This window comes from Leminorella richardii (assembly GCF_900478135.1).
Taxonomy (GTDB): domain Bacteria; phylum Pseudomonadota; class Gammaproteobacteria; order Enterobacterales; family Enterobacteriaceae; genus Leminorella; species Leminorella richardii.
On the sequence record NZ_LS483470.1, the window covers coordinates 1,112,501 to 1,169,539 of the forward strand.

Sequence of the window (57,039 nt, forward strand, 5' to 3'; positions counted from 1 at the left end):
ACCGTGTACGTACAAGCAGTGGGAGCCTCTCTTTATGGGGGGTGACTGCGTACCTTTTGTATAATGGGTCAGCGACTTATATTCTGTAGCAAGGTTAACCGTATAGGGGAGCCGCAGGGAAACCGAGTCTTAACTGGGCGAATGAGTTGCAGGGTATAGACCCGAAACCCGGTGATCTAGCCATGGGCAGGTTGAAGGTTGGGTAACACTAACTGGAGGACCGAACCGACTAATGTTGAAAAATTAGCGGATGACTTGTGGCTGGGGGTGAAAGGCCAATCAAACCGGGAGATAGCTGGTTCTCCCCGAAAGCTATTTAGGTAGCGCCTCGTGAACTCATCTTCGGGGGTAGAGCACTGTTTCGACTAGGGGGTCATCCCGACTTACCAACTCGATGCAAACTGCGAATACCGAAGAATGTTATCACGGGAGACACACGGCGGGTGCTAACGTCCGTCGTGAAGAGGGAAACAACCCAGACCGCCAGCTAAGGTCCCAAAGTCATGGTTAAGTGGGAAACGATGTGGGAAGGCACAGACAGCCAGGATGTTGGCTTAGAAGCAGCCATCATTTAAAGAAAGCGTAATAGCTCACTGGTCGAGTCGGCCTGCGCGGAAGATGTAACGGGGCTAAACCATGCACCGAAGCTGCGGCAGCGACACTTAGGTGTTGTTGGGTAGGGGAGCGTTCTGTAAGCCTGCGAAGGTAGACTGTGAGGTCTGCTGGAGGTATCAGAAGTGCGAATGCTGACATAAGTAACGATAAAGCGGGTGAAAAGCCCGCTCGCCGGAAGACCAAGGGTTCCTGTCCAACGTTAATCGGGGCAGGGTGAGTCGACCCCTAAGGCGAGGCCGAAAGGCGTAGTCGATGGGAAACGGGTTAATATTCCCGTACTTGGTGTTACTGCGAAGGGGGGACGAAGAAGGCTAGGCCGGCCGGGTGACGGTTATCCCGGTTTAAGCGTGTAGGTGGGCAGTCCTGGTAAATCCGGTCTGCTGTTAACACTGAGGCGTGATGACGAGTCTCTACGGAGATGAAGTGGTTGATGCCCTGCTTCCAGGAAAAGCCTCTAAGCATCAGGTAACACGAAATCGTACCCCAAACCGACACAGGTGGTCAGGTAGAGAATACTCAGGCGCTTGGGAGAACTCGGGTGAAGGAACTAGGCAAAATGGTGCCGTAACTTCGGGAGAAGGCACGCTGGCAATAGGTGAAGTGGCTTGCCCATGGAGCCGAAGCCAGTCGAAGATACCAGCTGGCTGCAACTGTTTATTAAAAACACAGCACTGTGCAAACACGAAAGTGGACGTATACGGTGTGACGCCTGCCCGGTGCTGGAAGGTTAATTGATGGGGTTAGCGTAAGCGAAGCTCTTGATCGAAGCCCCAGTAAACGGCGGCCGTAACTATAACGGTCCTAAGGTAGCGAAATTCCTTGTCGGGTAAGTTCCGACCTGCACGAATGGCGTAATGATGGCCAGGCTGTCTCCACCCGAGACCCAGTGAAATTGAACTCGCAGTGAAGATGCTGTGTACCCGCGGCAAGACGGAAAGACCCCGTGAACCTTTACTATAGCTTGACACGGAACATTGAACCTTGATGTGTAGGATAGGTGGGAGGCTTTGAAGCATGTACGCCAGTACGTGTGGAGCCAACCTTGAAATACCACCCTTTAATGTTTGATGTTCTAACTTAGCCCCGTTATCCGGGGTGAGGACAGTGTCTGGTGGGTAGTTTGACTGGGGCGGTCTCCTCCCAAAGAGTAACGGAGGAGCACGAAGGTTGGCTAATCCTGGTCGGACATCAGGAGGTTAGTGCAAAGGCATAAGCCAGCTTGACTGCGAGAGTGACGGCTCGAGCAGGTACGAAAGTAGGTCTTAGTGATCCGGTGGTTCTGAATGGAAGGGCCATCGCTCAACGGATAAAAGGTACTCCGGGGATAACAGGCTGATACCGCCCAAGAGTTCATATCGACGGCGGTGTTTGGCACCTCGATGTCGGCTCATCACATCCTGGGGCTGAAGTAGGTCCCAAGGGTACGGCTGTTCGCCGTTTAAAGTGGTACGCGAGCTGGGTTTAGAACGTCGTGAGACAGTTCGGTCCCTATCTGCCGTGGGCGCTGGAAGATTGAGGGGGGTTGCTCCTAGTACGAGAGGACCGGAGTGAACGCACCGCTGGTGTACGGGTTGTGATGCCAATTGCATTGCCCGGTAGCTACGTGCGGAAGAGATAACCGCTGAAAGCATCTAAGCGGGAAACTTGCCCCGAGATGAGTCTTCCCTGGGACATTTAGTCCCCTAAAGGAACGTTAAAGACCATGACGTAGATAGGCTGGGTGTGTAAGTGCAGCGATGTATTGAGCTAACCAGTACTAATGAACCGTGAGGCTTAACCTTACAACGCCGAAGGCGTTTTTAGAGACGAGAGACAGTAGAATTATTGAGCTTGTTGAAGGATTGAAGTTCGTGGTTGGGTTGTTGGTAGAACAACAGCGTCAACGGTGAACAATACAGACTTTGCCTGGCGGCGATAGCGCGGTGGTCCCACCTGACCCCATGCCGAACTCAGAAGTGAAACGCCGTAGCGCCGATGGTAGTGTGGGGCTTCCCCATGCGAGAGTAGGGAACTGCCAGGCTCTTAAATTGAAGAAGTACGCAGGTGTTCGGGCAGTTCGCTACTCGATGAGACAAACCTGCAGGGAGCAGGTTTGAACGTCCAAAGGACGGCCTCGAAGAGGCGAGTCTCAGGATGAGACGAGTAATAGACAAAAGGCAAAGCCTTTTGAACGTTGCAACGCAACGGCCCGAAGGGTGAACTCGAAGAGGTTCATCAACTGCCAGGCTCTTAATTTAAAAGTAGTAAGCCAGAACGCTTCTGGTGAGAAAAGAATTCGGTGGAGCGGTAGTTCAGTTGGTTAGAATACCTGCCTGTCACGCAGGGGGTCGCGGGTTCGAGTCCCGTCCGTTCCGCCACTTATTTAAGATAGCCCGCCTAGTGCGGGCTTTTTTATGTCTTCTGGTTTATCATTTTCCTCGTGTATTATTCTCCATTATTTGCCCCCTCTGATAGCAAACAATGAACAAGGCCGTTTAGATAGGGTCTAACTTTAAAGACTGCCCGCTTTTATTTTTCCATTAAGGGTTGTGTTTTCCCTCCAGCCCCCCATAAAGTAGAAATAGCGTTAGGCTAGGATGCTGAAACGGCCTGTAGTTCGTAAGGAGATGTGGATTAATCATAGGTAGTAGACGTGAGAAAAAGAAACTATGCTCTACGCTATTCCGCTGGGTCTCCGGCTGAGCGCGTTTTTCCTGACGTCTTGGAGGATCTTAATCCAACCATCATTACGCCGCAGCAGGCCTTTCCCACCCATGACATCCTCAACGTTATGGTATGGAATATCTTTAAACAGCAGAGGGCGGATTGGCTTAACGTCCTGACAAATCATGGCGTTGAAAATCAATTAGTTTTGCTTCAGGAAGCGCAGACCACACCCGAGCTTATTCAATTTGCCACCTCACACTACCTGACGACCGATCAAGTACCGGCGATTATGCTGCCTCAGTACTCTCTGGGCGTTATGACACTGGCCTCGGCTAATCCCGTATACTGCTGCCCGCTTCGTGAAAAGGAGCCGCTGTTGAGGCTGTCAAAATCTGCTCTGGTAACGGTATATCCGCTTGATGACGGTCGTCAGCTTATGGTGGCTAATATCCATGCCGTTAACTTCAGCTTTGGCGTAGATATCTATCAGCAGCAGCTTAGGCCCATTGGTGAGCAAATCATGCAGCATAGAGGGCCAGTGATTCTTGCTGGCGACTTTAATGCGTGGAGCAAGCAGCGGATCCGATCTCTCTACCGTTTTTCCACGTTAACCGGCCTTCAGGAAGTGCATTTTACCCATGACCAGCGCAAGCGAGCCTTTGGGCGACCACTAGACTTTGTTTTTTATAGGGGATTGGAAGTGGCAGAAGCATCGGTTGTGGTGACGAAAGCGTCGGACCATAACCCGCTGTTAGTGAAGTTTTACGCCGGCTCCAGATGAAGCCGGCTATCTGGCTGCTAGCGCTTATAAAGCGTGAGGGTATCACCCGGCTGTAGACGATGGACGTTTTCAAGCTTTGAGTTCCACTTGAGCACATCATTAATATCAACGTTGTGGCGTTTGGCAATACTGACTAATGAATCTCCCTTGCGCACCTTATAGGTAATGCTGCGGCGCGAGTTCGATTTGCTGCTAGTCGTGCTGGCAATTTGTAGTGTTTGCCCCACCTTAAGCTTGCCGTTCTTTGCCATCTTGTTCCAACGCTGGATATCACTGGTTTTCACCTTATGCCGTTTAGCAATCGATGACAGAGTATCCCCCGAGCGGACTTTGTATTTAGTCGACGTTGTTGAGGTACTATTTTTTGCAACCTGTTGAACGCTCTGCGCCTGCTGAACTGCAAGCTGGCTCATATATGCCGCAGATACAGGAAGAGTAATGACTTGGCCAGCGGCAACCTGTGCCGTTAGCGCGTTAGCTTCTCTGATGTCATTTGCATTGATGCCATAGCGCTGAGCCAGAATTTCGATGGTTTCCCCTTCCACAACGCGATGTTGCCCCCAGTTAACCAGATTGACGTCGCCTTTTTGCAGCGAGGCTGTCAATTTCTGAGCATTTTGCACTGGCAGTGTGATGGAGTGTGGCCCGTTTGGTGCAGTAAAGTCGTGTTTATAGCCTGCGTTATAAGTCTTTAGTTTTTGAAGCGGGATATCAGCCATTTTAGCCGCCTGCTCCAGTTCGATCTGTTTTCCGATCTCAATGCGCGTGAGTGCTCGACTGACGTTACTATGCGGCATAGTCAGGTCGTAACCATCGCTGTTCTTGATAATACTGCTGAGCGCCAGTAGTTTAGGAATATAGTTAATAGTTTCCCGCGGCAGGTTCAATGACCAGTAGTCCGTAGGGCGATTTTTGTTCTGGTTTTCTTTAACCGCTCTCATGACGCACCCTTCACCGCAGTTATATGCAGCGAGCGTTAGCAGCCAGTCACCGTTAAACATGTCATTGAGGCGTTCAAGAAGGTTCAGCGCTGCATCGGTAGATTCAGCGAGGTCGCGTCGTCCGTCATACCAGCGGTTTTGCTGTAAGCCGTAGGAGAGCCCGGTAGTAGGAATAATTTGCCAAAGGCCTGCGGCGCTGGCGGTTGACGTCGCGCTGGGATTAAAAGAGCTCTCCACGATGGGCAGTAGTGCCAGTTCCATCGGCATGTCGCGATACTTTAATTCGCTAACAATCCAATACATATAGGGCTCGGCCCTAACTGCGACATTCTGGAGAGAGCTTTTACGCTTAAGGTAGTACTCTTTCTGCTCGCGGATCCGATCGTTCTCTGGAACGTCCATCTTCAGCTCAGAGCTGACGACTTGCCACAGATTTTTTTCAGACTGACCGTCCTCGGCGATAAGCCAATCCAGATTGCCGCTCTGAGAATGTTTAGCAAAAAATTTACTGGCGGAAGAAAGGTTCTGATTGCCTGCGTTAGTCTGCGGTGGTTGCTTATCGGTCGCCTGACAGCCAACGAGTAATACAGAGGCGAGTATGATCGCTCTTGTTTTCATGGTATTCAGGTTTTTATTTGATTAAAAGTCGACCGATAATACTTTGGCTAGTCAAATAACTCAACAAAAAGCGTCAATAACTGTCTTTCAGCGCCCTTAATCGCTCAAAAATCTGCCAAACTGCCGTAGTTGAAGTATTAAACCCTAACTTCCTTTGTAAATCAGTCTGATGACATCTTAAGAATAGGTTGATTTTTTTCTCTTTTTGCAACGTTGTAGGTACAGAAGACTTGTTTTCAGCGCGTAGTTGAGTGATTTGTTGTAGATATGTTTCAATTTCGCTATCTTCAGGTAAAATATGGTGAGCGAACCGCAGGTTTGATAGGGTATATTCGTGGGCGCAGCATACGATAGTGTTATCACCGAGTGCCGCGATTTTTTCTATCGATTCATACATCTGTTTTGCGGTGCCTTCAAAAATTCGGCCACAGCCTGCAGAAAATAGCGTATCACCGCAAAACAGATAGGGTGCAGAGAAGTAGGCAATGTGTCCCAGAGTGTGTCCGGGAACGCCAATCACATCGAACGATAGCGCACCCAGTGCGATTTTATCGCCTTCTTTGACGATGACTGTTGCACCTTTATTTTCAGTTTCCTGAGGGCCATAGACCGGAGTGCCCGGATAGCGTTCACACAGCGACGTAACGCCTCCTGTATGATCGTTATGGTGGTGAGTCAGTAGGATCGCTGAAGGTGTCAGGTCTCTCTTGCTGAGGGCTTCAATAACTGGTTCCGCGTCTCCAGGGTCGACCACAATATTTATATGCTGGTCATCCGTCAGTAGCCAAATGTAATTGTCCTGAAACGCGGGAATGCTGATAAGATGCATAGGGATACCCTTGAGGTTAACGTTAGACTTGAAGAGATGATAATCCATGAGAGCCGCTCGTATCGAGAAGATTGTAGCACCGCCCGCATCATGGGATGAGTTATCCTTCGGCGGTTCTTTACTCTCCGCGCTGGAACAGCAGCTGACTCCCTGGTGGCCAAAGCTGTTTGGTCTTCATCTGTTAAAGCTTGGGCGGTTGAGCGTAGGGGTTAACACTACTCGTTGTCAGATTTCTCACCACATTCACGCTGCGTCAACGGGCGATAACGTTAACGTTTATGCCGATAGTTTCCAGCTTCCGTTTTTAAATAAATCTATTGATGCCTGCCTGCTAGCCAATACGCTGGCGTATTCAGAAGATCCCCACAGGGTACTGCGTGAGGTCGATCGCGTATTGATTGATGACGGATGGTTAATTATCAGCGGATTCAATCCTGTTAGCGTTGTTGGAGCAGGGAAACTAGTTCCCGTTCTTCGACATCGTCATCCCTATTCTTCCAGATTGTTCACCAATATGCGATTGATGGACTGGCTAAGCCTATTGAATTATGAGGTTTTGTTGCATCGCCATTTTCAGCCTTTACCCTGCTCGACGTCTTTTGGCAGGGCAGGGCTAGCGTTTCCTATTGTTGGCTGCCAGAGCCTAATTGTTGCAAGAAAGCGCACAGTACCTTTAACCATCAATCCGATTTCTCTGTTCAGAAAGCGTTTTAAGGTGCGGCCTGGCGCTCTGGGCGCTACAAAGAACATCCATCGGGGAGAATAGCCATAGTCTTCCGACTTTTTAACCTTCTGGAAGGTATCCTTCATCGGTAAGCGTTGGTGAAGAGGCTGCCGCTCTTGCAAGTTCGTCGCACCGCTCGTTCTCTTCGTGTCCGGCGTGGCCTTTAACCCAAAGCCATTCAACGCGGTGATTACCGATAGCTGCATCTAGTCGCATCCAGAGATCGACGTTTTTGACCGGCTTTTTATCTGCTGTTTTCCAGCCGCGTTTTTTCCAACCGTGGATCCAGCTTGTAATACCCTGACGAACGTACTGACTGTCAGTGCTTAGACTGATCTGGCAGGGAGACTTAAGGGACTCCAGCGCCATAATCGCCGCCAAAAGCTCCATGCGGTTATTAGTCGTCAGGAAATATCCCTCGCTGAGGGTTTTTTCGTGCTGTTTATAGCGTAAAATAGCACCATAGCCTCCGGGACCTGGATTTCCCAGGCAGGAGCCATCGGTGAATATTTCTACCTGCTTTAACATCTCTGGTAGACTCATCTTTCAGTTTAAAAGCGTAAGTCTGACATAAAATGGAACCAATAAGCACTGAAATTACGCGACAGATCGTACTCGATACCGAAACCACCGGTATGAATATGGTCGGCGTACATTATGAAGGGCACCGAATCATCGAAATTGGTGCGGTAGAAGTGATTAACCGCCGCCTGACGGGGCGAAATTTTCATGTCTATATTAAGCCTGACCGACTAGTCGATCCTGAAGCTTATGGGGTTCACGGCATCAGCGATGAGTTTTTGGCAGATAAGCCGTCGTTTGCTGACATTGCCGACGAGTTCTTTGCGTTTATTGAAGGCGCTGAGCTGGTTATCCATAACGCGTCGTTTGACGTCGGCTTTATGGACTATGAATTCCGCAAGCTGCGTGCAGACCATCCTAAAGTGGAAACGTTTTGTACGATAACGGATTCACTGCTGCTTGCCCGGCGTATGTTTCCCGGAAAAAGAAACAGTTTGGACGCCCTCTGTAGCCGCTTAAGTATTGATAACAGTCGGCGTACCCTGCACGGGGCTCTTCTTGACTCCGAAATACTGGCAGACGTTTACCTGACGATGACTGGTGGCCAAACGTCGCTGTCGTTTTCAACGGAAGGGGAGACACAGTCTGAGAGTAAAGGGTTTGAAGTTCAGCGCATTGAGCGCACTGAAACCGCCATGAAGATTATTTATGCCAGTGATGAAGAGCTGACTGAACACGAATCTCGTTTAGACTTGGTGGCGAAGAAAGGGGGATGCTGTCTGTGGCGCACGCCGCAGGAGGGAGACACCGTTAATTAGCGTTGTTTGTGGGCATTTCGTTGAATTTATGTGCAATTGACGCCGTTTTGATAAATTTAAGTTGACGGCAAAAGGGCTGGGCCTTAGTATCTGCCACATTCGAGTGGAGCGGTAGTTCAGTTGGTTAGAATACCTGCCTGTCACGCAGGGGGTCGCGGGTTCGAGTCCCGTCCGTTCCGCCACTTAATATCAAAAAAGCCTGCATTTAGCAGGCTTTTTTGTTTTCTAGCTCTTCTCAGCGAACCTGTGGCGCTAATCTTCCTCAAACAGAACAATTTCACCCTGCTCATCAAGGCGGCTTGGCGCACTGCCGTCAAGATGAACGGTACCGGGTAGTTCAGGCTGAGTCGCGCCGTCGAACTGCAGCGTAATATGCCCAAGCTGTTCTAAATTCTGACTGGCAACTTCGCCTACTGCCGTGATGGGATAGACCTTACCGTAGAGCTCAAGATGCTGCCCTACGGCGATAGGCTTAGTCAAAGAGCTGCCGCCGTGAACCAGACAGTAGTCTATAAGATCCTGCGGTGCTTGGTCGCTGAACAGAATAATGCGACCCTCGCTGAGAAATCCCGCCGCCTCTTTACCGACGGCGCTGATTTGAGCTCTCCATATAGCTTGTTTCACTCGATATCCCTCTATTCCGGCTTTTCGGCCGCAGTAGCTGAAAGAGCGGCATCAGCGGGAACCTGCCTAAGTCCTTTTGCTTGCAGACGCTTATCGAACCAGGCGACCAGCACCGGGGCGGTCAACATGGTGATAATGCTGGCGGTCGCTAACTGCGCGGTAGCGGAGTCAACGAATACCTGTAGAGTTGGGTCAGCCTGAGCAACCATCGCAGGGGTTAACGCTGAGCTTGCGGCAGTCGTACCAAGCGCCGCACCGAGTGCGGTCTTTTTCTTTAAGAACAGGTTATACAGGAAGTAGAACAGAATGCCGGTAGCAGCGGAAATGACGCCCAGCAGAATGCCGGACAGACCTGCTGTAAATACGGTATTCATACTGGAGTTAGCGCCGATAGCAAATGACATAATAATGATAACTAGCGGCTGAGCTGCAGCACACAGCTGTTTAAATTTCTGATCCAGATTGCCCCACATCATGCCGATTAGCAGCGGAATAATCATGGAGAGCAGGGCGGCGAAAGGAATGTTTGCCAGACCGCTGACGCCTAAAACAACCATGGTGACGAACGGGCCGTCCTTAACACAGAATACGGAGATGGCACCTGCATCGCTGGCATCGCCATAGTTGCTGCACAGTGCAATATACAACGAACTGTTAGAGCTGGTGATACAGGCGACAAACGCCAGCGTAGAGATACCGAAGAATCCCATTGGCCCGAACATTGAGCCCATCATCCAAACAACGAGCGCGCCAGCAACGAACTTTAGCAGCAGCAGAATGGTTCCCTTATACAGCGGAAGGCCTGCCTGGCGAATATTAATAGAGGAGCCGCATATTAATAGAAATATTCCCATCATGGCACTGGAGCCGCTTTTAAATAACGCGGTTGTCGGACCGCCGATCTGTAGTAAAGAGGGGAAAAAGGTATTAATTAATATTGCTGCGATGAGAGGGATAATAATTAGCCCTCCGGGAACTTTATTCATCTTGTCGAGAATGTTGATATTTTTCATGAAACTTCCCTTTTGTAGGGTGAAAGAGACCCAGACCTTAAAAAAACAGGCCTAGACTCGTTCACAATATTGAGGTTTCTCTTGCTGAGCGAAGAGATGTGCCCACGCTAATTCAGCCTATGATTCAGTGAGTCTTTTTCTCATAGCTTGAAGGGATGAGGGCACGTTTATTCGTTTTTAATAGTTATTGTCCGGTTTCCCGATAAATATGGTTAACGATGGTATGGATAATATCTTCAGGGCCGGTTAGCCCCCCTTTACCAACGCAAACGAGACCCGCATATTCACCTCCGATGATTCTGACAAGATCGGTTTGTGGGATCACATAGTCAACCATCTCAATACCGGTTGCGCCCAGTAGCTTCAGCACGTTAACCATGGTGTCGCCGCCGGTCATATAAAGACCTTTAATATCCTGATCTGGGCGGCTTAGGACGGTTTTAACAATGTTGCCCAGACCCTGATTGATATTGTCCGCTGCTTCCCCGTGTGTCAGACCAAAGCGCTGTTCTTCTTCAGTCAGATTCAGCAGGCGGCCAGTCAACGCAGATTCGAAGACGAAAACGGCATTCTTGTGGTTGCTGAGGCAGTCCTGTGCTTGGCGAACGACGCGCTCGACTTCGATATCAGCCGCGTGTTCTTTATCAATCAAGAGCTCTGCATCGACGGGAATGTGACAAACCTGTTCATTGTGCTCAATCAGGTGTGTTAGCTGCTTTTTGGTGACCGGCGTGGCGCTACCCGCAACGATTACAATTGAGCCCTGTGGCTGACCCTGAGTGAACGGTTTTTCCGCACGGCTTTCGCCCTGAATAATGCCTCTGGCCTGAGCCAGTCGCTCGGTAAAGGGGCCCGGGTCGACGGCCAAAACGTTCCAATTTAACGAAACGACGGCCTGTGCAACGTTTTCCACGTCTTCAAGAGAAATCGCGTCCACTACAATAACTCGGCATCCTTCTAACTGCTGCTGAGCCAGTGCTTCTCCGACGGCCGCTTTACCCTTTAACACACAGGACAGCGAGACGTATCCCACGCGGTGCTTGGTTTGTGCTCCTAAAAGGTCGGGGACAAACGTTTCAGTAACCGGTGTGCGGACATCTTTTGCCACGTCGGTGCATGAGAGCGCCACTGAGTCGATAACTGAGTACCCACCAACCAGAATGCGTCGAGACTGAGGCATAGCGGGAACGACGACGGCAACGGTTTCTTCCGGCAACACATCCAGCATGGCGTCAATTTCATAACCAATGCCGCCACGCAGCGTGGTATCAACACGTTTGGTGAAGTAGCTGGCGCCTCTGTCTTTTAGCGCCTGAGTTGCATTTCTGACGCGTTGCTGCGCTTCTGCTTTCGGGAGAGGGCGGCTGTCGCTGCTGATAACCATTGCTTGCCACTCTGAATCACTGGCCAGAAATGAATCAGTATTAAAGAAGGCTGCGGTTTTTACGCCGCTGCGGGCTAACAGAACTCCTACAGTCGTTGCACCGGTGAGGTCGTCTGCCACAATGCCGAGTTTGTTGCTCTGACCACCTTCTGAGCGCAGCTGTATACCGGCAGGTGAAACGCCGGACACGTAAATATCTTCATGAATAAATTCAGCCAGAGGGCCGGACTTACCGGTAGGATGCAGGTTGACAGTGGGGATCCCTTTCTTGGGATAGAGTCCGCAGCGTAGAGTTCCGCCGCAGTCAATAACCATCACGCCGATGTCCTGATCGTTAGGTTCGCCGTTTTTAAAGACGTCCACGGTTTCCCAACCGGTTAATTCAGCCAGCCTGTCAACGACGGCGGGACGGATCCCGCCAGTGATGTAAGCGATTTTTTTACCCGGAACCACGTTAACGATGAGTGGCCCACCCCAGCCTTTACTGCCTCTGGTTATTTCCAGATAGAGGTTCATGTCGTTACTCCCTTTCCGATAAAACAAGGTCAGTGATGATTATTGATTTTGCATCTTCCAGTAGCGTGCCGAGACGAGCGTGGACTCCAGCATGCTGACGACGCCAGCTTTACCGGTACCTGCGATATCGAACGCAGTACCGTGATCGACGGAGCTGCGCATAAACGGCAGGCCGAAGGTGATGGTAACGGAGCGTTCAAAGTCGAGGGTTTTACAGGCGATATGACCCTGATCGTGATACAGCGAAAGAATGGCGTCATATTTGCCAAGCTTGCCGAGGTGGAAAACGGAGTCAGCCGGAACGGGACCTATAGCGTTGATGCCCATCTCGCGAGCTGCTTCAACGGCGGGAATAAGGTTGTCTTTTTCTTCGTGGCCAAACAGACCGTTGTCAGAACCGTGTGGATTAAGAGCAGCAACAGCAATACGTGGGTTTTCGATATTAAGGGCAGTAAATTCTTTGTGAATTTGCTGTACACAGCTCAGGACACGCTCTTTGTTGGCATAGTCACAGGCGTCTTTCAGCGCCATGTGGCGACTGACAAAGAAAACGCGCAGGTTTTGAACGTGGAACATGGTCAAGCCGTAGTCAGATCCGGTTTCGACCTGAAAAATTTCTGTATGGCCAGGTAGCTTACAGCCTGCAAGCTTAATGGCTTCTTTATGAATCGGCGCTGTGGAGACGACGTCGACGGCTTTTGACATACCGAGCTCAATAGATCTTTTGACATAGTCCAAAGACATTTGACCAGCCAGTTTCTGTACTTTTCCCCACTCGACACTGTCGCAGTCGTAGTCACCGGTCTCCAGCACATCGATTGTGCCCCAGGTGAACTTGGCTTCTGAAGGGTGGCTGATTGGGTTGATGGCGAAGCTACAGTTCTTAATGGCCATTGCGCGCTGAATAATAGGAATAGAACCAATTAAGAAGGGGTTACATTCATTGTAAACCTCTTGGTTCATCATCGTTGCGACTGAAATTTCAGGACCGATTCCCGCAGGATCGCCGATGGTAAGCGCAACGACAGGTTTTTTCTCAACTGACATACATTCCCCTTTTTAGACGATTGTCTCGATGTTTATATGTTCAATACATGAACTTTTGTTATGCTGATTCTACGTATTGTGAGGGAAATAACTTTGAAAACGATCACAAATATCCCATTTGTGCACTTTCCTATTAAAATGCGTGGCTGTTCATTTGTTTTGTTGGTGAGAATTAGTTTTTTTCGTGATTTTATTTCTTTTTAGCGTGGAAATTTTTTATAGATCGGTTGATTGTCTCTTTTTGAGGGGAAATATAGTGTAAGTAACTTATAATCATCTGATTTCTATTTGGCTGTTTTTTGTTCTGCCGTGCTGAGTTTTCAGCAAATGAAGGTGAGGAAACAGGGTGGTAATAACCTGTATTTTTTGCCTTTGACCCCGTGATTCCGCTACATTACCCCATTGCCCATTCATCGGACGGTCTACATGTGGTTTCTTAAATTTCTTTTTAAAAAGACGTTTGACGCTGGCTTTGTTGAAGCATTTTTTGAAGCGCTTTCTGCTCGCATTTCCGGATTGGAGCTGGTCTGGAAAAAAGGGGGAAGCGTGGTCGCAAAAAGCGATGCTACGTCGGCGGCTATCAAGCGCGGTAAGCGTACGCTCTTTTGTCAGAACGCTCGCAACGGCTGGATAGATCTTTTTGGCGCAGGGGATGACCGTCAGGTTCTGCAAGAAACGGCGATGCATTTTCAGCTTGGTAAAGAGAAGCCGGGATATGCCATCGGAGTGGTTTGTTTGATTATCTATCTGGTGTTGGTTTTCGGAACGATAACCGCGCGCGCCGGGGACGAAACCCTTGCGAGCGTCTATATTTCCCTTGTGAGCGCAGTGCTTATCATGACGGCAATGATGGTGACAAGCTACAGCGCTAACTGGTCGCATACCGCCCGCAGTCTGTGCGCAACTCTTTGGGTTTTGACGATCGTAGCAACGGCGATATCTTCTTTATTACTGTTACCGCTGGTTTGGGCTTTTAATCGCCAGCAGCTGAGTAACCTTTATAATTCGAAATCGGGGCAAGCAAACTCTTAATTGCTGAAAGAGCGGAGTCGTCGAATAGCCCTTTTCGCTACTGCGGGCATCCGTTAAACTGCCCGGCATTGATTGATTTATCAGATTATCCAAGAGGTGTGACATGTATCAGGACCTTATCCGCAGTGAGCTTAACGAAGCGGCTCAGGTGTTGGAGAAATTTCTAGCCGACAGCGCAAACATTGAAGCCATCGAACGCGCGGCGCTGCTACTGGCTCAGTCGTTTAAATCAGGCGGCAAGGTGCTCTCCTGCGGTAACGGCGGCTCTCACTGCGATGCGATGCACTTTGCTGAGGAGTTAACCGGCCGCTATCGCGAGAATCGTCCCGGCTACCCGGCTATTGCCATTTCCGATCCTAGCCACCTTTCCTGTGTCAGCAACGATTTTGGCTACGACTACGTTTTCTCTCGCTATCTTGAGGCGGTAGGGCGTGAAGGGGACGTGCTGTTTGGTCTGTCCACTTCTGGCAATTCTGCGAATATCCTCAAGGCCATTGACGCTGCGCGCGCGAAAGGAATGAAAGTTATCCTGATGACCGGAAAAGACGGCGGAAAGATGGACGGCATGGCTGATGTGGAAATTCGCGTTCCGCACTTTGGCTACGCTGACCGCATTCAGGAAATTCATATTAAGGTGATCCACATTCTGATGCTGCTGGTTGAAAAAGAGATGGAAAAATAGCCTTCGCGCTGAGTCTAAACGTGTTGAATGCTTAAGGAGGCGGGTATGTGTGAATTACTCGGGATGAGCGCAAATGTGCCAACTGACATCTGTTTCAGCTTTACCGGCCTAATGCAGCGCGGTGGGCGAACTGGGCCGCATAAAGACGGCTGGGGGATCGCTTTTTACGAAGGGAAGGGGTGCCGCACTTTTCGCGATCCCAATCCTGGCTATAACTCACCGATTGCCCGGCTGGTGCAGGAATACCCGATTAAATCCTGTGCAGTGATCTCGCATATTCGTCAGGCGAATCGCGGTTCTGTCGCGCTGGAAAATACACACCCGTTTACCCGCGAACTGTGGGGAAAGTATTGGACGTTCGCCCACAACGGGCAGCTGAAAGGCTATCGAGGGCTGAAAAGCCCTTCGTTTGAGCCCGTTGGTGAAACGGACAGTGAATATGCTTTTTGCTGGCTGCTTGAGCAGCTTAAGTCGCGTTACCCGCGGCGCCCCGCTAACTGGCCGTCAGTGTTCCGCTTTATTGCTTCATGTGCAGAGGAGCTTAGGAAAAAGGGCGTTTTCAATATGCTACTGTCTGACGGTAACTATGTGATGGCCTACTGTTCAACCAATCTGTACTGGCTGACGCGCAGAGCGCCGTTTGGCAAAGCAACGCTGCTGGATGAGGACGTAGAAATAGATTTTCAGCGGGAAACGACGCCCAATGACGTCGTGACCTTAATTGCTACACAGCCGCTGACGGGCAACGAGCAGTGGCAGAAGATTGCGCCGGGGGAGTTCGCGCTGTTCCATTTAGGTGAACGGATCCTGTAGCCCCGGTCTGATTATTGCGCGAAGGGATTGCGATTGTCTGTTGACTGTCGGTTTGCCAGCAATTCTTGCGTTGCCAGATTATAACGACCGTTTGCCACTAGCATATTTGGCGGCTGGTGGGTGCGTTCAAAAAAGTCATATCCTGGTTTTAGCTGCTGCCAAAAATCATAGTGCACTGAGTGGCTGTGGCGCTGCAGGTTTTCTTCCGTCATACGGAAGGGGAAGATGTTGACTTCTACTTGGCTTTGACCGCCAACCAGCGCGTACTCGATAAACTGGTAAATTTCGGCAATCTGCCTATTGGTCATGGCGTAACAGCCTTCAGAAACGCACTCTCCGTGCACCATCAGGTGTTTACCGGTAAAGCCGTGTTCCTGATCGAACTGGTTTGGATAGCCGAGGTTAAAGGAGCGATAGAACCGACTGTTAGGGTTTAGGCTTCCCATGGTGACCTGATAAAAGCCTTCAGGGCTTTTAAAGTCTCCCTGCGAGCGCTTAGGGCCAAGTCCGCCAGAGTAGTTACAAATCGGATAGGTTTGCACCAGACGAAAGTTTCCCTGATCTTTGATGAACAGCTCCAGTGTCTTCTCTTCTTTTATGATGCGGATATAAACCGGCTTTCCGAGAAAACGCTGCTTTTCTGGCGAGACAGGATAGGCTTCGGCCTCTTCCGTAAGAGTCGTCTGAGCGTGGCTAGAAAACACCGACAAAGGTAATAATAAACTCAGCAGCAGCAGTGTTTTGCCCATCTTTTTTCCTGTTGTTAACACGTTTTCCGTAACGAAAAAGGGAGATGTAAATAAGCGGCGGCCGAGAGGCTCCGCGTGCTATCGGGCGATAGTGTATGCCAGATGGGAAAAAAAGAGTAATGATTTTTAGTTGAAAAGCCCGATTTTAGGGGCTTTCAACGAATTATCACCGTTTTAAAACGGGTCTATTCTTCATAGTGACTTATCGACACTGTGCGCTATGCTTGCCGTGTGAAAATAGCATTTTGATTTATAGACGGTTTCGCTTTACTAACTGAGGTTTTACGTTGAACAGGTTTTCTCTCCGCCTAGCGTCTGCACTGGCGGCCGCTTCGCTGCTTTTTATTGCCGGCTGTCAGCCGGAACAGGTTTCCTTGAACGGTAAGACGATGGGGACTTCTTATTCCATCAAGTATCTTCCGGTGCCGAACGCTCACGACTCTGGACCTATTGCACAGAAGATAGACCTGCTGCTTGAAGAGGTGAATGACAGGATGTCGACCTATCGCCCCGATTCTGAGCTGAGCCGATTTAATCAAAGCCGAGCGGTAAATCAGCCTTTTCCCGTTTCTCAAGCGACAGCAAGCGTCGTAAATGAAGCGTTTCGCATCCATCATCTTAGTCAGGGCGGGCTGGATGTGACAGTTGGGCCGCTGGTGAACCTGTGGGGATTTGGCCCAGAAGTTCGCCCGGATACGCCACCGGGCGAGGCTGAAATCGCTCGCCGCCGCACTTGGGTGGGAATGGATAAGCTTCAGGTTCAGGAGAAATCCTTAATCAAGCAGGTTCCTGAACTCTATGTTGATCTGTCCGCTATTGCTAAAGGCTACGGCGTTGACGTTATCGCAGGCTATCTAGAGTCTCAGGGCATTAAAGACTATATGGTGGATATCGGCGGGGAGGTTCGGACTCGCGGCGTGAATGAAAAGCAGAAGCCTTGGCGTATTGCTATTGAAAAACCGGTTTCCGGTTCGAAGCAGCAGGTGCAGGAAATCGTTGAACCCGGAGATATGTCGGTTGCCACCTCCGGCAGCTATCGCAATTTTTTTGAGTCTGGTGGTGTGCGCTACTCCCATACGCTCGATCCCCGTACGGGCCGACCGGTAATGAACGGTGTCGTTTCCGTAACGGTGATGAGCCCATCATGCATGACGGCAGACGGTTGGGCGACGGCGCTGACAGTCTTGGGCGTAGAAAAAGGCATGGCGCTGGCTGAATCTCTAAATCTGCCGGTAATGATGATTTCTGCTTCCTCAGAAGGGCTTACAGAACATTATTCATCGACTTTCAGGGATAAGCTGGTTAAGCCTTAGCGCGCCGTTTCACTTGAGGATTGCTGCTCTTGGCTGTATATTTATACAGTTTGAGATTTAGGGGGTCACCGTGCGTAAAATTATTCATGTCGATATGGACTGCTTTTATGCCGCCGTTGAAATGCGCGACGATCCCTCGCTGGTCGATATCCCTATGGCGGTTGGCGGGCGGCGAGAGCAGCGGGGCGTTATCAGCACCGCTAACTATGTGGCGCGTCGCTATGGCGTGCACAGCGCGATGCCGGTTGCTCAGGCACTCAAGCTGTGCCCACACCTCAAGGTATTGCCCGGAAGAATGCCTCTCTATAAAGAGATTTCTCAGCAAATCCACGCTATTTTTCGCCGCTATACCTCAATGATTGAACCTCTGTCGCTGGACGAAGCCTACCTTGACGTCACTGAATGTCCTGCTTTCAACGGTTCCGCTACTTTGATAGCCAGAGACATTCGCGCTTCTATTCATCGCGAGCTAGGGCTGACTGCTTCGGCGGGGGTGGCGTCAGTCAAGTTTTTAGCGAAAATTGCCTCCGATATGAACAAGCCCAACGGGCAGTTTGTTATTGCCCCCGAGCAGGTCGAGGCGTTTTTATCCACGCTGCCGCTGACTAAGATCTCTGGCGTGGGCAGTGTGACCGGTAAACGTTTGGCAGATCTGGGACTTCACACTTGCCAAGACGTTCAGCAGTACGATCTGGCCGCTCTTCTTCGCCACTTTGGCAAGTTTGGACGAGTGCTTTATGAGCGCTGCAACGGCATTGACGAGCGAGAGGTGTGCAGCGATCGTCAGCGTAAGTCGATCGGGGTTGAAACGACCCTGTCAGAAGATATCCATAGCTGGCAGGCGTGTCTGGAGGTTATCGAGCGGCTGTATCCCGAGCTGGAAAGCCGTTTAAGCCGGGTGAGGCCAGATCTTCGCGTTGCCCGTCAGGGGGTTAAGCTAAAGTTTAACGACTTTCAGCTAACCACTCAGGAACACGTCTGGCAGCAATTGGATAAAGACGATCTGTTGGAAACGGCTGAACAGGTTTGGCGAGAGCGGCGACAAGAACGCGGTGTCCGTCTAGTGGGGCTACACGTGACACTATTAGATCCTCAAATGGAAAAGCAGCTGGCGCTGTTTAGCTAGCTGTGTAGACAACAAAAGTAGACAACAAAAAACGGCGGTTTCCCGCCGTTTGAGATTGATGACAAAGGCCTTAAATAAAGTCTACAGAGTCAAACGGAGGGAGAGTGTTACTCGCTTAGCTCGCCCTGCGGGTCAACACTCCGTGTTGCTCAACGCCTAAAGGCGTTGTCCGTTGGGGTCGACTTGGCGTAAGCCAACGACAAACCGGCTTTGCCGGTTTGAACAGCGCTTGCGCTGGCCCTGAAAGGGTGAAGCCCGAAGGGCTTCATAACGGCCCGTAGGAAGGCTATGCCCGACGCACTCCTAAAGCTAATACAAGCGCTCTTCCGGCCGAGCACAATAGCGATATGAGTAGGTTGTATTTTCGGCCGGAATATCCTCTGAAGCTAATTGAAGATGGTTTGTCAGCAGTCTGAAACGGCGGTTTCCCGCCGTTTTTTATCATTCTAATGATGAACCCAATCAGTTCTTTTCAGGAATGGACTTCAGCACCTGAGTGAGAAGCTGCCAGTAGCGGCCAACGCTGGCGATGTGAACTTGCTCATCCGGCGAGTGGGCGCCGGTGATGGTTGGCCCAATAGAAACCATATCCATTTCAGGGTAAGGGCGCTTAAACAGCCCGCACTCTAAGCCTGCGTGGATCACCATAACGTGCGGTGTGGTGCCAAACAGCGTTTTATAGCTTTCACGCACTAGATTCATTACCGGAGACGCAGGATTGGGTTCCCATCCCGGATAGCCGCCCTTGGTTTTGACTTCAGCGCCGGCCAGTTTACCCAGAGACATCAGCACTTCGACGACGTACTGTTTGCCGCTGTCAATCAGTGAGCGAATGAGGTAGAGCACCTGTGCACTATCCTGTTCGGTGGTGACTACGCCTACGTTAAGCGAAGTTTCTACAACGCCTTTTACCGAGTCGCTCATGCGCACTACGCCGTTAGGGCTGGCGTTAACTAAACCGATCAGGCTGTCTTGGCTAGCCTGAGTGAGGGCTTTAAAACCGCATTCGAAAGGTTCAACGGCCAGCGAGATACTGGCTTCTACGGCGGAAAGCTCGTGGTTGAGCAGAGTCAGGTAGTCAGCTACAGCCTGTTTGAGCGAAGAGGCTTGCGCGCTCGGTACGGCAACGACTGCAGACGCTTCACGCGGAATGGCATTGCGCAGCGTGCCGCCGTTGAGAGAAAGCAGGCGTAGGCCGAGAGCTTCGGTGTGGGCCGCCAGAAAACGCGCCATCAGCTTGTTAGCGTTGCCAAGGCCCAGATGGATATCACCGCCGGAGTGACCGCCTTTCAGGCCTTTGAGGGCGATTTTAAAGGTATCGTATCCGCCGGGCAGGGCCTCACGGGTCAGAGGCAGTGTTGTAATGCAGTCAACGCCACCGGCGCATCCCATATACACTTCACCTTCAGTTTCCGAGTCGGTATTAATCAGAATTTCGCTTTTTAACCAGCCGGGCTGAAGGCCAAATGCGCCGTCCATACCGGTTTCTTCCGTCATGGTTAACAGAACTTCAATTGGGCCATGAACTAGGCTGTCGTCAGAAAGTACTGCCAGAGCAGAGGCCATACCGATACCGTTATCGGAGCCGAGCGTAGTGCCGCGCGCCTTTAGCCATTCGCCGTCGACATAGGTTTGAATAGGGTCTTTGGTAAAGTCGTGTACGGTGTCGTCGTTTTTCTGCGGCACCATGTCCAAGTGCGCCTGAAGCACGACGGACTTGCGGTTTTCCATGCCCGGCGTAGCGGGCTTACGAAGCAGAATGTTACCGACGGCGTCGCGTTCGGCGAACAGGTTTTTCCCTTTCGCCCAGCTGACAATATGCTGAGCCAGCGCTTCTTCATGTTTGGAGGGGTGAGGGATAGAGCAGATAGTTGCGAAGTGTTGCCACAGGTGCTGTGGGGTAAGTTGTGATATATCAGACACAATAGATCTCCTGTAACGATTTTTTTCTTTTTAACGGGCAGAGGCCCCGTTGCCGTAGGAAATAGTTTTTCGCTTTGTATACGTAGCATATTAACCGCAGATGCAGCGCGAGAGGTAGCCATTTTTGGCGGTAATGAGCGTAATAAAAAGAGATTTGAGATAAATTGAGACTGGGGTAAAACGACTTCATCACATCAGGAACTTTTCTCTAGTAGAAGCTCTGGTTTTTATCGGCGACGATCTTTATAATTCCCCCCAACTTTTTTCCCCTGATCCATTAGCTAAAGCCGCGCTTTGTCGGCTGGGACTCTCTTTATATGAGCGAAAAATACATCGTCACTTGGGATATGTTACAGATAGAAGCCCGTAAACTGGCTACTCGTCTGCTGCCTAGAGAACAGTGGAAAGGCATTATTGCCGTTAGTCGCGGCGGCCTGGTGCCAGCGGCGCTTTTAGCCCGCGAGCTCAGCATTCGCTACGTGGATACCGTTTGTATCTCCAGCTATGACCACGACAACCAGCGTGAAATGAATGTGCTCAAGCGGGCAGAAGGGGACGGTGAAGGTTTCATCGTCGTTGACGACCTGGTTGATACTGGCGGAACGGCTAAGGCCATTCGCGATATGTACCCGAAAGCGCGCTTTGTGACTATTTTCGCCAAGCCGGCCGGTAAGCCGCTGGTGGACGACTATGTGGTTGATATCCCGCAGGACACTTGGATTGAGCAGCCGTGGGATATGGGCATCACTTTTGTTAAGCCTATCGGCGATCGCTGATACAGCTTCAGACATAAAGGCGGGCGTCGTTCACTGAGCGGCGCCCGTTTTTTTTCGCCTGTCAGCCACTGACATTTTGATGTCTGAATTTTTTGAGAGCTAAAAGTATAAACGCCCGCAATGCGGGCGTTTTAGCCTGAAGTGACGCGATTAGAGCGACTTCAAAATTCGGCTCAGTAGCTTGATACGCGGGATAATGCTGTCCAGTTCAACGTATTCCGTTGAGCTGTGGAAGTCAGCGCCGATAGGACCGAAACCGTCCAGAGAAGGAACGCCCAGCGCGGCGGTGTGGTTGGCGTCAGAGCCTCCGCCAACGGCAAGCCAGTTAATGGCAATATCTTCTTCTTTACCGCATTTCTCCACCAGCGCCATCAGTTTTTCAGTGTCTTCACTCGGTGACATAGCAGGCGTATGCGCCAGCTCGGTGACGGTCGCTGTGACGTCCTCCACATAGGCACGGGTAGCCATATCGTTGATGGCTTTACTGATGCGATGATACTCGTCGTTGTTCCAGAAGCGAACGTCAACAACGGCCTGAGCTTTGTCTGGAACGATGTTAGCCGCATCGCCGCCTTTAATGACGCCAACGTTTAGCGTAGTGCCCAGTTCTTTATTGCCCAGTTGGTTAATCGCCAGTACCCAGTTGGCCAGCTCGGTAATCGCAGAACGGCCTTTTTCCGGCGAGTTGCCCGCGTGAGCAGCGCGACCGTGGAAGTCGATGCAATAGCGGATCATGCCTTTACGAGCCTTGACCAGTGAACCGTCGGCGCGCGCTGCTTCTGCTACCAGCACACAGCGGCTTTGCTTGGCATACTTGCCAATCCACTCGTGAGAGTAAACGGAGCCGGTTTCTTCGTCTGGGTTCATGGTTACGGCAATGGACAGACGCTCTATGTCTTTGTCGTCCAGCGCGCGCAGCGCCCAAAGAATGTTCATCAGGCCAGACTTCATGTCTGCTGCGCCGGGGCCATACAGACGTGTTGCGTCGGTTGACATCGGTCTTTCTGCAGCGGTTCCCGGTGGGAATACGGTATCCATATGGCCTACCAGCAGGACGTCGTACTGGGTGGCGTTTGGTTTGTTGGTTGCGAAAACGCCAGGGCCGACTTCTTTACCTAAGTCGACAATTTCTGCATGCCAGCCCAGGTCTTGGTATTTTTTAGCCATAATATCGGCAATAACGGCAACGCCTTCAGTGGTTTGCGTACCGCAGTCCACGTTGACTAAAGGGCGAAGTTCATCAAGATATTTTTCTAACTGCATGAGATATCCTTATTTTTTGATTCCACCGCGCTGGTGCGCGGTGGCGAGATTGGTGGTTTTTAAACCGGCAGAAAAGGGCTTTTAGCCAATGAAGATTTTCATCAGGAACATGGCAATAAAGGCGTTAATCACTGACACAACGATCATGACAGGGATCTTGCTGGCCTTAGTTCCGATAACGCCAAGAATACGACCTGCGTATTGAATTTGAGAACCCATCAGGTAGATAGCCGGAGCCAGAATGGCCAAGTGCTCACCGCTCAGCGTGCCGTTGGCATACAGGCTTACGGCAACACCGATACCGCCGCCCATGGACATCCAGCCGCCGATAAGTACCGCAGCGGCTTCGCCCGGTAGGCCGAACAGGTTCATCAGCGGAGCAAAGATAAAGCCCAGGCCTTTCAGGGCACCGGTAATTTCTAACGCCTTGATGATGACGAAAGCCATCAGTACGTTTGGCAGGGTGCTTGACGTTGCGATCCCCCATCCTTTGCGAGCGCCAGCGACGAAAACGTCGGTAATCATAGGCTTGCTTTCATTTGACATTGTCTTGATATCCTTAAATTCCGTATGGGTTACGCGTTAGTCGCTTCTTTTTTAGTGGTCAGGCTCAGATAGAGGCGGAATATGTTCGTGCCGACGATCTTCATGACGAACATAACGCAAATGCATAAACCAATAGAGGCCGGTACGGCAGGGGTATTGTCTACGGTCATCAGCGTAAACAGCACCGCGCCGGAAGAGAAAAAGTTGGTGATCATGGCGCCAGCGGAGAACTGGAACATAGTGATCAGGTCTTTTTCTTTTTCCGTCAGTTGGCCTTCGTCAACCAGTGAGCGAGTCAGCGATGCGCCGACGTCGGTGCTCTGTAGGCTACCGATAATAGCCAGGCCGGTTGAACCAGGGATACCTAACAGAGGGCGAAGCAGGGGAGTGAGCAGCTTGCGAGCCGCGTTCAGAGCCCCATAGTGTTCCAGAACGTTAATCATGCCCAGAGCAAACATCACTGAAGGGATCAGGCCAAAGGCGAACAGGAAACCGTCCATTGCGCCGTTGCCGCCTGCACCGCGAAACGTGGTTTTGGCGACGTTAATTGCGCCGTCAGCCTGAGTGACGTTTGCGGTTACTTTACCGAACGCACCGTTAAGGGTCGTAAAGTCAAAAACAGACCACCATTCTTTTCCCCCTAACAGGCCAGAAAAGAACACCATGGCGAAAATGAGAGAGATATAGGCGCCGATTCCAACTTTGGATTCCTCCGGTTGGGTAGGCTTAGTACTTTCTTGAGACATATGAGATTCCCTGATAAAAAACTATCGTGTAGTTATTTGGCGATCGTTTATCGTTATTCCAGATTGGCATTCTTTTTATTTTGATCGCAATTGTAAATACTACAGATCACGCTTCCGTAATATTTTCTACCTGACCGTGCACTTTTTGTGCGGTTGATAATAATATGCTGCTGATGTGTCTATTTTGTTAATTTATCAAGGCGGTATAGATAAATGAGCAGCTTGAATACGTAGGATTGGTACTTATCCGATAATTCAGAGATTTATGTATTTTTATGCGCTATTCGTGCATACTTTCAGACATTAGCCATAAAACAGTTAACGAATTAACGATAAGGATAAAGCTATGTTTAAACGTCTTTCCATTTTCGGTGCCTGTCTGGCAGCCGCTCTGTGTACGCTACCGGCGGCGAATGCTGCGGATCCTACTTATGTGGTAGGTTCAGGCGGAACCTATCGCCCGTTTGAGTTTGAAAATAGCAAGAAAGAGCTTGAAGGGTTTGATATCGATGTGATTTCCGCCATTGCTAAAGCGGAAAACTTTAACATCAAGCTGGTGAATACCCCTTGGGAAGGCATTTTTGCAACGCTGGGCAGCGGCGATCGCGACATTATTATTTCCGGTATCACCATTACCGACAAGCGTAAGCAGATGGTTGACTTCTCTTCTCCCTATTTCCCTGCAGAGCAGGCCATTGTCGTGCCAAAAGGCAAGACTATCGGCGGCATTGCCGATCTGAAACCGCTGAAAGTCGGCGTAGTAAACTCCAGTACCGGCGATATCGTTGTTTCTGACGTGCTGGGTAAAAACAGTACCGCTATCAAGCGTTTCGACAATACTCCACTGATGCTGCAAGAGCTGTATGAAGACGGCATTGATGCGGCAGTAGGTGACGTGGGGGTGGCCAAGTTCTACATTAAAAACCACCCCGATAAAGAGTTTAATCTGGTCTCTGACGCCAAGTTTGAGCGCCAGTACTTCGGTATCGCTGTTGCCAAAGGCAACGACGACCTGCGTAACAAGATCAACTCCGGTCTGAAAAAGATTATCGCTGACGGCACCTATGCGAAAATCTACCAAAAGTGGTTTGATAACGACGTTCCGGCACTGCCTGCCGAATAACTGATTTTTTAGTCACTGCGTTCAGGGCGATTGATTCGCCCTGAACGCTTTTTAACTACAGGTTCTTTTTTTATGTCAGGATTTCGCTGGGAGATAATCCAGGAATATGCTCCTTTGTTTGCCGAAGGGGCATTGATGACCGTCAAGTGCACCATCATCTGCGTGATTTTAGGGGTAAGCTGGGGGTTGGTTCTGGGGCTAGGAGGTCTGGCCCGCGCGCCGCGCAGCCGAGGAATGGATCTGTTCCTGCGCACTTTTGTCCAGTGGCCGGTTAAGATTTACGTTAGTGCCTTTCGCGGTACACCGCTGTTTGTTCAAATCATGGTAGTGCACTTCGCGCTGATCCCGCTGCTGATTAATCCTCGTGACGGGTTGCTGGTGTCCAGCGGCATTATGTCAATAGACTTCGCCCGCATGCTGCGTTCGGAATATGGCGCGTTCCTCTCCTGCGTTGTCGCCATTACGCTAAACGCGGGTGCCTACGTTTCCGAGATTTTCCGCGCTGGGATTGAGTCTATCGATAAAGGGCAGATGGAAGCGTCCCGCTCTCTCGGTATGACCTATGGCAAAACCATGCGCAAGATTATTCTGCCGCAGGCGTTTCGTCGCATGCTGCCGCCGCTGGGGAATAACGCGATTGCTATCGTAAAAGATTCGTCGCTGGCGTCCGCCATTGGCCTTGCCGATCTGGCTTATGCCGCCAGAACCGTATCCGGCGCCTATGCCAGCTACTGGGAACCCTACCTGACAATATCAATTGTGTACTGGGTGATTACGTTCTTACTCTCTTTGATGGTAAGGCATATGGAAAAGAGGTTAGGCAGAAGTGATTAAGATCCGTAATTTACAAAAACAGTTCGGTAAAATTCACGTTTTACGCGGTATTTCCTGCGATATCGCCGCCAATGAGGTGGTGTGTATTATTGGCCCTTCAGGCTCGGGGAAAAGTACCTTTCTGCGCTGCATGAACGCGCTGGAAGAGATGAGCGACGGCGAGATTTTTATTAACGGGTTTGCGGTTCACGATAGGAAAACCAATCTCAATCATCTGCGCGAGAGCGTTGGCATGGTTTTTCAGCGCTTTAACCTGTTTCCCCACATGACGGTGTTAGAGAACCTCATTCTGGCGCCAATGGACATTAAAAAGCTGTCGCGCGCTCAGGCGGTAGAAAGAGCCGAAAAGCTGTTGCAGAAAGTCGGGCTGTTGGACAAGATTGACGCCTATCCTAGCCAGCTTTCCGGCGGGCAGCAGCAGCGCGTTGCCATTGCGCGAGCGCTGGCGATGGAGCCCAAGGTCATGCTGTTTGATGAACCCACCTCTGCGCTGGATCCCGAGCTGGTGGGGGAGGTGTTAACGGTGATGAAATCTCTGGCTCACGAGGGGATGACGATGGTTGTTGTAACCCATGAGATGGGCTTCGCCAAAGATGTGGCAGACCGAGTAATCTTTATCGACCAGGGCATCATTCAGGAAGAGGATGTGCCTGAGAAGCTGTTTACATCACCGTCAAGCGAAAGAACCCGTGCGTTCTTGAGTAAAGTGCTGTAAGCCGAATCGGCAGGGTGAAGAATAAACAACGGTTACCGCTGCGGTAGCCGTTTTTTTTACCTCTAAACGCGCGCGAAAGCGACACAGCGCGTACACTGTGAGCGTATAACGATAAGAGCGAGCACAATATGAAAATCTGGGCGTTAGGCGATGCTGTCGTTGACCTGTTGCCACAGGGGCATCAGCAGTACGAAGCCTGTGCTGGCGGTGCTCCGGCAAACGTCGCTGTTGGCGTTTCTCGGCTAGGCGTGTCTTCCGGCTTTATAGGTCGGGTCGGTGACGATCCCTTTGGCCTTTTTATGCGCGAGTCTTTGGAAGAGAACGGCGTAGACTGCCAGCACGTTGAGCAAGATGAACATCATCGAACCAGTACCACCTTGGTTTCATTAGAAAAGAGCGGCGAGCGCAGCTTTACGTTTCTTGTGAATCCTCCGGCAGACCGCTTTCTTGCCCGTCGCAGTTTGCCTTCTAAAGAGGCCGACTTGCTGCACTCCTGCTCACTGGCTTTAGTGGGGGGCTCCTGCCGTGAAGCGCTATGGGCGCTGACGGAGCAGGTAAAGCAGCAAAAGGGAATTGTGAGCTTTGACGTCAACCTCCGCAGCCAGATGTGGGATGACGCAGTTGTTATGAAGCAAGAGATTGTGCGTTACAGCCAGCAGGCAGACATTCTCAAACTGTCGGAAAGCGAGCTGTTTTGGCTGACATCGACCCGCGATGGGGATTGGAAAAGCGCCCTTGATGCGCTTCGCGCTTATCCTGCGGAGCTAAAAGCGATCACCTGCGGTAGCGACGGCGGCATCGTACTTTACCGTGGAGAAACTTTCCGATTCAACGCCTATTCGACCACCAGTATCGATACTACAGGTGCCGGAGATGCCTTTGTGGCCGGGCTTTTGACGGGTATTACGCTGCGCGGTTTTCCTCAAACAGATGAGACTTTGTCTGGGCTGATCAGCCGAGCCAGCGCCTGTGGTGCGCTATCCGTTTCGCAAAAGGGCGCCTGGCGAGGACTGCCGACCGCAGAACAGCTGCAACAGTTTCTCTCTCTTTACCCGACTTTCCGTATGGAGTCTGTCGGCCAGTTATGGGATGATTAGCCGGTTTTTTGGGGGATGGGATGAAGAAACTTACACTGTTACTGGTGATCCTGCTGGGCTGGCTTCAGTATTCGCTGTGGCTGGGCAAGAATGGATTGCATGACTATGTCCGCGTTGACGAAGATATTGCCCGACAGTTGGACAACAACGCTAAGCTAAAATCGCGCAACGAAAGGCTGTTTGCTGAAATCAACGATTTAAAAGGCGGGCAGGAAGCGATTGACGAGCGAGCGCGCAGCGAGCTGGGCATGATTAAGCCCGGAGAGAGTTTTTATCGCATCATTCCTGAACAGGGCGGTAAGAAGTAGATGGTTCAAGCGGCTTCCCTCCATCCACGCACCGTCGCGATTTTACCGGCCGCCGGTATCGGCAGCCGAATGCAGTGTGACTTCCCCAAACAGTATTTGACCATTGGTACAAAAACCATTCTTGAGTACGCCGTCAGCGCTCTGTTAGAACACCGCGCGGTGGAGCAGGTCATCATCGCGCTTCATCCAGAAGACAGCTATTTTTCTTCATTACCGATTGCAGCCGATCCGCGGGTGTCTACCGCTATCGGCGGTGCCGAACGGGCGGATTCAGTGATGGCGGGCCTGGCTCAGGCACGGTCTGTCGGCGCTGACTGGGTGCTTGTACACGATGCCGCTCGCCCATGCCTGCACTATGACGATTTAGAAACGTTAATCACCACGGTTTATCGCGGGCGTCAGGGCGGAATTCTAGCTATGCCGGTGAAAGACACCATGAAGCGAGCGATTGACGGCGAGTCAGCTATTGCCCACACGGTGGATCGACGCGGTCTGTGGCACGCGATGACGCCACAAATGTTTCCTCTTGAACTGCTTTACGACTGCATGTCGCAGGCCATTAACGACGGCGTGAGCCTGACAGATGAGGCTTCCGCGCTGGAGTACTGCGGCTATCATCCGCTGCTGGTGCCGGGGCGTTCTGACAATATCAAAGTGACGCGCCCGGAAGACTTGGCGCTAGCAACGTTTTATCTTACCCATCAAGACTAAGAAGGAGTGTGCCTGTGCGCATTGGTCACGGCTTTGACGTTCACAAGTTTGGCGGCGAAGGGCCGTTAATCATCGGCGGCGTTGCTATCCCCTATGAGTTTGGGCTGCTGGCGCATTCTGACGGTGATGTCGTGCTTCACGCGCTGACTGACGCCCTGCTGGGTGCCGCAGCGCTGGGAGATATTGGAAAACTGTTTCCCGATACGGATCCTGCCTATAAAGGGGCAGACAGCCGAGTACTATTAAGAGAAGCCTTCCGTCGTATCAAGGAAAAAGGCTATCTCATCGGCAACGTTGACGTCACGATTATCGCTCAGGCACCGAAAATGGCGCCCCATATTCCTCAAATGCGGGTCAATATTGCTGAAGATCTCGGCTGTCACATTGACGATGTCAACGTGAAGGCGACCACCACTGAACAGCTGGGCTTTACCGGTCGTAAAGAGGGAATCGCCTGTGAAGCCGTTGCTCTGCTGGTAAAGGCGTGAGCGAGATGCTGATAACGCCCGTTTGGCTTTACGGTCAGCCTGCTTCGAGCGGGGCGATTAAGGCCTGCCCGGAAGACTTCTGTGTTCGGGAAGACCTAGGCTTTTCTTTTGACGGCGACGGCGAACACGTCATGGTATACCTGCGCAAGACGGGATATAACACCCAGTTTGTTGCTGACAGCCTAGCAAAGTTTGCACGCATTTCTGCCCGTGCTGTGAGCTATGCCGGTCTTAAAGATCGCCAGGCCGTTACTGAACAGTGGTTTTGCCTACAGATGCCCGGTAAAGATACTCCGGACTTCTCCGGCTTTTCTCTAGAAGGCTGTGAGGTACTCAACGTCGTGCGCCACCGGCGCAAGCTTCGCATCGGCGCGCTCAAGGGCAACCGGTTTGCTCTGGTGTTACGGCAAATAAATAACCGTGACGACGTAGAAGCGAGACTGCTACAGGTTCAAGCTCACGGGGTTCCCAACTATTTTGGCGAACAGCGGTTTGGCCGTAACGGCAACAATCTGGTTATGGCTCGCAAGTGGGCGAACGGTGAGATTGAGGTGCGGGAGCGTAGCAAGCGCAGTTTTTACCTGTCCGCCGCGCGAAGCGCCGTGTTTAATCAGGCAGTGAGTCAGCGCATCGAAGGCGGTTTTCATCGTCAGGTTTTATTAGGTGACGCGGTGGGTCTTACCGGAAGCGGCAGCTGGTTTACGGTGACTCAGGATGAGCTTGAAAGCGCTCAACAGCGCCTGAATGATGGGGATGTGTATATTACTGCACCGCTTCCCGGTGACGGTGAGCCAGGTAGCCGGGACGAAGCGCTGGCCTTTGAGCAAAAAGTCCTGACGGCCAACGGTGAGGCGATGGCTTTGCTGGCTAGAGAGCGTGTAGCTCCTGCTCGTCGGGCACTGCTGGTTGTTCCTCAGAATATGACGTGGCGCTGGTCGGACAGCGAAACGCTCCATCTAAACTTTGATCTACCTGCGGGCAGTTTTGCTACCAGCGTGGTCCGTGAGCTTGTCCGCTCGCCGACAGATGGTCTGCCGGACGCGTAGCTCCCCTGTATTTCCCGTGCGTTGTTCATTTTCCTGAGTGTGCAGATGGGGTTATAATCGAGAAAGTCTTGGCCGCAGTTGTGCTGCGGCTCTCCTTCAAAAGATACGAGCCTAATTGACAGCATGAGAATACTTCTGAGCAACGATGACGGGATAAGCGCGCCGGGATCCAGACGCTGGCTGAGTCTTTGCGCCAGTTTGCTCAGGTGCAGCTTGTGGCTCCGGATCGCAACTGCAGCGGCTCATCCAATGCGTTAACGCTGGAAATGCCGCTAAAAATTCACACGCTAAGCAACGGTGATATTGCCGTGCGCGGAACGCCAACCGACTGTGTTTATCTGGGGGTTAACGCTCTAATGACGCCTCGCCCGGACATTGTGGTTTCCGGCATTAACGCTGGGGCGAACCTCGGTGACGACGTTATCTATTCAGGAACCGTTGCTGCCGCGATGGAAGGGCGCCACTTGGGGCTACCCGCGTTAGCGGTTTCTCTTGACGGTCACCGCTACTTTGATACGGCCGCAGCGGTAACTCGCCGCCTGCTGACGGCGCTGGCGCAAGAGCCGCTTCGCACAGGGCGGATATTAAACGTTAACGTTCCCGATCTGCCTCTGGACGAGATTAAAGGGTTCAAAGTGACCCGCTGTGGTCGCCGCCATCCGGCGGAACGGGTGATCCACCAGCAGGATCCGCGAGGCAACGATCTTTACTGGATTGGCCCACCGGGAGAGAAAGATGATTCTGGCGAAGATACGGATTTCGCAGCCATAGAGCAGGGATATGTCTCAATTACGCCGCTTCAGGTTGATTTAACGGCCTATGCCGCTCAAGATGTTATTCATCAGTGGTTAACGCAAGCGAAGGTTATTTGAGTATGCCGAGTAAACGCGTACAGACAATGCTAAAGCAGCTTGTTGGTTTGGGGATCCGCGATGAGCGAGTCCTACAGGCCTTGGCTTCGGTTCCCCGAGAGCGCTTTATCGATGAGGCGCTTTCTCACCAGGCTTACGATAACACTGCACTGCCCATTGGCGCAGGCCAAACTATTTCGCAGCCCTATATGGTGGCGAAAATGACGGAGCTCTTAAAGCTGACGCCGGATTCGACAGTGCTGGAGATTGGCACGGGTTCAGGCTATCAAACGGCGGTGTTAGCGCATTTAGTACAACACGTTTACTCTGTTGAACGCATAAAAAGCCTGCAGTGGCAGGCTAAAAGGCGCCTTAAGCAGCTTGATCTGCATAACGTGTCAACCCGGCACGGCGACGGCTGGGAGGGGTGGGCGGTGCGTGGCCCATTCAACGCCATTATTGTCACTGCGGCACCTGATGAGATCCCTTCTTCGTTGTTAGGGCAACTGGCGGACGGCGGACGTATGGTCTTGCCGGTAGGAGCGGCGCAGCAGTCGCAGCTTTTACAGCTGGTACAGCGTCAGGGGGAGCAGTATGTGGTTGATACGATTGAAACCGTGCGCTTTGTTCCCATGCTAAAAGGGGACGTTGCCTAGCTTTATCGTCAGTGGAGCGCCAACCGTATTGTAGAAATAGGTAAATTACACGTGTTGCATTTGACGAAAAATGACGATGGATATAGGGTTCATCGTGGAAGAAACTCTTACACTGACTCTAAGGTCGGGTAAAAGCCGGATAGCCGTCGTAAAGCATTTCGCGATTACGACGAGAAATAGCTGCAGCTGTGTTCTGGCCGTTTAAGGCCACAGAGCCAGTTTGACGGCAGAAATACTTGACGATCCGGCGGCGATGTCGACCGATCGTTTTTGCTGTATATTATGTTCAGCGCCCGATGCTATATCGGGCTATCGGATATTGAGATGATTAATTCTGCTATGTTGGGGGAAGAATGAATAAAGGAAGCCCGATGATGACGTATCGGCGTATCACGTTAGGCGCAGTAATCAGCATGGTGTTGGTCGGCTGTAACAGTGAGCCGAATAAACCCGCGCCCATTACTTCTATTAACGGAAGTAGCGGAACCTACTCTTCTTCTACGGCCTCTTCGGGCGGTTCTGCGGGGACTTCTACCCAGAATACGACGGCGATGGATACCAGCCGTCCGAATATTTCTGGCGACAGTTCCGCTGCGTCGACCTCGGCAGCGCCAGTGGGTGAAAACCCGTTCCAGGGGCGACCGGTTGCGAACGCTGCCTCTGGTAACGGCACGACGACTTCCGGCGACCGTATTGCCTATAACCGTCGCTATTCAGATATTCCAAAGGGTTCTTATAACGGTGGTCCAACCTATACCGTTTCCCGCGGCGATACGCTGTTTTACATCGCGTGGATCACCGGTAATGACTACCGTGAGCTGGCGCAGCGCAACAATGTCGCCGAGCCCTATGCTTTGAATGTCGGTCAGACTCTGAACGTTGGCAATGGTGCAAATAACAGTACGGTTATTGCCGGATCGCAATCGACTTCATCGTCATCAAATGCAACACAAAATCAGGCCTCAAGTGTTGATTCTGGAAATTCAGGGGCGTACACTGATCCAACCAGTAAACAAAATGTTGATAAAACGTTACCAAGTTCGCAACAGTCGACGGGTTCAACGGCATCAACGACCACAGGAACGGCAACAGCTGGAGCTGCAACAAGCAGTGTATCTGGCGTTCGCTGGCGCTGGCCTACCGAGGGGAAGGTGGTTGACAACTTCTCAACGGCTGAAGGAGGCAACAAAGGCATTGATATTTCTGGCTCTCGAGGCCAATCGATACTCGCCGCCGCTGACGGTCGTATCGTATATGCGGGTAACGCATTGCGGGGTTACGGTAACCTAATCATTATCAAGCATAATGATGATTATCTGAGTGCTTATGCACACAATGACTCAATGCTCGTGGCCGAGCAGCAAGAAGTCAAAGCTGGTCAAAAAATAGCAACAATGGGGAGTACGGGTACCACCTCTGTAAGATTGCATTTTGAAATCCGCTACAAAGGTAAATCCGTTAACCCGCTGCAGCATTTGCCGCAGCGTTAAGTGGGCAGGAACTCTATTTTCTCCTGCCCAGACTGTCGCAACTACGGGTAGGACAAAATATGAGTTCCAATACGCTGAAAGTCAACGAATGGGCTGAAAGTGCCGATTTCGATGATAGTGAACCCGCAGAGTTTGATGAAAAAACGTCGATTGATGTCGTTGAAGACGACAACTCTGCGGACGATATACTGCTTTCACAAGATGTGACTCAACATGTGCTGGATGCGACACAGCTGTATCTCGGAGAAATTGGTTTTTCACCCCTTTTAACCGCGCAGGAAGAAGTTTACTTCGCCCGCCGTGCGCTACGCGGTGACGCCGCCGCGCGCAGTCGGATGATTGAAAGCAACCTGCGTTTGGTCGTCAAAATTGCTCGCCGCTACAACAATCGCGGTTTAGCGCTTCTGGATTTAATCGAAGAAGGTAACCTTGGGCTGATTCGCGCCGTAGAGAAATTCGACCCTGAACGGGGTTTTCGTTTCTCCACCTATGCGACCTGGTGGATACGCCAAACCATTGAGCGGGCCATCATGAACCAGACCAGAACGATTCGCCTGCCGATCCATATTGTTAAAGAGCTTAATGTCTATTTACGCACTGCCCGTGAGCTTTCTCAAAAGCTGGATCACGAGCCGCGAGCGGAAGACATTGCTAACAAGCTGGAAAAATCCGTGGGTGACGTTAGCCGCATGCTGCGCCTTAACGAGCGCGTGACCTCGGTAGACTCACCGCTGAATGGTGAGTCAGACAGCGCGCTGTTGGATATTCTGCCTGATGAATACAATAACGATCCTGAATACACCACGCAGGATAACGATATTAAGCAGAGCATTGTGAAATGGCTGTTTGAGCTTAATCCAAAACAGCGTGAAGTGCTGGCTCGTCGCTTTGGCCTGCTGGGCTATGAGGCGGCTACCCTTGAAGACGTCGGTGCGGAGATTGGCTTAACCCGTGAACGCGTTCGTCAGATTCAGGTTGAGGGCTTAAGCCAGCTGCGTGAGATTCTGGTTAAACAAGGGCTGAGCATTGAGGCGCTGTTCCAGGAATAATCGCCTTAACGTTTTTGTTCTGTAGACGTTTATTTAATGTAGAAATGTAAAAATAAAGAAGCCGGCTTAGAGCCGGCTTCTTTATGCGTATCGAATTACCAGTGGTAATTGATTTTTGCTGTTACGGTACGACCTTCACCGTAATAACACCAGTAGTTACAGCCGCTGACGTAGTTGGTATCCGTCAGGTTGCTGGCATTAACCTGCACCTGCCACTCTTTGCTGATGTCGTAGCGAACCATCGCATCCCAAAGCGTGTAGGCGGGAACTTTCAGGTCTTTACTATTGGTTTTGTCACCGTAGGTGCTGCCAATGTAGCGAACGCCGGAGCCGACAGTTAATCCTTCAAGCGGACCGCTGAAGGAGTAGTTTGCCCAGAGTGACGCCATGTGCAACGGGGTTAAAGGTATACGGTTGCCGATTTCATCGCTGTCACCTGAACGAATGGTTTCTACACGGTTTAACGTATAGTTAGCGTGAAGCTGCAGCGCATCCGTTACGTGACCGACACCCTCAAGCTCTAGGCCTCGCGAGCGAGCCATACCGGTTTGCACCTGCGCATAGTTGATTCTCGGATCGTTGGACGTCGTCAGCATGTTCTTTTGGTACATTTCGAACATGGCTGCGTTGAAGTAGCCGTTGAAGCCTTGAGGGACATATTTAATGCCGATTTCTGTCTGTTGCCCGGTCTGCGGCTTATAAGGACTGCCGTAGCCATCGCGGCCGGACAGCGGCTGGAAGGATTCAGAATAGCTGATATACGGGTTAAGGCCGTTTTCGGCCAGATACATCAAGCCAGCGCTTTTGCTGAACTTGTGGTCGTCCATATCGATACGACCGTTAGCCGCGCCACTGCTGGCTCCTGCATTAGAGATAATGTCGCTAGAGCGAGCCTTGTCGTACCGGCCGCCGAGCAGCAGAATCCACTTGTCGTCGAACTTCAGCTGGTTTTGAACGTATACACCGGTTTGGAAACGCTTGGTATGGTGGCTAAATAGCTGATCGTCCCTGACGGGCGTGTAGTTGCCATAGACCGGGCTGAAAATATTCAGTGGGGAACCGAAGTTATAGACGTTGCCGTCTTTACCGCGTGAGTTAACGGTTGAGTAGTCAGTACCCAACAGCAGCGTGTTTTCAAAACGATCGATAACCCAGTTGCCGACCAGGCGGTTGTCGATAGCGTAGTTCTGGGCGCTGCCGTCACGATAGGTCAGACCGCGCTGAACGTTTTTGTCATCAAGCATTTTTGAGCCGTATACGTTGCGCAGCAGCAGGTTAAGATAGCTGTAGGAGGCGTTTTGCTTAAACGTCCAGGTGTCGTTAAACATGTGGCTCAGCTCATAGCTGATGTTGAACTGCTCTGAATCACCCTTGCTATAGCCCGGCTCGCCGAAGCTGGTGTCTTTATCCACCTTACCGAATGGCGTACTTTTCAGCGTGCCGTAGGGCAGTTTAAAGCCACTGGTTGGGTTGGTGTTGTCTTTCATGTAGCTGGTGAGCAGGGTCAAACTGGTTTTGTCGTTGAAATCGACAGTCATACTGGGGGCAAAGTAGTAGCGCTCGCTGGATGCGCCGTCTACCGGGCCGTTGTCCTTTTTGGCGAAGCCTACAAAGCGGTACAGTACGTTGCCTTCATCATTGAGCGGGCCGGAAGTGTCCAGACCAAAATGACGATAGTCATTAGAGCCGTAAGAGACGTCAATTTCACCCTGCTTTAAGCGAGTAGGGTGCTTGGTAATAACGTTAACCAGGCCGCCGGGAGGATTTTGCCCGTACAGCATGGAGGCGGGGCCCTTAAGGGCGTCAAGGCGTTCGATACCGTAGGTTTCCTGATGCCAGGAATAAAAGCCCGCTTCATTAGTAATCGTTTGTAGGCCGTTTTGGTAAGGAGACCATTCGAAGCCGCGAATGATGAGCCAGTCAGTTCTGTTGTCTGCTCCGTAATGGCCAGTCTGAATACCGGCGCTGTAGCGCATCGCTTCGTCAATCTTTCTGACGCCGCGATCTTTAAGATCTTCCAGCGTGACTTCTGAGACCGAGCGGGGCGTTTCCGCCGCTGGGGTGTCAATTTTCATCGCAGTATTGCTCGCGGTAACAACAAGGGTTTCACCTGCTTCAGTATTTTGTTGAGCGTCTTGTGCTATAGCCGGTGAGACCGCTGCCAAACTCAGTAGGACTGCATAAGCCAGTGGCTTATAGGTCAAACCGTTCGGCATGACAACGTGATTGTTCATAAACTTGTTTTTCCAATGAGTGTTAAAAATGATAATAGTTATCATAGCTATTTTCTTTTGATTTGCAGGTAACTGTCAATGGAAACCAGAAAGTGAGTTGTTCCGGTAAAATTGAAGAGAACAGTTATCATTACAGGTGAAGTGTGCCATCAGGCGGTGGTATTATCTGCGCTTTCCGGCTTAACCAGAGCGCGGCTGGGTTCCATAGTTAATAAAAAGGTTAATCATTTCATGTATAAAGGCGTGCGTTATCTACTGATGGCTCTGATTTTCTGTGTATCAGCAGTGAAGGCTGAAGGATGGTCTAAAGAGCTGATAGATGTGACAGGGCAAAAAGTTGTGCTGGAGAAAAAACCTCAGCGCATCATATTGGCATCGGGCTATAGCCTGCTGGCGTTCTCTTTTGTGCATGAAGATCCAGCGGCAGTGCTGGTAGGCTGGGGCAGTGAGCTTAAAAAATTTGATGAAGCGACCTATCGACTGTTTGAGAAGTCCTTTCCTGCGCTGGCAAAGATAAGAACCATTGGTAGCGGCAGTGGAGATGAACTTTCTCTAGAAACGCTGCTTTCTCTTACTCCTGACTTGGTTATTTTTGAAGCCTGGCAAGTACCGCGGTCGCAGTCGCTAATTGCCCTGCTGAAAAAAAGTAAAATTCCCGTTGCGGTGATCGACTATTACCAAGAACCGATGAAAAATACCGTAGCGTCTACTCGCCTTTTGGGGCAGCTGTTGGATAGAGAGGAAAAGGCCGAGGCGGTTATCGACTTTTACCAGCAGCACATGGCGGCGCTGACGGAAAGGTTAAAGGGGAAAGATATCTCTCACCCTAGAGTCTTATTGAACGCCTATCCCGGCATGTGGGATTGCTGTTGGAGCAGCGGTACCGGCGGGCCTGGTGAATTTATCTCTCTTTTTCAGGGCGAAAATATCGGTGCTGATAAGTTTCCGACTGCTAACGGCGGGCTGCTCAGCCTTGAGTACGTGATTACAAAAGATCCGCAGATCTACATCGCTACAGGCCACTCTGCGGTAGATCCCATTAAAGCGCTGCCGATGGGAACGAGCGTCGATCCCGCGGTGAGTCAACGACAGCTTAAGATGCTGACAGAGCAAAAGGGCATTAACACTTTCGATGCAGTAAAAAGCGGTCAGGTTCACGGATTTTGGAACTACTTTACCGGCTCGCCTTTTAACATCGTGGGGGCAGAAGTGATGGCCAAGTGGATACAGCCTGAGCTTTATCAGGATATTGATCCACAGAAAACGATGGATGAAATGAATCAACGATTCCTTCCGGTGCCCTTAAAGGGAACCTATTGGACCACTTTACAGAGATAGCTTATGTATATTCGACCTGAACACATTGTGGGATCTAAAGAACAGCTGCGTCAGTACTACTCGATGCCGAGTGAAATGGTGGTTAAAAAGCAGCTAGACTTTCTTGCTCCCTATGGGCAGAAGATGATTGCTCTGTCTCCTTTTCTGGTGCTGGCCACAGTAGGGGAGAGCGGCGTCGACGTTTCTCCCAAGGGCGGGGAGCCGGGATTCGTGAAAACAGTCGGTGAAAAAACGCTGCTGATTCCCGACTATGCAGGAAATAACCGCCTAGACGGTATGCAAAATATCATCAGCAATCCTCAGGTGGGGCTGACGTTTTTTATTCCCGGTGTTAACGAAGTCTTTCGGGTAAACGGCAAGGCGAGACTGTCGCTCGACCCAGCGCTGACGGACTTTTTCAGCGAAACCGGGAAGAAAGTGAAGTGCACCATTGTTGTCGATATCGAAGAGGCGTTTATTCACTGCGGTCAGGCAATTGCGCTGGCGAAGCTGTGGGAGAGCGAAAGCCAAAGCCGTAAGGACAAGGCGCCGTCAATGACGTCAATTATTGAGTTTCATCAGGCTAGAACGGCCTAATGCCTTAAAGCAGAAAAGCAAAGGTCAGCGTGTCGATATAGCCTGTAGCTCAGGAATACCTACACGCTGACCTGTTAAAATCTGCTGCTTACAGCATGCTCTTCAGACGATAGAGCCACTCCAGCGCCTGCTTAGGCGACAGCGCATCAGGATCGATAGACTCCAGCGCTTCAACAACCGGCGGCGTCTCTTCATCGGCCGCCAGCAGCGCCATTTGTGCACCTTCTGTAGAGCCGTTGGCCGCATTAACCGAGAGGGACTCGAGCTCTTTTAGCTTCTGGCGCGCCCGTTTGATAACGTCTCGCGGTACGCCCGCCAGCGCAGCAACCGCCAAGCCATAGCTTTTGCTGGCCGCACCCGGCTGTACGCTGTGCATGAAGGCAATAGTTTCTCCATGCTCTACAGCATCCAAATGGACGTTTTCGACCCCTTCCATGCGGTCGGGCAGGGTTGTCAGTTCGAAGTAGTGGGTTGCAAACAGTGTCATCGCCTTAATCTTATTCGCCAGATTTTCCGCACAGCTCCACGCCAGCGACAGGCCGTCATAGGTTGACGTACCGCGCCCAATTTCATCCATCAGGATCAGGCTTTGCTCGGTGGCGTTATGCAGAATGTTGGCGGTTTCTGTCATTTCCACCATGAAGGTGGAGCGCCCTGAGGCCAGATCGTCAGCGGCGCCAATGCGGGTGAAAATGCGGTCCACTGGCCCGATAGTGGCGCTATCCGCCGGAACAAAGCTGCCGATATGTGCCATCAGAACGATCAGTGCCGCCTGTCGCATATAGGTGCTTTTACCCCCCATGTTGGGGCCTGTAACAATCAGCATTCTACGCTGTGGCGACAGCTGTAGCGGGTTGGCGATAAAGGGTTCGTTGATAACCTGCTCAACCACCGGATGGCGACCAGCAACAATTTGAATACCCGGTCTGTCGGAAAGCGTTGGGCAAACGTAGCCGAGCGTATCGGCGCGTTCAGCCAGACTGCAAAGAACGTCGAGCTCAGCCAGCGCTGTTGCGCTTAGCTGTAAAGCCTCTAGATGAGGCAGCAGAAGGTCAAACAGTTCGTCATACAGCCCTTTTTCTATCGCCAGAGACTTTCCTTTTGAGGTCAGAACTTTGTCTTCGTACTCTTTTAGTTCCGGAATAATGTAGCGCTCGGCGTTTTTCAGCGTCTGTCGGCGAACGTAGTTGATCGGAACAAGGTGGCTTTGACCGCGGCTGACCTGAATGTAGTAGCCGTGAACAGCGTTAAAGCCCACTTTGAGCGTATCGAGGCCCAGCCTGTCTCGCTCGCGAATCTCCAGCCTGTCGAGATAGTCGGTGGCGCCGTCCGCCAGAGCGCGCCATTCGTCAAGCTCGGCATTGTAGCCTGGGGCGATAACGCCGCCGTCTCGAATAAGCACCGGCGGTGACTCGATAATCGCGCGTTCCAACAGGTCTTTAAGCTCGTCAAACTCACTAATTTGGCGCGCCAGAGATTCAACCGCTTCGCTAGATAGCGGAGCAAGCAGAGCGTGAATGTCGGGAAGCTGCTGAAAGGCGTGACGCATGCGAGCGAGATCGCGAGGGCGTGCGGTACGAAGCGCCAAGCGCGCCAAAATGCGCTCTAGATCGCCAATGCTGCGAAGAAACGGCTGAATGTCGCAATAGGCACTCCGCAGCTCCTCTATGGCGGTCTGGCGGCTGCGCAGCGTGTCGAGATTTCTGGTTGGCGCGTGTATCCAGCGTTTGAGCATGCGGCTGCCCATTGGCGTAACGGTGCGATCGAGAATAGATGCCAGAGTATTTTCGCTGCCGCCAGACAGGTTAAGGGTCAGCTCAAGGTTTCTCCGCGTGGCGGCATCAAGAATAATGCCGTCCTGCTGGCGCTCAAACGTCAGGCTGCGAATATGGGGCAGCGCCGTCCGCTGTGTGTCTTTGACGTACTGTAGCAGGCACCCGGCGGCGCGCAGGGCGTATACGGACTTTTCCACGCCAAAGCCGTTGAGGTCTTTAGTGCCGAACTGCAGATTAAGCTGCTGGCGGGCAGTATCTATCTCATATTCCCACAGAGGCCTTCTGCGTAGCCCTCGGCGACCTTCAATCAGCGCCATAGCCTCGAAGTTTTCCGGGTAGAGCAGTTCCGCAGGATTGGTGCGCTGTAGTTCTGCGGCCATTGTTTCCCTGTCGGCCGGCTCCGCAACCTGAAAGCGACCGGAGCTGATGTCTAGCGTCGCGTAGCCAAAGCGCGCACCGTCGTGCCAGATGGCTGCCAGCAGGTTGTCTTGCCGCTCTTGCAGCAGCGCTTCGTCACTGACCGTTCCCGGTGTGACGATGCGCACCACTTTGCGCTCTACCGGACCTTTGCTGGTGGCCGGATCGCCGATTTGCTCACAGATAGCGACGGATTCGCCAAGCTGAACCAGTTTCGCCAAATAGTTTTCCACCGCGTGATGGGGGACACCCGCCATGGGGATGGGCTCGCCGGCAGAGGCGCCGCGCTTGGTGAGAGAGATATCGAGCAGCTGAGACGCCCGCTTGGCATCGTCATAAAACAGTTCGTAAAAGTCGCCCATGCGATAGAACAGTAAAATTTGAGGATGCTGAGCCTTAAGCTTCATGTACTGCTGCATCATGGGGGTATGGGCGTCTAGGTTTGCTTTATCACTCATAGAGTTTGTCTTGTTAGTCCCTTGAATTCAGCGGCTGGCGCGGCATTGTTTTCAGCGTCTGACGATGGCGAGAAGCGTTATAAAAGATACGTGCGATACCCTAGGCTATTCTGAAGGTCAGGGCAAGAATAAGGCATATCTTTACAACGCATCAGGCGGCGGACGATGTTAAAGAACGCCATGATAAAGCAAGGAAACGCCTCAATAAATTAAAAAATACGTCAAAGGTAAATCGAGAGCAAAAGATGGGAGATGTCGCTAGAAGTTGGCTGTTTTATTCGAACGTTTTACCCTGAAAGGTTTTACGCCATTCGCTAGGGCTTACGCGATAGCGCTCTTTGAAGCGCTGTCGAAATGACACCGGCGACGCGAAGCCTACGTCCTGTGCAATGGTTTCCACTGTACGGCTAGTTGACTCCAGCAGAGTATGGCTTCGCTGCAGGCGCTCTACGGTTAACCACTCTCCGATAGACATACCGGTCGCCAGATGAAACTGCCGGGTTAAGGTTCTTCGGCTCATCATCGCGCGGGCGGCGAGGGTATCCAGTTGATGGTTCTGTGCCAGATTGTCTTTTAGGAAATCCAGTAGCGCGTTGATTCGGATATCCTTGGTGGATGATAAAAGAGGACGCTCGATAAACTGTGCCTGACCGCCTTCCCGATGTGGGGGAATAACCATACGTCTGGCGATGCGGTTAGCAACAACGCTGCCGTAGCGTTGGCGAACAATATGGAGGCAGCAGTCAAGGCCTGCGGCCGTTCCCGCCGAGGTGATGATATCGCCGTCGTCAACGTATAGGGCGTTGGTATCGAGCTGGATATCGGGAAAGCGCTGGCTAAAGTCTTGTTCATATTCCCAGTGCGTTGCAGCGCGCCGATGGGCAAGCAGGCCCGCGTAGGCCAAAACATAGGTGCCTAAGCAGAGCCCGACAGTGCATGCACCTCGACGGTGTGCTTCAGTGAGCGCTGCCAGCAGAGCAGGGTCGGGTTTCTCCTCAGGGTGAGGCCAAAAGGGAATAACGATAATATCGGCCTGTGCTAGCGCCTCTATTCCCTGTTCTGCATTCAGAGTCAGGCCAAGCGTTGAGCGCACGATGCCCGGTGTCTGGGCACATACCTTTAGGTCGAACAGCTTTTCGTGAGGCAAAGTACTGCCAAAAATCGTGCAGGGAACGGAGAAGTGAAAGGGGCTGAAGCCATCGGTAGCAATGACGACAACTGACGGGACTGTCATGGAGACTCCTGTCCTGACGGATAAAAATGAGGCCTACCGAAATAGGCGCTGAGCTTACAGTGTACAGGATTCTCCATCTTCCGGAACTCGCAGACACGAATTGAAACCATGTTCACGGGAAAATTGACGAAGGGCGTTTCTTGTTAAGGCGCAGTGATTGATAGCTTCCATATGTGTTGCTATCAGAACGGCATCTGGCACTTTTTTATGCACCTGAAAGACGTCTTCTGTTCCCATAATAATGGCGCCGAAACGATCAATTTGCGCATATCCCGCATTCAAAACGACGACGTCAGGACGGTAGGTTGATAGCGCACTGTCAACGTGATGGTTCCAGACGGTGTCTCCAGCCAGATATAAGGTCTTTTCTTGAGGATGCGTAAAAACGACGCCACAGGCTTCTCCGAGCCGTTGAGCGATCGCGTCGTCAGCATAGGCTTCATCGCTACCGTGCTGCCCTGAGGTTTTGCTCAGAATAATACCTGCGAACTCGGTTTTATCTGAGAGGATATGAACATGCTGAAAGCCTTCTGCCCGAATGATTTCAGCGTCCTGCTTGTTTTGAGTGAAGACGATCTTCTCTTTTGGCAAGAGGCGCGCTGCGGCAGTGTCCCAATGGTCGAGATGCGTGTGGGTAACAATGACAGCGTCTACATCAACAATTTGCGCCATATCCAACGGTAGCGAAACGAGTGGGTTGGACAAGTGGGCGTTTAGCGTACCGGCAAAGCCGGGATAAGCGCTTTTTTCAGCCAGCATGGGGTCAATAAGAAACCGCTTGCCTGCGTATTCAATTTTCATGGTAGCGTTGCGTATTTGCGTGAGTTTCATGGGCATTTTTCTCTGTTGTTAAGCGCAAAAGTGCGTGAGAAAAGTGTAAGTCAGAGAGGCAGGGGTTAATGAGTGGCTCAATGGTCATTTATCGATGATAACGGGCCAAATTCACTGTTTAGCCAATCAAGAACGTGAAGGGATTCATTGTGATAACTCAGAGAGATGGAATGCGCCTTCCAGCTTTTCCTAAAGTTGTTTGATTTTAGAGTTCTTCTTTCTTATGTTTACGAACAGCATTTTGACAATGCCATAAGGCAAAAGTGAGGAACCGCGTGGACAAAGAAATCTGTCAACTGAGTCAAACGGTAGGTGAGCGTTTGAAGGCTAGAGGATGGACTATCACCTGTGCGGAGTCTTGTACTGGGGGGCTGGTCGCCGCCTATCTGACAGAAATTGCAGGCAGTTCTTCCTATTTTGAGCGCGGCTTTGTGACCTATAGCAATCAGGCCAAGCGAGATATGCTGGGTGTCAGCCCTTCTACACTAGAGTCTCAGGGAGCTGTCAGCGGTGCAACCGTCATTGAAATGGCAAAAGGGGCGCTAAAGGCGGCGAATGCCGATCTCTCTCTATCGATCAGCGGCATTGCCGGGCCAGATGGCGGAACGGCACAAAAGCCCGTGGGTACAGTCTGGTTTGGCTGGGCAAACAGTGACGGGCTAGTGTTAAGCGAAGTGTGTCGATTTGACGGCGATCGCCATAGCGTTCGCCAGCAGGCGGTTCACTATGCGCTGAGCGTCGTGCTGGAAAAATTTCTTTAAATTCGCTTGATACTGTATGACCATACAGTATAATCACTTTCATCAAGGGCGCATCAGCGCCTTAAATATATCTATGAGTCAGTTTGAAAATTGTGGAGCCGCATAATGGATGACAATAAGCAAAGAGCACTAGCCGCTGCCCTGGGGCAAATCGAGAAGCAGTTTGGTAAAGGTTCAATTATGCGTTTGGGTGACACTCAGGCGCTTGACGTTGAGTCCATTTCAACCGGTTCACTGAGTTTGGACATCGCGCTGGGTATCGGCGGCCTGCCAATGGGGCGAGTTGTTGAAATCTTCGGGCCAGAATCTTCAGGTAAAACGACGCTGACTCTGTCTGTTATTGCTCAGGCGCAGAAAGAAGGGAAAACCTGTGCATTTATCGATGCCGAACACGCCCTCGATCCAGTCTATGCCGCTAAGCTGGGCGTTCAGGTCGACGATCTGCTGATTTCTCAGCCCGACACCGGCGAGCAGGCTCTGGAAATTTGTGACGCACTGGTGCGTTCTGGCGCCGTTGACGTGATTATTATCGACTCCGTAGCCGCACTGACGCCGAAGGCTGAAATTGAAGGTGAAATGGGTGATTCTCACGTAGGCCTACAGGCTCGACTGATGTCGCAGGCTCTGCGTAAGCTGACGGGTAACATTAAAACCGCTAAGTGCTTGGTTATCTTTATTAACCAGATTCGTATGAAAATCGGCGTTATGTTTGGTAACCCAGAAACCACCACCGGTGGTAACGCTCTGAAATTCTATTCTTCTGTTCGTCTGGATATTCGCCGCGTTGGTGCGATAAAGGATGGGGAAGAGGTCGTCGGTAACGAAACTCGCGTTAAAGTTGTGAAGAACAAGATTTCTGCACCGTTCCGCCAGGCGGATTTCCAAATCCTCTATGGCACAGGGATCTCAAAAGAGAGCGAGCTTATCGATCTGGGCGTGAAGCACAAGCTGGTTGATAAGTCTGGCGCTTGGTATGCCTATAACGGCGACAAGATTGGTCAGGGTAAGGCTAATTCAATGAAGTTCCTTCAGGAAAATCCGGCTATTTCTTCCGAGCTGGAAAAGCGCCTGCGTGAACTGCTGTTAACAAGCAATCCGGTTATCTCTACGTCAGAAGACAGTGAATCAGAGATGCCGGAAGACGAAGAGTTTTAATTTAGGCCTGTCGATTTTCATCGAGAATAGCCGTTTATGAACTCACTGTTGGCTCGCGCAATGCGGCTACTGTCCCAGCGGGACTTCAGTGAGGCAGAGATGCGCCGTAAGCTTCTTACGGCGCATTCTTCTTTTCGGACTCAGGGAGAGCGAGAGCCTGTTTCAGAAGAGGATGTTAACGGCGTTATTGAGTACTGCCGGCAGCATGGTTGGCTCAACGATTCTGACTACGGCGTAAGATTTGTTGAAAGCCGCAGTAGAAAAGGCTACGGGCCTCGGCGCATTCTGCTTGAGATGCAGCAAAAGGGGATTAATCAAGAAGAAGCCAAGGCGGCGCTGGCCTCTTGTGATCTAGACTGGTTTGCATTAGCTAAAGAAGCTGCCTATCGAAAGTCAAACGGTACTCTACCGGTGGATTGGAAAGAGAAGGCTAAGCTACAGCGCTATCTTATCCAACGGGGATTTCGTCAGGATGAGATCCACGCTGTTTTTAGCGATTCTGAATATTAACGCCTCTGCGGATTTACTTCCCTCTCAAGACATTTTATCTTATGCCTACTTTTTTAAAGCGTAAGCCGGTCGTTTTTCCAACTCCATAACCAGTTACGTACCGCCTTCATGTCATCTATAGCCAGATATTGGAATTTATATGAGCAAGAGCACCGCTGAGATCCGTCAAGCGTTTCTCGATTTCTTTAATAGTAAAGGACACCAGGTTGTTGCCAGCAGTTCTTTAGTTCCCCATAACGACCCGACGCTGCTGTTTACCAACGCGGGTATGAACCAGTTTAAAGACGTTTTTTTGGGGCTAGACAAGCGCGCCTATACACGCGCGACGACTTCTCAGCGCTGCGTGCGCGCAGGCGGTAAGCACAACGATCTGGAAAACGTAGGCTACACTGCTCGCCACCATACCTTCTTTGAAATGCTGGGCAACTTTAGCTTTGGTGACTACTTTAAGCACGATGCTATTCGCTTTGCCTGGGAGCTTTTGACTGGCGCAGAATGGTTTAACCTGCCTAAGGACAAGCTTTGGGTCACAGTATACGAGACTGACGACGAAGCCTATGACATTTGGGCCAGCGAAGTTGGCGTTCCCAAAGAGCGCATTATCCGCATTGGTGACAACAAAGGCGCGCCTTTTGCTTCCGACAACTTCTGGCAGATGGGCGATACCGGCCCGTGTGGACCCTGTACGGAGATTTTCTACGATCACGGTGACCACATCTGGGGCGGACCTCCGGGATCGCCTGAAGAAGACGGTGACCGCTATATCGAGATTTGGAACATCGTCTTTATGCAGTTCAATCGCCAGCCAGACGGTACGATGCTGCCGCTGCCGAAGCCTTCTGTCGATACCGGCATGGGGCTTGAGCGAATCTCTGCGGTGCTGCAACATGTCAATTCCAACTACGATATCGACCTGTTTAAGGTGCTGATTGCCGAAGCGGCCAAGGCTACTAAAGCCTCCGATCTGAGCAGTAAGTCTCTGCGCGTTATCGCCGATCACATTCGCTCTTGCGCGTTTCTCGTGTCTGATGGCGTGATGCCGTCAAACGAAGGCCGTGGCTATGTATTGCGTCGCATTATTCGCCGCGCGGTGCGCCACGGGCACATGCTAGGCGCAACAGAGACCTTCTTCTACAAGCTGGTTGCTCCGCTGGTGAGCGTTATGGGCAGCGCTGCCGATGAGTTAAGGCAGCAGCAGTCTATGGTAGAGCAGGTCCTGAAAACAGAAGAAGAGCAGTTTGCCCGCACGCTGGAGCGCGGTCTGGCGCTGCTGGATGATGCGCTGTCTCAGGTTGAAGGTGATACCCTTTCCGGCGAAACAGCCTTCCGTCTTTATGACACCTACGGTTTTCCTCTGGACTTAACTGCTGACGTCTGCCGCGAGCGTAACATTAAGGTTGATGAAGAGGGCTTCGAGCAGGCCATGGAAGCGCAGCGCCGCAGAGCGCGTGAATCAAGCGGCTTTAGCATCGACTACAGTAAGCTGATTCGCGTAGAGCAGGAAACCTGCTTTAGCGGCTACGACCGTCTGGAACAGTCTTCTCGCGTTACTGCACTGTTTGTTAACGGTAAAGAAGTCGAGCGGCTTCAGTCCGGAGAGAACGGCGTGGTGATTCTAGACAATACCCCATTCTACGGTGAGTCCGGCGGTCAGGTTGGCGATATGGGGCAGCTACGCGCGCCAACGGCATGCTTTGACGTTCAGGACACACAAAAATATGGTCAGGCAGTGGGTCACGTTGGTCAGCTAACTCAGGGCGAACTGAAGGTTGGCGATAGCGTTGATGCGATTGTTGACGGCCTTCGTCGCGACCGCATTCGACTGAACCACTCAGCCACTCACCTGCTGCACGCAGCGCTGCGTCAGGTACTTGGTACTCACGTTGCCCAAAAGGGTTCACTGGTTAACGACAGCTACCTGCGTTTTGACTTCTCGCATAATGAAGCGATGAAGCAGGAACAAATTCGCGCTGTTGAAGACATTGTGAACCAGCAGATTCGCCGAAATCTTCGGGTTGAAACTCAGATCATGGATTTGGATGCCGCTAAGGCGAAAGGTGCGATGGCTCTGTTTGGTGAAAAGTACGACGACAGCGTTCGCGTTCTGTCTATGGGCGACTTTTCCACCGAGCTTTGTGGCGGTACTCACGCTGCGGCAACTGGGGACATCGGTCTTTTCCGCATCACTTCTGAGTCCGGTATTGCAGCTGGTGTACGCCGCATTGAGGCCGTTACGGGTGAAAATGCAATTCGCACCATGCATCAGCAAAGCGATGCGCTGAGCGAGGTTTCTTCACTGGTGAAGGGCGATGCGAGCAACCTGATCGAAAAAGTGAAGGGGCTTATTGAACACGCCAAGTCTGTGGAGAAAGAGCTTCAGCAGCTGAAAGCACAGCAGGCCGCTCAGGAAAGTTCGTCTTTAGTCAGCAAGGCTATTGATATAAAAGGTGTTAAGCTGTTGGTCAGTCAGCTTAATGGCGTAGAGCCAAAAATGCTGAGAACGATGGTTGACGATATTAAAAATCAGATGGGTTCGGGCGTTATTGTTTTGGCAACAGTGTATGACGATAAGGTCAGTCTGATTGCCGGCGTCACGAAGGATCTGGTTGATCGCCTGAAGGCTGGTGAGCTGATTGCGCCGGTTGCTCAGAGCGTTGGCGGTAAGGGTGGCGGTCGTCCGGATATGGCTCAGGCCGGCGGCACCGACTGTGAAGCATTACCCGCAGCCCTAGCTTCAGTTGAGGCATGGGTCGCAGCCAAACTGTAGTTCAAAACTCACTTTATTCCCGGCGCTGTTTTGACGGCGCCTCGGATAAAGTGTACTTTCCTACAGTATTTTTAGCACGTCGTGTAGTATAAACTTAATATAATTAGCTAAACTTAGGCATATACGTGTTCTTATCTGAAGTTGTATAGAGTGAGCATAGGTTTCAGCGGTATTGGTTAAACGCCGCTGCTTACGTTCTTAGGCTATATCATGGATAATGGGCTGGATGCACAAGAGAAGCAATGGTTTGTTTAATCTGTCAAGGAGTAAAGAATGCTTATTCTAACTCGCCGAGTTGGTGAAACGCTTATGATTGGTGATGAAGTCACCGTTACAGTTTTAGGCGTGAAAGGTAATCAGGTTCGTATTGGTGTTAACGCACCAAAAGAAGTGTCTGTTCACCGCGAAGAAATCTACCAGAGAATTCAGGCTGAAAAGTCTCAACAGTCGACTTTTTAAGCGGTTGACGCACCCGATTCTGGTTTATCGGGTGCGTTGATATTTTTATATTCCTATTTTCCCGTTTTATTTTTTACGTTTGAAAGCTTTGACTTCAGCGCTTTTGCCGTATTCTGTTTGTTTTTTTGCTGGCAAAGTGTTCGGGTTGTTTGCTTAGTGCTCAAACGGACTGGATGTACGAAAAAGTATTTGACTTATAAGACCGGGAAAGTAATATGTGCGCCACGCAGAATCGATAAGCAGCTTAGGCTGTCTGAAGTTTTGCTGAAGTAGATATGGTGAAGTGGCCGAGAGGCTGAAGGCGCTCCCCTGCTAAGGGAGTATGTGGTCAAAAGCTGCATCGAGGGTTCGAATCCCTCCTTCACCGCCATTTACTGAACTGCACCCGTAGCTCAGCTGGATAGAGTACTCGGCTACGAACCGAGCGGTCAGAGGTTCGAATCCTCTCGGGTGCGCCATCTTAAGAACGCATTGTTGCATAACAGCGCGTTGGTAAACGCAGAGACAGCGTTTGCTTCAGTAACCCAATCTGCACCCGTAGCTCAGCTGGATAGAGTACTCGGCTACGAACCGAGCGGTCAGAGGTTCGAATCCTCTCGGGTGCGCCATTTTTCTAAACACAGTGTATATTGTCTATCAATATCTCTAATGTTTGGAGCCGCCGTCTTCACGAATAAGAGGATAAGGCGACAGACGTTTTAGGATGCACCCGTAGCTCAGCTGGATAGAGTACTCGGCTACGAACCGAGCGGTCAGAGGTTCGAATCCTCTCGGGTGCGCCATTCCTTTCTTCTACTTTATTAATCCGACATAACTTCCCTGCAAATAGCTAAAAGCCTATTCTTCAGTTTTATTCCTTTTGGGCGTGATTTAACGCTATATAGAATGACCTGTAAGCCTTCATATATATGTACTATGTCATTCACATTTCTTCTCTTATTTTCCTAAACGGCACAGATAAAAACGACGGGTTTAGTCGAGAATGACTTATGTCGTTTTTATTTATTCCGCTGCTATCAAATAGACATAGAATTATGGGGCGGTTAAATTTTCATCGATGCCTGAAAAATAGCGCTATTGGCGTTTCATTCACCATGGCATGGAGAGAGCAGGAGAAATGTTTACGTAGGGAAGTTGTACAAGCCTTGATATGGCGTCCCCGACAGGAATCGAACCTGTAACTAGCCCTTAGGAGGGGCTCGTTATATCCATTTAACTACGGGGACTTCAAGCAGGGCGGCATTATATCGGTTTTTTACTGTAGTTTCAGCTATTCAGTGTGCGTTTGTCTAACTTATCGCCGGAGGACGGCTAAAAAGTGATTTTTTGATAGGCTTCACATTCTACAGACTTTCTCCCGCAGGCTTTGATCTAACCCCCTATTTTACTCATAAATAGGTACTTTTGGTGCAGGCAGCAGGCTAACGTGCCTGAATAAGGCTATGGTATGATAACGTCAATTTTTCATCGACAATGTGTAATGCCATGCTGGAAGTGCAAGGACTAAACTGTATCCGAGATGAGCGAGCTCTATTTACTGAGCTTAGCTTCGTCATACACTCGGGTGAGCTAGTTCAGGTTGAAGGCCCCAACGGCGCCGGGAAAACCAGCCTTCTGCGTATCTTAGCCGGGCTTGCCAGCAGCGATGGTGGAAACATTCTCTGGCGCGGTGAAGCAACCCGCCGTTCTCGCGATCTCTACTACAGTGAACTGCTCTATATTGGCCACCATCCTGGCGTAAAGGCGGTTCTGACTCCCTATGAGAATCTTGCCTTTTTTCAGAAAGCCTCTGGTAAGGTCGACAGCGAAGCCATTTGGGGCGCGCTGGAAAAAGTGGGCCTCATCGGATATGAAGACGTGCCCGTAGCGCAGCTTTCCGCGGGGCAGCATCGTCGTGTCGCTTTGGCAAGGCTGTGGTTAAGCAGTGCGCCGCTGTGGATTTTGGATGAACCCCTAACGGCAATCGACAAGCAGGGCGTTGAGCGACTAACCAGCCTGTTTGAAGAGCATGCGGAGCAGGGGGGAATTGTCATCCTGACGACACATCAGGACATGATCAGCGCCCGCTGCCCAATACGTAAAATCAAGCTTGACGGTGGGGTGTGGCGCTGATGTTTATTTCTATTTTGCACCGTGAGCTGAAAATTGCCTTTCGTAAAGGGGCGGAAATCGTTAACCCCTTATGGTTCTTTCTTATCGTTGTGACGCTGTTTCCTCTCAGCATTGGGCCTGAACCCCAACTGCTGTCGCGCATTGCGCCGGGCGTTGTCTGGGTTGCTGCGCTGCTGTCTTCTCTTCTATCTCTCGAGCGTCTGCTTCGAGACGATTTTCTTGATGGTTCTCTTGAACAGCTAATGCTGTTGCCCATTCCGCTACCCATCACTATTCTAGCCAAGGTCTGTGCCCATTGGCTGCTGACTGGCCTGCCGCTGTTGATCCTTTCGCCGCTGGTCGCTTTGCTACTTTCTTTCGATTTTTCAACCTGGTGTGCCGTTGCGCTGACGTTGCTGTTAGGTACTCCGACGCTGAGTTTTATCGGCGCTATAGGGGTTTCATTGACGGTAGGGCTGCGTAAAGGCGGGGTTTTGTTGAGTTTGCTGGTGTTGCCCCTGTATATTCCAGTGTTGATTTTCGCCACCTCCGCCATTGATGCTGCATCAATGCTGTTGCCTATCGGTGGCTATTTGGCAATCTTAGGCGCGATCCTCGCCGGGACTGCGACGCTGGCTCCGTTCGCTGCTGCTGCTGCATTGAGAGTCAGCGTACAGTAACGACGGTGCTGTGAAAGTTTTTTATTATTAAATGTGAGCATAACGACTATGTGGAAGTGGCTGCATTCCCTCGCTAAACCCGAGACGATGTATCGTCTATGTGGGAAGTTTATTCCGTGGACCGCGATTGCCGGTATTGCGCTGTTAGTCAGCGGCTGGACGTGGGGATTTGGCTTTGCCCCTTCGGACTATCAGCAGGGGGACAGCTTCCGCATTATCTATATCCATGTGCCAGCCGCTATTTGGTCGATGGGAATTTACGGCTCAATGGCCATTGCCGCTTTTATTGGTTTGGTTTGGCAGATGAAGTCCGCCGATATGATTGCCTCAGCGATGGCGCCTGTCGGTGCGGTATTTACCTTTATCGCGCTGGCGACCGGCTCGGCTTGGGGGAAACCCATGTGGGGAGCCTGGTGGGTGTGGGATGCGCGTTTGACTTCCGAACTGGTGCTGCTGTTTCTCTATCTCGGTGTTATCGCGTTGTATAACGCATTCGAAGATCGCCGATTAGCCGGGCGAGCTGCGGGAATACTGGTGCTAGTTGGTGTCGTTAATCTGCCGATTATTCACTTCTCTGTCGAATGGTGGAATACCCTGCATCAGGGCTCGACCAATATGCAGCAATCAGTTGACCCGAGCATGAGAACGCCACTTCGATTGGCGATATTCGGCTATCTCTTTTTCTTTATCACGCTGACGCTGATGCGTTTGCGCAACCTGATCCTCAGTCACGACCGCCAGAAGCCTTGGGTGGAGTCTCTGATCAGCAAAGGGGCTCGCTAATGACGCCAGCATTTTCTTCATGGCAGGAATTTTTCGCAATGGGCGGGTACGGCCTGTACGTTTGGCTAGCGGTATCGGCGACGGTTATTCCTCTGCTTATTTTAGTTTGGCACACGCGCTGGCAGCGCAAAAAGCTGCTGGGTGAGATCCAACGACGGAAATCGCGCGAGGCGCGCATTGAAAACGCAAAACGAGAACAGGGGGCCGCGTTATGAATCCACGTCGCAAAAATAGAATGTTTTTAGCGATTGCCATTCTTATCGGCATGGCTGTCACCATTTCTCTGGTGCTGTACGCACTGCGTTCTAATATTGACCTCTTCTATACCCCGGGTGAGATTGTCTACGGTAAAGGCGAAAGCAAAACCAAGCCAGAGGCGGGCCAGCGGCTGCGTATCGGCGGTATGGTTATGCCGGGCTCTGTGGTTCGCGATCCGGATTCGCTGAAGGTGAGCTTTAAGGTTTATGACGCGCGTGCCGCTATCGACGTTCGCTATGAAGGTATCCTGCCAGATCTGTTCCGCGAGGATCAGAGCGTTGTGGCGCAGGGCGTATACGGCGAAGACAACGTAGTTAACGCGAAAGAAGTGCTGGCTAAGCACGATGAAAACTATATGCCGCCAGAAGTTGAAGAGGCCATGAAGGGGAATCACCAGCGTCCGCCAGAAAGCTACCAGAAAGAGGCTGAGGCGATGGGGAATCGGAAATGATCCCTGAACTTGGTAATTTCGCCCTCGCTCTGGCGACAGGGTTAGCGCTGCTGTTAAGCATTTATCCTTTGCTTGGTGCCTACCGGCAGGATCTGAAAATGATGGCGGCAGCTCGCCCGCTGGCCTACGGCCTGCTCGCGATGGCGCTCTTGGCCTTTGGATGCCTGGTCTACGCATTCATCTTCAACGACTTTAGCGTGATTTACGTTGCCGCAAACTCCAATAGCCAGCTTCCAGTCTATTTCCGTATGGCGGCTGTGTGGGGGGCGCATGAAGGCTCTCTGCTGCTGTGGATTGTGCTTCTGTCTCTTTGGACTGGCGCAGTGGCGGCGTTTAGCCGACAAATGCCGCTGGAGGCAGTTGCCCGTGTGCTGTCTGTACTTGGCATGATTAACGTCGGCTTCCTGCTGTTTGTTATTCTGACGTCTAACCCTTTCCTGCGCGCACTGCCGATGATCCCTATCGACGGTCGCGACTTGAATCCGTTACTGCAGGACGTTGGGCTGATTTTCCATCCGCCTTTACTGTATATGGGCTACGTTGGCTTTTCCGTCGCCTTTGCGTTTGCTATTTCTTCTCTGATGGCGGGCAAGCTAGACACGGCCTGGGCCAGATGGTCTCGCCCGTGGACGACCGCTGCCTGGGTCTTTCTGACTCTTGGCATCGCTCTGGGTTCCTACTGGGCCTACTATGAGCTGGGCTGGGGCGGTTGGTGGTTCTGGGATCCGGTAGAAAACGCTTCGCTTATGCCGTGGATTACCGGCACTGCGCTGCTGCACTCGTTGGCAGTTACCGAGAAGCGCGGCTCGTTTAAAGCGTGGACGGTGCTGATGGCCATCGTCTCGTTCTCGCTGTGCCTGTTGGGTACCTTCCTGGTGCGTTCCGGCATTCTGGTTTCCGTGCACTCGTTTGCTTCTGACCCCGCTCGCGGCATGTTTATTTTGGCATTTCTGGTGGTGGTTATCGGCGGCTCTCTGCTGCTGTATGCCATCAACGGCAGTCAGGTGCGAAAAACCCGCGCCCACCATGAGTTTTTCTCCCGCGAATCTTTCTTGCTGGGTAACAACATACTGCTGATGGCCGCCATGATGGTGGTGCTTTTAGGTACTCTGCTGCCTTTAGTGCACAAGCAGCTCGGGCTGGGGTCTATCTCTGTCGGTGCGCCGTTCTTCGATACCATGTTTATCTGGCTGATGGTGCCTTTTTCTCTGCTGCTGGGTATTGCACCGCTGGTGCGCTGGCGTCGTGATGAGCCATCTAATCTATTAAAGAGACTGGTTATCGCACTAGTGATTACACTGGCTGCATCGTTTATCCTGCCTTGGTGGCTGCAGGATAAGATTATCGCTATGACGGTGCTAGGACTGATGATGGCGGTTTGGGTTATCGCTCTGACACTGATGGAACTGCACGAGCGGGCGACGCATCGCCACGGTTTCTTAAAGGGGCTGACGCAGCTTTCACGCAGCCACTGGGGGATGTCATTGGCGCACCTTGGCGTGGCCGTGACCGTGTTTGGCATAGCCTTTAGTCAAAACTACAGCGTCGAGCGAGACGTTCGCCTAAAAGACGGCGACAGCGTGATGATCCGCGACTATACCTTTACGTTCCGCGACGTGAGGGACATTCAGGGCCCTAACTACACTGGTGGGGCGGGAGAGCTGGAAATTACGCGCAACGGCAAGCCTGAAGCGACTCTGCACGCCGAGAAGCGCTACTATAAAGTTGCAGGCAGCATGATGACCGAAGCGGCAATTGACGGCGGCATCACTCGCGATCTTTACGCTGCACTGGGCGAGCAGCTTGGTGACGGCGCCTGGGCAGTACGTATTTACTATAAACCGTTTGTACGCTGGATTTGGTTTGGCGGTCTGTTTATGGCCTTTGGCGGCCTGCTGTGCATTCTCGATCCGCGCTACCGTACGAAAAAACATCCAACACGCGAGGAAACGGTGTGAACAAGAAACTTCTGTTTATTCCCCTAGTGGTTTTCCTGGGCATGGTCATTGCCTTTATGGTGCAGCTGCAGCGCAATGCAGAAGGGGACGATCCGACGTCCCTCGAGTCGGCGCTGATTGGTAAACCGGTACCGAAGTTCAAGCTGGAGTCGCTAGACATCCCCGGCAAAATCTATGAACAGGAAGCGTTAAACGACGGTAAGCCGCTGCTGTTGAACGTATGGGCGACCTGGTGCCCGACCTGCTACGCCGAACACAAGTTCCTTAACCGCCTGTCTGCAGAGGGTATCCGCGTTGTCGGCCTGAACTATAAAGACGAACGGGAAAAAGCCATCAAGTGGTTGAAGGATTTAGGTAACCCCTATGCGCTCAGTCTGTATGACAACAACGGCATGCTGGGGCTGGATTTGGGGGTTTACGGTGCACCAGAGACGTTCCTCATTGACGGTAACGGCATTGTTCGCTATCGCCATGCGGGCGACCTAAACGATAAAGTGTGGAATGAAGAAATTAAGCCGCTGTGGCTTAAGTATCAGGGGGAGGCTTCCCAATGATGAAATCACTTTCTGTCGCGCTGTTTGCGATGCTTATGGCGTTTAGCGTTCACGCCGCAATTGATACCTACAACTTTAAGTCTGTAGAGGAAGAGCAGCAGTTTCGCGAGCTTACTGGGCAGCTTCGCTGCCCGAAATGCCAAAATAACAGTATCGCCGATTCTAATGCGCCCATTGCGACCGATATGCGCAACAAAGTATTTGAGTTGATGGAGCAGGGGCAGTCTCAGCAGCAGATTGTCAACTACATGGTGGATCGCTACGGCAACTTTGTGACCTATGAACCACCGGTTACGGCAGCGACGATCATTCTTTGGGTTGTTCCTGCGCTGTGCGTGGTGTTTGGTGCAATAGCGATCGTTATGATGTCCCGCCGGCGTAAAGCCTCTTCAGCCAATTCTGGCGGTGCTGCTCTGTCGGCAGAGGAACAGCGTCGGCTCCAGCGATTGTTGAACGAAGATAAAGGTGCAAAGGGCGGTAAGGCACTATGACCCTATTCTGGCTGATCGTCGCTCTGCTGCTGGTTGCAGCAACAGCACTCTTTATTCTGCCGATGCTAAAAGGCCCGAATAAAAAGGCGGATGCCGATCGCGATGCGTTGAACAAGGCCTTTTATCAGCAGCGTCTAAACGAGCTTGAAGTGGATGAAGCGCTCGGGGTTATCAGCGAGCGCGATGTCATGGTGGCGGAGCTGCAGCATAACCTGCTGGAAGACATTCCAGCCAAAAAGGACACTCGTCAGAGCGGCCGAGTGAGTCGTGCTGCGCTACTGCCGGGAGTTGTACTTCTTTGTGTGGTATCTATCGGGTTGTACATGCACACCGGCGCCATGACTCAGGTGTCACAGTGGCAGCAGGTAATGACAAGCATGCCTGAGATGCGTAAGAAAGCCGATGCAGGACTGCTTAACGAACCGGAAGATATTGCGCGTTTTGCATTAGGGCTGCGCACCGAGCTGCTCACGGATCCGACAAACGTCAGCGATTGGGCTATGCTTGGCCTAGCGGGGCTGCGGCTTGGGAACGGTGAAATTGCGCTTCGTTCGTATGAAAAGGCGTATGAACTCTCACCCAACGACGGCTATATTCAGATTATCTACGCCAAGCTTTTAACGCGTTCCAATAATCCGGATGACATCGTGGAAGCCACACGGATTCTGAAGGCGTTGCTTAAGACCGATCCGGAAAACACGGAAGCGCTTTCAGCACTGGCGATGAGCGCTTTTGGGCAAGGTAATTTTCATGAAGCGATTGCCGCATGGGAAAAACTGTTAACGCTGATGCCGGCCGATGCCAAAGGTATTGACGTAATCAGGCAGAGCCTGGCCTACGCTA

General features: G+C 51.4%; 52 protein-coding genes, 7 tRNA genes, 2 rRNA genes and 1 pseudogene (2 of these 62 only partly in view). 45 read left to right on the plus strand and 17 right to left on the minus strand.

Translation table 11 applies throughout. The annotated features are described in order from the left end of the window. From DQM29_RS05260 to DQM29_RS05275, 4 genes are all read left to right on the plus strand, one after another. Window positions 1–2,396 (plus strand): 23S ribosomal RNA (locus DQM29_RS05260); it begins 514 nt to the left of the window's first position. Between the two features lie 123 nt (window positions 2,397–2,519). After that, window positions 2,520–2,635: ribosomal RNA gene (rrf, locus tag DQM29_RS05265) — 5S ribosomal RNA — on the plus strand. 260 nt (window positions 2,636–2,895) lie between these two features. After that, window positions 2,896–2,972, plus strand: a tRNA-Asp gene (locus tag DQM29_RS05270). A 275-nt stretch (window positions 2,973–3,247) separates the two neighbouring features. Then, on the plus strand, window positions 3,248–4,042 hold the full coding sequence (locus tag DQM29_RS05275) for an endonuclease/exonuclease/phosphatase family protein (protein WP_111739632.1): 795 nt from the start codon (window positions 3,248–3,250) through the stop codon (window positions 4,040–4,042). A gap of 17 nt (window positions 4,043–4,059) precedes the next feature. Here DQM29_RS05275 and DQM29_RS05280 read toward each other — a convergent pair whose 3' ends face one another. Both DQM29_RS05280 and gloB read right to left on the minus strand, forming a co-directional pair. Continuing rightward, window positions 4,060–5,601 carry a LysM peptidoglycan-binding domain-containing protein gene (locus tag DQM29_RS05280; RefSeq protein ID WP_111739633.1) on the minus strand — a complete coding sequence of 514 codons (1,542 nt, stop codon included), beginning with the start codon at window positions 5,599–5,601 and terminating at the stop codon, window positions 4,060–4,062. Window positions 5,602–5,674: 73 nt separating this feature from the next. Continuing rightward, a complete protein-coding gene (gloB, locus tag DQM29_RS05285; protein WP_111742000.1) occupies window positions 5,675–6,430 on the minus strand; it encodes a hydroxyacylglutathione hydrolase in 756 nt (251 codons plus the stop codon). A 46-nt stretch (window positions 6,431–6,476) separates the two neighbouring features. On the opposite strand from gloB, the gene DQM29_RS05290 reads away from it, so the two are divergent. After that, window positions 6,477–7,196, plus strand: coding sequence for a class I SAM-dependent methyltransferase (locus DQM29_RS05290; RefSeq protein WP_111739634.1), 720 nt, complete (start codon window positions 6,477–6,479; stop codon window positions 7,194–7,196). An 18-nt stretch (window positions 7,197–7,214) separates the two neighbouring features. On the opposite strand, the gene rnhA is transcribed toward DQM29_RS05290, so the two are convergent. Then, window positions 7,215–7,682, minus strand: coding sequence for a ribonuclease HI (rnhA, locus tag DQM29_RS05295; RefSeq protein ID WP_111739635.1), 468 nt, complete (start codon window positions 7,680–7,682; stop codon window positions 7,215–7,217). A 47-nt stretch (window positions 7,683–7,729) separates the two neighbouring features. Here rnhA and dnaQ point away from each other — a divergent pair, with 47 nt between their 5' ends. Both dnaQ and DQM29_RS05305 read left to right on the plus strand, forming a co-directional pair. After that, window positions 7,730–8,494 (plus strand): DNA polymerase III subunit epsilon, encoded by a 765-nt coding sequence (dnaQ, locus tag DQM29_RS05300; protein ID WP_111739636.1) that lies wholly within the window; start codon window positions 7,730–7,732, stop codon window positions 8,492–8,494. A 105-nt stretch (window positions 8,495–8,599) separates the two neighbouring features. Then, window positions 8,600–8,676: transfer RNA gene (locus tag DQM29_RS05305), tRNA-Asp, on the plus strand. A 70-nt stretch (window positions 8,677–8,746) separates the two neighbouring features. On the opposite strand, the gene DQM29_RS05310 is transcribed toward DQM29_RS05305, so the two are convergent. From DQM29_RS05310 to pdxA, 4 genes are all read right to left on the minus strand, one after another. Further along, window positions 8,747–9,118, minus strand: a complete 372-nt coding sequence (locus DQM29_RS05310) for a PTS glucitol/sorbitol transporter subunit IIA (RefSeq protein ID WP_111739637.1) — start codon at window positions 9,116–9,118, stop codon at window positions 8,747–8,749. 11 nt (window positions 9,119–9,129) lie between these two features. Further along, window positions 9,130–10,131: a 2-keto-3-deoxygluconate permease gene (locus DQM29_RS05315; RefSeq protein WP_111739638.1), complete on the minus strand. Its 1,002-nt coding sequence runs from the start codon at window positions 10,129–10,131 to the stop codon at window positions 9,130–9,132. 184 nt (window positions 10,132–10,315) lie between these two features. Continuing rightward, the gene (locus DQM29_RS05320) at window positions 10,316–12,031 is read right to left on the minus strand and encodes a four-carbon acid sugar kinase family protein (protein ID WP_111739639.1); all 1,716 of its coding nucleotides are present in this window, start codon (window positions 12,029–12,031) and stop codon (window positions 10,316–10,318) included. A 39-nt stretch (window positions 12,032–12,070) separates the two neighbouring features. Further along, a complete protein-coding gene (gene pdxA, locus DQM29_RS05325) occupies window positions 12,071–13,078 on the minus strand; it encodes a 4-hydroxythreonine-4-phosphate dehydrogenase PdxA (protein ID WP_111739640.1) in 1,008 nt (335 codons plus the stop codon). Window positions 13,079–13,504: 426 nt separating this feature from the next. On the opposite strand from pdxA, the gene DQM29_RS05330 reads away from it, so the two are divergent. From DQM29_RS05330 to DQM29_RS05340, 3 genes are all read left to right on the plus strand, one after another. After that, window positions 13,505–14,110, plus strand: coding sequence for a hypothetical protein (locus DQM29_RS05330; RefSeq protein ID WP_111739641.1), 606 nt, complete (start codon window positions 13,505–13,507; stop codon window positions 14,108–14,110). Between the two features lie 103 nt (window positions 14,111–14,213). After that, entirely contained in the window at window positions 14,214–14,792 is a 579-nt protein-coding gene (gene lpcA / locus DQM29_RS05335; RefSeq protein ID WP_111739642.1) for a D-sedoheptulose 7-phosphate isomerase, read from the plus strand. A gap of 45 nt (window positions 14,793–14,837) precedes the next feature. Continuing rightward, window positions 14,838–15,605, plus strand: coding sequence for a class II glutamine amidotransferase (locus tag DQM29_RS05340; RefSeq protein ID WP_111739643.1), 768 nt, complete (start codon window positions 14,838–14,840; stop codon window positions 15,603–15,605). 11 nt (window positions 15,606–15,616) lie between these two features. Here DQM29_RS05340 and DQM29_RS05345 read toward each other — a convergent pair whose 3' ends face one another. After that, window positions 15,617–16,354: a L,D-transpeptidase family protein gene (locus DQM29_RS05345; RefSeq protein ID WP_111739644.1), complete on the minus strand. Its 738-nt coding sequence runs from the start codon at window positions 16,352–16,354 to the stop codon at window positions 15,617–15,619. A gap of 287 nt (window positions 16,355–16,641) precedes the next feature. Here DQM29_RS05345 and DQM29_RS05350 point away from each other — a divergent pair, with 287 nt between their 5' ends. Next, window positions 16,642–17,667 carry an FAD:protein FMN transferase gene (locus DQM29_RS05350; RefSeq protein WP_232054862.1) on the plus strand — a complete coding sequence of 342 codons (1,026 nt, stop codon included), beginning with the start codon at window positions 16,642–16,644 and terminating at the stop codon, window positions 17,665–17,667. Window positions 17,668–17,737: 70 nt separating this feature from the next. Continuing rightward, window positions 17,738–18,793, plus strand: a complete 1,056-nt coding sequence (dinB, locus tag DQM29_RS05355; protein ID WP_111739645.1) for a DNA polymerase IV — start codon at window positions 17,738–17,740, stop codon at window positions 18,791–18,793. A 462-nt stretch (window positions 18,794–19,255) separates the two neighbouring features. Here dinB and DQM29_RS05360 read toward each other — a convergent pair whose 3' ends face one another. Then, a complete protein-coding gene (locus tag DQM29_RS05360; protein ID WP_111739646.1) occupies window positions 19,256–20,716 on the minus strand; it encodes an aminoacyl-histidine dipeptidase in 1,461 nt (486 codons plus the stop codon). A 317-nt stretch (window positions 20,717–21,033) separates the two neighbouring features. Between DQM29_RS05360 and gpt the strand changes: the two genes are divergently transcribed. Continuing rightward, window positions 21,034–21,492: a xanthine phosphoribosyltransferase gene (gpt, locus tag DQM29_RS05365; protein WP_111739647.1), complete on the plus strand. Its 459-nt coding sequence runs from the start codon at window positions 21,034–21,036 to the stop codon at window positions 21,490–21,492. A 150-nt stretch (window positions 21,493–21,642) separates the two neighbouring features. Here gpt and DQM29_RS05370 read toward each other — a convergent pair whose 3' ends face one another. The 3 genes from DQM29_RS05370 to DQM29_RS05380 form a co-directional block, all read right to left on the minus strand. Beyond that, complete coding sequence (locus DQM29_RS05370) at window positions 21,643–22,755, minus strand: M20 family metallopeptidase (RefSeq protein ID WP_111739648.1); 1,113 nt, start codon at window positions 22,753–22,755, stop codon at window positions 21,643–21,645. Window positions 22,756–22,836: 81 nt separating this feature from the next. Next, the gene (locus DQM29_RS05375) at window positions 22,837–23,301 is read right to left on the minus strand and encodes a YjiG family protein (protein WP_111739649.1); all 465 of its coding nucleotides are present in this window, start codon (window positions 23,299–23,301) and stop codon (window positions 22,837–22,839) included. A gap of 29 nt (window positions 23,302–23,330) precedes the next feature. Then, window positions 23,331–24,047 (minus strand): nucleoside recognition domain-containing protein, encoded by a 717-nt coding sequence (locus DQM29_RS05380; RefSeq protein ID WP_111739650.1) that lies wholly within the window; start codon window positions 24,045–24,047, stop codon window positions 23,331–23,333. Window positions 24,048–24,393: 346 nt separating this feature from the next. Here DQM29_RS05380 and DQM29_RS05385 point away from each other — a divergent pair, with 346 nt between their 5' ends. The 12 genes and pseudogenes from DQM29_RS05385 (at window position 24,394) to rpoS (ending at window position 34,415) form a co-directional block, all read left to right on the plus strand. Next, complete coding sequence (locus tag DQM29_RS05385) at window positions 24,394–25,170, plus strand: basic amino acid ABC transporter substrate-binding protein (protein ID WP_111739651.1); 777 nt, start codon at window positions 24,394–24,396, stop codon at window positions 25,168–25,170. A gap of 72 nt (window positions 25,171–25,242) precedes the next feature. Beyond that, window positions 25,243–26,004 (plus strand): amino acid ABC transporter permease, encoded by a 762-nt coding sequence (locus tag DQM29_RS05390; protein WP_111739652.1) that lies wholly within the window; start codon window positions 25,243–25,245, stop codon window positions 26,002–26,004. Beyond that, a complete protein-coding gene (locus tag DQM29_RS05395; RefSeq protein ID WP_111739653.1) occupies window positions 25,997–26,719 on the plus strand; it encodes an amino acid ABC transporter ATP-binding protein in 723 nt (240 codons plus the stop codon). The genes DQM29_RS05390 and DQM29_RS05395 overlap by 8 nt, the downstream gene beginning before the upstream one ends. 128 nt (window positions 26,720–26,847) lie before the next feature. Next, complete coding sequence (locus tag DQM29_RS05400; RefSeq protein ID WP_111739654.1) at window positions 26,848–27,816, plus strand: aminoimidazole riboside kinase; 969 nt, start codon at window positions 26,848–26,850, stop codon at window positions 27,814–27,816. A 20-nt stretch (window positions 27,817–27,836) separates the two neighbouring features. Next, on the plus strand, window positions 27,837–28,124 hold the full coding sequence (gene ftsB, locus DQM29_RS05405; RefSeq protein WP_111739655.1) for a cell division protein FtsB: 288 nt from the start codon (window positions 27,837–27,839) through the stop codon (window positions 28,122–28,124). Then, window positions 28,125–28,835, plus strand: a complete 711-nt coding sequence (gene ispD / locus DQM29_RS05410; RefSeq protein ID WP_111739656.1) for a 2-C-methyl-D-erythritol 4-phosphate cytidylyltransferase — start codon at window positions 28,125–28,127, stop codon at window positions 28,833–28,835. A gap of 14 nt (window positions 28,836–28,849) precedes the next feature. Continuing rightward, a complete protein-coding gene (gene ispF, locus DQM29_RS05415; protein ID WP_111739657.1) occupies window positions 28,850–29,323 on the plus strand; it encodes a 2-C-methyl-D-erythritol 2,4-cyclodiphosphate synthase in 474 nt (157 codons plus the stop codon). 5 nt (window positions 29,324–29,328) lie between these two features. After that, complete coding sequence (gene truD / locus DQM29_RS05420; RefSeq protein ID WP_111739658.1) at window positions 29,329–30,369, plus strand: tRNA pseudouridine(13) synthase TruD; 1,041 nt, start codon at window positions 29,329–29,331, stop codon at window positions 30,367–30,369. Window positions 30,370–30,492: 123 nt separating this feature from the next. Next, window positions 30,493–31,241 (plus strand): annotated as a pseudogene (gene surE, locus DQM29_RS05425) (5'/3'-nucleotidase SurE). A gap of 2 nt (window positions 31,242–31,243) precedes the next feature. Further along, on the plus strand, window positions 31,244–31,876 hold the full coding sequence (locus DQM29_RS05430; protein WP_111739659.1) for a protein-L-isoaspartate(D-aspartate) O-methyltransferase: 633 nt from the start codon (window positions 31,244–31,246) through the stop codon (window positions 31,874–31,876). A 353-nt stretch (window positions 31,877–32,229) separates the two neighbouring features. Next, window positions 32,230–33,366 (plus strand): murein hydrolase activator NlpD, encoded by a 1,137-nt coding sequence (gene nlpD / locus DQM29_RS05435; protein WP_111739660.1) that lies wholly within the window; start codon window positions 32,230–32,232, stop codon window positions 33,364–33,366. Window positions 33,367–33,425: 59 nt separating this feature from the next. After that, window positions 33,426–34,415 carry an RNA polymerase sigma factor RpoS gene (gene rpoS, locus DQM29_RS05440; RefSeq protein ID WP_111739661.1) on the plus strand — a complete coding sequence of 330 codons (990 nt, stop codon included), beginning with the start codon at window positions 33,426–33,428 and terminating at the stop codon, window positions 34,413–34,415. A gap of 95 nt (window positions 34,416–34,510) precedes the next feature. On the opposite strand, the gene DQM29_RS05445 is transcribed toward rpoS, so the two are convergent. Next, window positions 34,511–36,694, minus strand: coding sequence for a TonB-dependent siderophore receptor (locus DQM29_RS05445; protein WP_197708849.1), 2,184 nt, complete (start codon window positions 36,692–36,694; stop codon window positions 34,511–34,513). Window positions 36,695–36,880: 186 nt separating this feature from the next. Between DQM29_RS05445 and DQM29_RS05450 the strand changes: the two genes are divergently transcribed. Beyond that, complete coding sequence (locus DQM29_RS05450) at window positions 36,881–37,987, plus strand: ABC transporter substrate-binding protein (protein ID WP_145960336.1); 1,107 nt, start codon at window positions 36,881–36,883, stop codon at window positions 37,985–37,987. Window positions 37,988–37,990: 3 nt separating this feature from the next. Next, the gene (locus tag DQM29_RS05455; protein WP_111739663.1) at window positions 37,991–38,563 is read left to right on the plus strand and encodes an MSMEG_1061 family FMN-dependent PPOX-type flavoprotein; all 573 of its coding nucleotides are present in this window, start codon (window positions 37,991–37,993) and stop codon (window positions 38,561–38,563) included. Between the two features lie 88 nt (window positions 38,564–38,651). Here the strand turns inward: DQM29_RS05455 and mutS are convergent, their stop codons facing one another. The 3 genes from mutS to DQM29_RS05470 all read right to left on the minus strand — a co-directional run bounded on the left by mutS (window position 38,652) and on the right by DQM29_RS05470 (window position 43,278). Beyond that, a complete protein-coding gene (gene mutS, locus DQM29_RS05460) occupies window positions 38,652–41,213 on the minus strand; it encodes a DNA mismatch repair protein MutS (protein ID WP_111739664.1) in 2,562 nt (853 codons plus the stop codon). A gap of 274 nt (window positions 41,214–41,487) precedes the next feature. After that, entirely contained in the window at window positions 41,488–42,447 is a 960-nt protein-coding gene (locus DQM29_RS05465; protein ID WP_111739665.1) for a GlxA family transcriptional regulator, read from the minus strand. Between the two features lie 54 nt (window positions 42,448–42,501). Beyond that, window positions 42,502–43,278, minus strand: a complete 777-nt coding sequence (locus DQM29_RS05470) for an MBL fold metallo-hydrolase (RefSeq protein ID WP_111739666.1) — start codon at window positions 43,276–43,278, stop codon at window positions 42,502–42,504. 275 nt (window positions 43,279–43,553) lie between these two features. Here DQM29_RS05470 and pncC point away from each other — a divergent pair, with 275 nt between their 5' ends. The 9 genes from pncC (at window position 43,554) to DQM29_RS05515 (ending at window position 49,712) form a co-directional block, all read left to right on the plus strand. After that, entirely contained in the window at window positions 43,554–44,039 is a 486-nt protein-coding gene (pncC, locus tag DQM29_RS05475) for a nicotinamide-nucleotide amidase (protein ID WP_111739667.1), read from the plus strand. A gap of 105 nt (window positions 44,040–44,144) precedes the next feature. Continuing rightward, window positions 44,145–45,194, plus strand: coding sequence for a recombinase RecA (gene recA, locus DQM29_RS05480; RefSeq protein ID WP_111739668.1), 1,050 nt, complete (start codon window positions 44,145–44,147; stop codon window positions 45,192–45,194). Between the two features lie 36 nt (window positions 45,195–45,230). Continuing rightward, window positions 45,231–45,704, plus strand: a complete 474-nt coding sequence (locus DQM29_RS05485) for a regulatory protein RecX (protein WP_111739669.1) — start codon at window positions 45,231–45,233, stop codon at window positions 45,702–45,704. Between the two features lie 139 nt (window positions 45,705–45,843). Then, window positions 45,844–48,471: an alanine--tRNA ligase gene (alaS, locus tag DQM29_RS05490; protein WP_111739670.1), complete on the plus strand. Its 2,628-nt coding sequence runs from the start codon at window positions 45,844–45,846 to the stop codon at window positions 48,469–48,471. A 273-nt stretch (window positions 48,472–48,744) separates the two neighbouring features. Then, on the plus strand, window positions 48,745–48,930 hold the full coding sequence (csrA, locus tag DQM29_RS05495) for a carbon storage regulator CsrA (RefSeq protein ID WP_027275176.1): 186 nt from the start codon (window positions 48,745–48,747) through the stop codon (window positions 48,928–48,930). Window positions 48,931–49,207: 277 nt separating this feature from the next. After that, a tRNA-Ser gene (locus DQM29_RS05500) sits at window positions 49,208–49,300 on the plus strand. A gap of 11 nt (window positions 49,301–49,311) precedes the next feature. Beyond that, window positions 49,312–49,388 (plus strand) — tRNA-Arg (locus tag DQM29_RS05505). A gap of 73 nt (window positions 49,389–49,461) precedes the next feature. After that, window positions 49,462–49,538, plus strand: a tRNA-Arg gene (locus DQM29_RS05510). 97 nt (window positions 49,539–49,635) lie between these two features. Then, window positions 49,636–49,712: transfer RNA gene (locus tag DQM29_RS05515), tRNA-Arg, on the plus strand. Between the two features lie 369 nt (window positions 49,713–50,081). On the opposite strand, the gene DQM29_RS05520 is transcribed toward DQM29_RS05515, so the two are convergent. Then, window positions 50,082–50,156 (minus strand) — tRNA-Arg (locus DQM29_RS05520). A gap of 259 nt (window positions 50,157–50,415) precedes the next feature. Between DQM29_RS05520 and ccmA the strand changes: the two genes are divergently transcribed. The 9 genes in view from ccmA to ccmI are tightly spaced (at most 48 nt apart) and all read left to right on the plus strand, a layout consistent with a single transcriptional unit that may run on beyond the window. Next, the gene (gene ccmA / locus DQM29_RS05525) at window positions 50,416–51,042 is read left to right on the plus strand and encodes a cytochrome c biogenesis heme-transporting ATPase CcmA (RefSeq protein ID WP_111742003.1); all 627 of its coding nucleotides are present in this window, start codon (window positions 50,416–50,418) and stop codon (window positions 51,040–51,042) included. Continuing rightward, window positions 51,042–51,701: a heme exporter protein CcmB gene (gene ccmB / locus DQM29_RS05530; protein WP_111742004.1), complete on the plus strand. Its 660-nt coding sequence runs from the start codon at window positions 51,042–51,044 to the stop codon at window positions 51,699–51,701. Before ccmA ends, ccmB begins: the two co-directional genes overlap by 1 nt. Window positions 51,702–51,749: 48 nt before the next feature. Continuing rightward, window positions 51,750–52,484 carry a heme ABC transporter permease gene (locus tag DQM29_RS05535; protein ID WP_111739671.1) on the plus strand — a complete coding sequence of 245 codons (735 nt, stop codon included), beginning with the start codon at window positions 51,750–51,752 and terminating at the stop codon, window positions 52,482–52,484. Next, window positions 52,484–52,699 carry a heme exporter protein CcmD gene (gene ccmD, locus DQM29_RS05540; RefSeq protein ID WP_111739672.1) on the plus strand — a complete coding sequence of 72 codons (216 nt, stop codon included), beginning with the start codon at window positions 52,484–52,486 and terminating at the stop codon, window positions 52,697–52,699. The genes DQM29_RS05535 and ccmD overlap by 1 nt, the downstream gene beginning before the upstream one ends. Further along, window positions 52,696–53,193 (plus strand): cytochrome c maturation protein CcmE, encoded by a 498-nt coding sequence (gene ccmE / locus DQM29_RS05545; protein ID WP_111739673.1) that lies wholly within the window; start codon window positions 52,696–52,698, stop codon window positions 53,191–53,193. The genes ccmD and ccmE overlap by 4 nt, the downstream gene beginning before the upstream one ends. Then, window positions 53,190–55,151, plus strand: coding sequence for a heme lyase CcmF/NrfE family subunit (locus DQM29_RS05550; RefSeq protein ID WP_111739674.1), 1,962 nt, complete (start codon window positions 53,190–53,192; stop codon window positions 55,149–55,151). Before ccmE ends, DQM29_RS05550 begins: the two co-directional genes overlap by 4 nt. A 41-nt stretch (window positions 55,152–55,192) precedes the next feature. Continuing rightward, window positions 55,193–55,705, plus strand: a complete 513-nt coding sequence (locus DQM29_RS05555; RefSeq protein ID WP_422385820.1) for a DsbE family thiol:disulfide interchange protein — start codon at window positions 55,193–55,195, stop codon at window positions 55,703–55,705. After that, entirely contained in the window at window positions 55,705–56,196 is a 492-nt protein-coding gene (locus tag DQM29_RS05560) for a cytochrome c-type biogenesis protein (RefSeq protein ID WP_111742005.1), read from the plus strand. Before DQM29_RS05555 ends, DQM29_RS05560 begins: the two co-directional genes overlap by 1 nt. Further along, on the plus strand, window positions 56,193–57,039 hold the 5' portion of the coding sequence (gene ccmI / locus DQM29_RS05565) for a c-type cytochrome biogenesis protein CcmI (protein ID WP_111739676.1). Its footprint extends 359 nt past the window's final position; the window shows 847 of its 1,206 coding nt (coding positions 1–847); its start codon is at window positions 56,193–56,195; its stop codon lies off the right edge, out of view. Before DQM29_RS05560 ends, ccmI begins: the two co-directional genes overlap by 4 nt.

Bases quoted from the DNA above. Each gene is read 5' to 3' on its own strand.
- DQM29_RS05280 (WP_111739633.1), bottom strand. From the start codon at position 5,601: ATGAAAACAAGAGCGATCATACTCGCCTCTGTATTACTCGTTGGCTGT.
- gloB (WP_111742000.1), bottom strand. From the start codon at position 6,430: ATGCATCTTATCAGCATTCCCGCGTTTCAGGACAATTACATTTGGCTA.
- DQM29_RS05290 (WP_111739634.1), top strand. From the start codon at position 6,477: ATGAGAGCCGCTCGTATCGAGAAGATTGTAGCACCGCCCGCATCATGG.
- rnhA (WP_111739635.1), bottom strand. From the start codon at position 7,682: ATGTTAAAGCAGGTAGAAATATTCACCGATGGCTCCTGCCTGGGAAAT.
- dnaQ (WP_111739636.1), top strand. From the start codon at position 7,730: ATGGAACCAATAAGCACTGAAATTACGCGACAGATCGTACTCGATACC.
- DQM29_RS05315 (WP_111739638.1), bottom strand. From the start codon at position 10,131: ATGAAAAATATCAACATTCTCGACAAGATGAATAAAGTTCCCGGAGGG.
- DQM29_RS05320 (WP_111739639.1), bottom strand. From the start codon at position 12,031: ATGAACCTCTATCTGGAAATAACCAGAGGCAGTAAAGGCTGGGGTGGG.
- pdxA (WP_111739640.1), bottom strand. From the start codon at position 13,078: ATGTCAGTTGAGAAAAAACCTGTCGTTGCGCTTACCATCGGCGATCCT.
- DQM29_RS05330 (WP_111739641.1), top strand. From the start codon at position 13,505: ATGTGGTTTCTTAAATTTCTTTTTAAAAAGACGTTTGACGCTGGCTTT.
- lpcA (WP_111739642.1), top strand. From the start codon at position 14,214: ATGTATCAGGACCTTATCCGCAGTGAGCTTAACGAAGCGGCTCAGGTG.
- DQM29_RS05340 (WP_111739643.1), top strand. From the start codon at position 14,838: ATGTGTGAATTACTCGGGATGAGCGCAAATGTGCCAACTGACATCTGT.
- DQM29_RS05345 (WP_111739644.1), bottom strand. From the start codon at position 16,354: ATGGGCAAAACACTGCTGCTGCTGAGTTTATTATTACCTTTGTCGGTG.
- gpt (WP_111739647.1), top strand. From the start codon at position 21,034: ATGAGCGAAAAATACATCGTCACTTGGGATATGTTACAGATAGAAGCC.
- DQM29_RS05370 (WP_111739648.1), bottom strand. From the start codon at position 22,755: ATGCAGTTAGAAAAATATCTTGATGAACTTCGCCCTTTAGTCAACGTG.
- DQM29_RS05375 (WP_111739649.1), bottom strand. From the start codon at position 23,301: ATGTCAAATGAAAGCAAGCCTATGATTACCGACGTTTTCGTCGCTGGC.
- DQM29_RS05380 (WP_111739650.1), bottom strand. From the start codon at position 24,047: ATGTCTCAAGAAAGTACTAAGCCTACCCAACCGGAGGAATCCAAAGTT.
- DQM29_RS05385 (WP_111739651.1), top strand. From the start codon at position 24,394: ATGTTTAAACGTCTTTCCATTTTCGGTGCCTGTCTGGCAGCCGCTCTG.
- DQM29_RS05390 (WP_111739652.1), top strand. From the start codon at position 25,243: ATGTCAGGATTTCGCTGGGAGATAATCCAGGAATATGCTCCTTTGTTT.
- DQM29_RS05400 (WP_111739654.1), top strand. From the start codon at position 26,848: ATGAAAATCTGGGCGTTAGGCGATGCTGTCGTTGACCTGTTGCCACAG.
- ftsB (WP_111739655.1), top strand. From the start codon at position 27,837: ATGAAGAAACTTACACTGTTACTGGTGATCCTGCTGGGCTGGCTTCAG.
- ispD (WP_111739656.1), top strand. From the start codon at position 28,125: ATGGTTCAAGCGGCTTCCCTCCATCCACGCACCGTCGCGATTTTACCG.
- truD (WP_111739658.1), top strand. From the start codon at position 29,329: ATGCTGATAACGCCCGTTTGGCTTTACGGTCAGCCTGCTTCGAGCGGG.
- DQM29_RS05430 (WP_111739659.1), top strand. From the start codon at position 31,244: ATGCCGAGTAAACGCGTACAGACAATGCTAAAGCAGCTTGTTGGTTTG.
- nlpD (WP_111739660.1), top strand. From the start codon at position 32,230: ATGAATAAAGGAAGCCCGATGATGACGTATCGGCGTATCACGTTAGGC.
- rpoS (WP_111739661.1), top strand. From the start codon at position 33,426: ATGAGTTCCAATACGCTGAAAGTCAACGAATGGGCTGAAAGTGCCGAT.
- DQM29_RS05445 (WP_197708849.1), bottom strand. From the start codon at position 36,694: ATGATAACTATTATCATTTTTAACACTCATTGGAAAAACAAGTTTATG.
- DQM29_RS05450 (WP_145960336.1), top strand. From the start codon at position 36,881: ATGTATAAAGGCGTGCGTTATCTACTGATGGCTCTGATTTTCTGTGTA.
- DQM29_RS05455 (WP_111739663.1), top strand. From the start codon at position 37,991: ATGTATATTCGACCTGAACACATTGTGGGATCTAAAGAACAGCTGCGT.
- mutS (WP_111739664.1), bottom strand. From the start codon at position 41,213: ATGAGTGATAAAGCAAACCTAGACGCCCATACCCCCATGATGCAGCAG.
- DQM29_RS05465 (WP_111739665.1), bottom strand. From the start codon at position 42,447: ATGACAGTCCCGTCAGTTGTCGTCATTGCTACCGATGGCTTCAGCCCC.
- DQM29_RS05470 (WP_111739666.1), bottom strand. From the start codon at position 43,278: ATGAAACTCACGCAAATACGCAACGCTACCATGAAAATTGAATACGCA.
- recA (WP_111739668.1), top strand. From the start codon at position 44,145: ATGGATGACAATAAGCAAAGAGCACTAGCCGCTGCCCTGGGGCAAATC.
- DQM29_RS05485 (WP_111739669.1), top strand. From the start codon at position 45,231: ATGAACTCACTGTTGGCTCGCGCAATGCGGCTACTGTCCCAGCGGGAC.
- alaS (WP_111739670.1), top strand. From the start codon at position 45,844: ATGAGCAAGAGCACCGCTGAGATCCGTCAAGCGTTTCTCGATTTCTTT.
- csrA (WP_027275176.1), top strand. From the start codon at position 48,745: ATGCTTATTCTAACTCGCCGAGTTGGTGAAACGCTTATGATTGGTGAT.
- ccmA (WP_111742003.1), top strand. From the start codon at position 50,416: ATGCTGGAAGTGCAAGGACTAAACTGTATCCGAGATGAGCGAGCTCTA.
- ccmB (WP_111742004.1), top strand. From the start codon at position 51,042: ATGTTTATTTCTATTTTGCACCGTGAGCTGAAAATTGCCTTTCGTAAA.
- DQM29_RS05535 (WP_111739671.1), top strand. From the start codon at position 51,750: ATGTGGAAGTGGCTGCATTCCCTCGCTAAACCCGAGACGATGTATCGT.
- ccmD (WP_111739672.1), top strand. From the start codon at position 52,484: ATGACGCCAGCATTTTCTTCATGGCAGGAATTTTTCGCAATGGGCGGG.
- ccmE (WP_111739673.1), top strand. From the start codon at position 52,696: ATGAATCCACGTCGCAAAAATAGAATGTTTTTAGCGATTGCCATTCTT.
- DQM29_RS05550 (WP_111739674.1), top strand. From the start codon at position 53,190: ATGATCCCTGAACTTGGTAATTTCGCCCTCGCTCTGGCGACAGGGTTA.
- DQM29_RS05555 (WP_422385820.1), top strand. From the start codon at position 55,193: ATGGTCATTGCCTTTATGGTGCAGCTGCAGCGCAATGCAGAAGGGGAC.
- DQM29_RS05560 (WP_111742005.1), top strand. From the start codon at position 55,705: ATGAAATCACTTTCTGTCGCGCTGTTTGCGATGCTTATGGCGTTTAGC.